We start from the raw sequence: 57,671 nt of genomic DNA on the forward strand, positions 1-57,671 counted from the left end.
TCATTGGTGAGGTCGAACATCATGTTGACGCGAGCAGCAGTGATGTCGTCCCAGGCCGCAAAAACCAGCAGGTGCGAGCAGTCGGTGATTTGCGCCTGATCCCAGGCCGCGGCTCGAATTCTCGTGCGGACGTCCGGGTTGCTTACGACAATCAGCTCGAAGGGCTGAAGCCCGCTCGACGTGGGTGCTAGGCGCACCGCCTCGACAATGCGCGAGAGCGTGTCGGGGGCGACGCTCCTGCTCGGGTCGTATTTCTTGGTCGCATAGCGCCATTCCAGACGTTCATTCACAGTCGTCATCGTGGTTTTCCTCTTTCGTCTCGTATCCGGACGGCAATCGCATCGCTGCCGTGTCGAAACAGAGGTAGCCTCACTGTGGAGCTAGGATAATTAGGGTTCGCCGCATTATAATGCTGCAAAATGTGCAGCAATCTTGCATCTCTGGAAGCGATTTGGAGGCGATTCGATTCATGTATCTCGAACAAGCGCGGACCGACGAACTTGCAGCACTCGTGGCTGTTGCCAGGGAAGGCTCATTCGTCGCGGCAGCCGCCATGCTCCGCCGACACCCGACCATTGTGTCCAAACGTATCGCCGCGCTGGAGCGACGCCTCGGCGTGCGTCTGCTCGAAAGAACGACACGGCGGGTTCGACTAACGGAAGCCGGTGCCCAGCTCGCGGAACGCATTCTAAGTGCAACCAACGCCATTTTAGAGGCCGAGCAGGAGGCGGCCGCCGGCGGTATCGAGCTCAAAGGTCGGCTGCGCCTGGCCTTCCCGGCGGCGATGGGTCGGCAATGGCTGGCGCCTGCGATGCCAGCTTTTGCTCGCCGATATCCAGGCCTTGATATCGAGGTCGACTACGCCGAGCGGCATGTCGATCTCATCGGCGAAGGATTTGACGCAGCAGTGCGCCTTGGAACGCTCGGTGACAGCCGTCTTGTTTCACGCAAGCTGGGCGACCATCGGATCGTTCTCGGCGCATCACCGGATTATCTCGATCGCCATGGGATTCCCGCCTCTCCCCGCGCGCTCGTGGACCACAACCTCCTTCGATATACCGGGCCAGTGCTGGTGCCGGAGTGGCGCATGCGGAAAGGCCCCCTTCGCGAGACAATCCTGCCTTCCGGAAGCTATCGATCGAACGACATCGATACGCTGCTCGAAGCGGCACGGCAGGGAATCGGCATCGTCGGCTTCGGCGAGTGGTCCATGGCCCGTGACTTCGCTGCCGGGACGCTCGTCCGGCTCCTACCTGAGTGGCAGTTCGAGATCGATGGCGGGATCCATCTTGTCCGTCCGTCCGCGAAATTCACGCCGGCACGAACTGAAGCGTTTATACAGTGGATCACGACACTATTCGCTGGCGGGCTTCCATGGGAGAATCAGAGTATACGCAATGAAATGCAGGTTCCGACCTGCTGATCGGGCGGGCTACCGAGTGATCCCGCGGCTTTTCCGTTTCGGGAAGACGCGGCTTTACGATGCAGCGCTCTCTCACCACATCGGCTGCTTCTCGGACACGGCCCCATCACCTTGATGGCCTTGCTCCGACGACCACTCGATTTCATCGAACGCGTGCCGCCGCAACAGCATGAAAATCGCTTCGTTTATGTCGCGTCCGTCGAGGAGGCTTGGATTGTCGCACAACACATCAATCGTCCGTTGAGTGACACGCCTCGCGACCCCCTCGGATCTGGTAAACTTGCGAGCCCAAACCAATAACGCTTCGCGAAAATTGGGATCATCTGGAATAGATGCGTATTTCCGAAAGGGCATAATACCGCTCCCTCGGTCTTGCAGGCGGGAGCACGTCTAAGCCCTCCGTCGTCACCGCCTACGTATTCGGTTGGTGCCGATACTTCATCTTACGCTTCGAGAAAGACGAGTCCACCAACTTCTATGAACGCTAACGAACAAAGCTTTCGGGAGCTCTTGGGCCTAAGTCCCTACTTGATCGGGACTTTCGTCCGTATCCCCGAGCAGCGTTCATGGCATACTACATTTAGGGCGCGGGTTAGCGCGCCGCAACTGTACATGAATCGGAATGGAAAGACATGAAAAGAATCGTAATCGCAGCGTTGGCGCTCGCCACGACCTTGGCCGCGTCCCCGGCATTCTCTCAGGTCTACTTTGAATACGGAGTTGGGCCTCGCTACGACTATGATGCGCCGCCGCCGCGTTATTATCGTGCCCCGCCGGCCTACGCGGATGATGGGTACTATGAAGGCCCACGCTACAGATATCATCGCCGGTGCTGGACCGAGAGACGCTACAGCTACCGCCATCATCATCGGGTGGTGGTGCGCGAAACCGTCTGCGATTAGTTGGGGCGAAAGACCCAGTTGTGATTCCGCGTGCCCGTCTTCGGATACCCCTGGCGGCATTCACAAAACCGCGGCACAATGATAGATGGAATCGTGCAAGTTATTGAACTCAAGTTCACAGCCGACACGCGCGATAGTGCTACGCAGCCGCCCTGCCTGGGCCTACCGGGCACGGCAATTCATCTTAGACCACTGAAACCTTTCCCAATCGCCGCCCGGTGGCGTGGTCTATTCCAGGGCGGTTCGGCGCTTCATCCAATCAGGAAATCGCCCTTTGTTTTTTTCGCAATTCCGGACGAACACCGCTTCGTACTTTTCCGGGAACTCTAACGGCTCGCCGACTGACCGGCCGTGCCTATGAAAGGATTGCGCTTCAGCGCGGCAAGCACGGCCCATGCCGTCGCTCCTATATGGGGAAGGCGGAAGTACTTGAAGTCAACGGAGGTGGAGTCCGGCCCAACCTTCAGGCCCGTCGATAGCTCAGCGTTGACCGTGGCATAGAGCAGCCCGTCGGGGGCAATTTGCCTGGAAATCGTTTCGAACAAAGGCTCGGCCTCTTTCCCCCTGCCGCTCAGCCGAAACACGAGGGCGGCCTGGGCAGTGCCCTCAAGCCAGATGCCGTCGCGGTCGTTGTTGAAGTCGAAACCACCATCAACGCCATGATTGCGTTTCGTCCATTCCAGGACGCGCGCGCGCCTGAATGCATAGGCCGGCACGGCGATGAGCGGCCACAATTCGGCGTCGAGACCCGACATTCTCGTATTCGGCGCGTCGCTGTCAGGCAGGCTGCCGACGAAAAAGCGGCCGTCCTCGAAATCCCACATGACTTCCAGAAACGCGCGCGCTTTCTCGGCGTGATGCATCCAGTCGCCCATGGGATCGAGCCCGGCAAGCCAGCGATCCGCCGCATAGACATCGAGATTATGTTCCGTGGATTTCCAGCCTATGCGTTCCGGTGAGGGCTCCTGACCAAAGAATCCCCCGAAATAACCAGGATTTTGCGGATCTGCGGCGCTGCGGTGGATCCAGTCCATGATTGTCCGAGCCGCATCCAGATAGAGCGTTCGGCCGGTCTGCTCGTAGGCGGTCAGCAGTGCCAGCGCGCCCCAGGCCGTGCTGCCCGTCGCGCTGCCGACCTGATAGTCGTCTTCAATCCAAGACTTGCTAACGGAGCTCCAATAGCCCGGAAGCAGCATGCTGCCGTTATCCTCAACCGGGCCGGCGCGATAAGCGTTTCGCAGCCGCCCATCGTGATAAAATCGATCCGTCTTCAGCGCGAGCACCAATGCATCGGCGACCCGGCCCGCTTCCGATTTTCGGCCGCAGGCATATAGCGCCATGACCGCCAGCGCGTTGTCATAGGTGAAGCCCGCATTCTCGAGCGCGGGATGGAGCGGCGAAGCATCGTCCGGGGGCTCGTAGCTGCGGAAGACGAAAGGCTGCGCCGGCTCGCCGCTCATATGAGTAACGAGGCCGGCGCAAAGCCTTGCGGCGAGTTGAACATGCCGTTCCTCGCCTGCCCATGCCGCGTGTACCCAACATGCGACGACGGCGCCGGCCAGAAAGGCCCTGAAAAAGCTTCGCATATATCACCCTGGGTCTGTCGAATGATCCTGCCCGCCCATCAGGAAAAGGCGCGCCACAAGAGCATCTGCATTGATTTGCGCAAGTCTCCCCGTTCCGCGACGTTGTCGGGCGCGCTCCTGAAAAGCAGCCGCAGGATGGCGTTGTGCTGCTCCGGCGTCGGCATCAGGCAGAAAGCCGTCGACGATGGCGCCGCTCTGACCGAGGAGGAAACCCAGCCGATTTCCGGGATGAACACGGCCTCGTCTTTCGCACCGGCCGGGCCGTGCTCCGCCAGCGTCACGCCTTCGGTGGACACGGCCGTTATCGTCACGTCGGCGATGTGCCCATTGGCCCGGTGCCGTCCGCGAAGCCGGACTTCGATCGGTTCCTCCTGGCCGAAACGCGGCAGCTCGATGCAACAAAGCAGGCTCGTGAACGCAATGATCATCGCCACCGACGACCAGACGAGATTGAGGCATTCGCGTGCGGAAAATTCGACGGGTGCATCCCAACCATAGACGACCCTGACGACGGACAGCCCTGACATGGCCGCTACGAAACCAAAAAACAATGCCGTTGGGCGGTGAACACGGATCGCGGACCTGTCCCCTCCCTTCTCCGTCACCTTGAAAGGGCGGCCAAACGGCTTGCGGATCGCCTGGAAGAGAGTGATGGTGATCGGCACGGCGGTCAGCGCATGTGTAACCTCTGTGAAGAGCGGCAGCGTGCGCCTTTCGGAGATCCATGTCGAATAGGTCCAAAACAGGAAGAGCGAGCTGAGGCCGTATTTCATGAAAAGCAGTTCGTCAGCCTGCAGCGCCGAAACTCCGGTCAGCCAATAGACAGACGGCGCCAGCAAAAGGCAGAGGATGAAAGGCTTCGACAGCCAACAGAATAGCCCGTGCAGATAATGCAGACGCTGGATGAGGGTGAAGTTGCCGCGCCAGAGCGGCCCGTTGCGCAGCAGACCGATCTGGATCGTGCCGAGGCACCAGCGAGTTCTCTGCGTGATATATTCGGGAATCCCTTCGGCTGACAGGCCGACACTCAGCTTCTCGTTCAGCCAGCGGGTCATATAGCCCCGCTCCATCAGACGGTAGGTAAGCAGCATGTCCTCGGACAGCGCATCATGCGGAAAGCCGCCGATCTCGTTGACGGCGGCGCGACGCACCACGAAGCTGGTGCCCACACAGAACGCGCATCCGACGGCATCCTTGGCCGGCTGGAACGTGTCGAAAAAGACACGCTGGTCATCGACGAAGGAGCGTCGGATGCCGAGATTGTGTTGGATCGGATCGCTGTTGAAATAAAATTGCGGCGTCTGCACGACGGCGACCTTCCCGTCCTTGAATAGACCGATGACTCGGTTCAGGAAATTTGCCTGAGGGGCGAAATCCGCATCGAGAACCATGATGAAATCGGAAATCTCGGCGAGCGCGTTTGTATGATTCAAGGCATTGTTCAGATTGCCGGCCTTGGCATGCTTGTTATCCGGGCGGGTCAAGTAGTTCACGCCGACGCGTGCGCAATAGTCGCGCACTTCCTGGCGACGCGTGTCGTCGCAGACGAAAACCCGAAGCCTGCGATAGTTCATCGCCTGGGCGGATATGACCGATTTTTCCAGGACATTTAGTGGCTCGTTATAGGTGCAGATGAACACGTCGACGGAAGGAATGTCGGCCTTGGCCGCCAGTTCCTTTTCACCGAGATCGGCCTCCTTCGTCCAGTCAGTCGTTCTCAGAAGAATCAGGATCGAACCGATGGCGTAAAGCACCGACACCGCCTCGAAGAGGAAGTAAACATAATTCCAGAGCACTTCGGCGGAAAACTCGAAGGGCGGAAGCGTGTCGAGGGCGCGCCACGAAAGATAGAGCCCGAGCGACAAGAGCATGAGCAGACTGAATGCCGCCCGCTCGAACGGTCTCTTCGGGTTTGCGAGCATTGCGAATAGCATCGCGCAAGCGGCGATGACGAGATCGAAGGTCAGAACAGTGAATAAGTCGTCGTCGGAATTAAAGAACACGGTCTGTTTCTCCCTGACTTCAGCCTGGATGCGATCCGTCACGGGCCACCGGGTGCCGCGGCGACTTGCGTCAGCTTTTCACCGGCGCAGCTCTCATTCGCTCGTTAAGGAGCTCGACGGCATGCGCCTCGGCACGCCGAGGCTGGGGATAGAGAATTCTCCAGCTGACGCGGATGTCCCGAGGGCCCTTTGCAAGGCGCTCCTCCAGATTGAGCACGCCGAACCGTTCGGCCGACCGCCGGACGAGACCGGTCAGTTTCGTCTCAGCCGCGGGCCATTGCGCGGCAGATGCCTGGGCTACGCCAATGAGCGATGTCGATGCCTCGCGTATATAATGCTGCGTTTTCTGAAGCCATTCCTGGGGCATCGTCACGTCGACCCACGTGCCGACAGAGCAGAGCGGACTGCCTCGCAAGTCTGCCGTGCCAGGCTCGGTCAGGCGGATGTACGCATAGAGCTCGCGACGCTCCGTCGGCGGGAAAGGAACGGCGTAATCGAGATCCACCCTGTCGGTCGTACGCGGAACCAGCCGCTCGACGACGCCGCTTGCCGCTTGAGGCCAACCTTCGGCATTGACATCAACCTTCGACCCCACGGCGAGGGCTTGCGCCTGCCGCTCGGAAAAGATCGCGACGACAAAGGCGTCGCGGCAGTCGAGCGTTTCAGCGAGCGTATCGCCGGCCGTGACCTCGCGTCCGGATGCAGCCACCGGCTTGTAGAGCTGGCTCGTCGAGGGAACGCGCAAATCGGCCCGCGCCAGCCTGTCGACCCGCGACGCCTCCGTCATCACGAGGGAGCCGAGTTCGGTCTCTTTCGTGCGCATCGTCGCGATCTGCAACTTGATCTGCAGGAGGTCGGCCTTGCGCGTGCGGATTTCTTGCTGGAGATTTTGCAGCGACTGCAGGTCGGCGCCAACATAAACACCCTGTCGGGCAAAATCGAGTTCCGAGGCGAGCTTGGCCACGGCGAGCTTGGCGGCTTCAAGCTTGGTGTCCTCCAGACGAACCGTATCGGCGACCTCGCCTTCGCTGCCGGCGGCGATACCCCGAGCCATGAGCCTGAGTTTGCGCGCCGCCTCGGCTTTCGCGATGCGGGACGAGTAGGTCACCATCTCCAGAGCCGCCTCGGCGGCCTTGAGATCCGCGGTGATCCTGACGAGGAGTGCCGCCTGCTGGCCGGAAAGATCGTTTTCAAGATCGCCGATACGCTGGGCGTAGTCGCCGACGATCGAATTCTTCTGTTCCATCTCGTTGCGCAGCGCGGCAAGCTGAACCTTCAAGCCGATCAAGGTCGAATTGTCGACGCGATCGTTCTCGACCGTTATTTCGCCGGCCGCGCCGAGCGACGTCACCTTGCCGCTGATCGGCGTTGTCAGCGGCACGAGCGGTGCGTTGATCACAGCGCGGGTAGAAGTCGATGTGAAGAATGGAGGGAATGCGGATGAGGCAAATACTGTACCCATGACACCAAGTACAGCGTAAGATGCCAATCTCACCGATGCATCATTATTTCTGCCATCTTTGCTTTTTCTAAAGAAAAACATAGCCATAGATCCTTTGATGAATGCGCTATATTATTCCTCCCGAAAGAATGCATGGATCGTTGCACGGTTTTTTGTGCGCCGCAATATCGTTAAGATTGTGCTAACGGCATGGTCCGCAGATGCCCAATATTTGACCAGCAATCTGAAGGGGCCATCTTGCGAATTGGGATCAGCCTTTCAGTCCATCCCGCTACAATAGCAGCCGTTCTATCCGCTACGGTGAGAAGCGAAGTCCATCGCGCGCAAGTGAAACATGTGGCATTATTTGTGCATCCTTGGCTCCTGGGAGCTTGGCGAAGCCGACCATTCGCAACTTATACGATTAATTATCTTGCTAAATACCACCATCGTATTATGTACAGCTTCGAGACTCATCATAAAGAAGTAGATGAAACGCAACGTCGGCGCGGATTCCCCCCAGATTTCCACCTTCTGCTGACGGCGCTACTCCAAAAGGATGGTCATATCCGTAAGCCGGTTTTCCTCCTTAGTACTGGAATTAGGTTTCAAATGAAAACATGCGTCACTCTCGGCATCCAGCGGGATGGGTTTGCATGTCGATCGCAAGCCGGCTGGATTGGTATTGGCTTGGCGCTAGGAGATCGAGGCTTTGAAGGAGCCGCTTGGAGGGGTGTCTGGTCATCGTGAAAGAGCGTTTATCGTGGGGCGCCTTTCTTAAGGGCGGTCAACAGCTTCGCCGAGCCGGATTCGCAAAGCGGACGGGGAGGCGGCAACTCCCAACTGCCTGATTCGCATGCAGCGAAGACAAGCTGTGGATGTTCTTTGCCGGCACTCATGTTCCGCCATGGACGTCCATAGGAAAGGTCAAGGATAGGGAATAGTCTGTCGCGCAGCCCCCGCATCGACCATCTTGGCACGTGAGATACCACCCTAATTCGCGGAGGCGTCATGCCCGCTCTCGGCTCTTCGAACCAGGCGAGCGACCACCTCAGTCCGGTTCTGCGCCTGCAACTTACGCATTATGTGTTGCAGATGCATCTTCACCGTATGCCCCGACAAATTGAGTTTTCCTGCAATAACCTTGTTCGAGCAGCCACATTGCAACTCCGCGAGGACCTCCGCCTCCCTGGGAGTGAAATCGGCGATCGTCCAATATTGCGCCCTTTCATCCAGGTTTTTCTCCGCCTCGTTTCTGGCCGGAGCATGCTCGCTTGATTCATCTGCAACAACGCCTAACAGCTGCGGGCAGAATGTTCCCCCCGCCAGAACGAGACGAAGGCCGGCAAGGGCGATATCAATGGGAAGTGACGTCGAAAAGAAGCCGCGGATGCCCATTTTGAGCGCCTGACGGACTATATCGATATCATCCGTACCTAAGAGCAGGGTGATGGGAGCCTGGGGAAAGCGCGCGGCAATCGCGGCGAGATCATCACGGAGGCTTGCACTCTCGACACCTCTGCCGGCCAGATCCAGCGCAATCAAACGTACCTCGGCACCAAGAGCCCTATCGAGACTTTCCGTCGAGATCATGTCGACAAAATTCCAGCCGGCGAATTCACGCTCAAGAAGCTTCACCACAGTCGTACGCGCCAATGTGGAATGCTGAATAACGACAATAGTTGGTATATTGCGCCCCATATGACGCTTGGATTTGGCACTGTTGGACACTTGACCGCTCCCCGGAATATCTGCAGCCCAACCGCAACCCAGATTATTTCCGCTCCCGTTTCATGTCATGACATGAAAAAGAGGTACTATCGATATCAATAGTCTTATCTATCACGAGAGTTGTTATAGAGTGCAATGGCCCAAGGACAGTCAACCTTTGCATGCATATCGCATTGAAATCATTATTCACTAATATATGTTGCGTCGATTCACTTCATTGAATTCATATGCAGAAAGCGTGTCAACAAAGCTGTCGATGGCATTAAAAATACACATGATATTCGATAAATACACCACAGGAAAAGCAGCCTTAATACCCAATTGGCACCTATAGGTTCCGACCAGACACAACGGCCTAGAACGGTCGAGATTTATAACAACATAAATTGGGTTACGGCGGAATATTCTGCGTCTTGGTGACGGGCATTCCGCACCGTGTCTCCCCGAGAGGCAAGGCCAAGCGGACGAAGCAATCCAGCATATGGTTCTTAAAGGTGAGGAAGACGGCTTCGTGAGGTTGAGGCTTCACAATGCCGGCAAGGAGACTATCTGTCAGGTATGTACGAAGCCCAGAATGTCGTCTACGAGAGCCGAATGGGCGTCCGTAAGGTTGCCGCCGCCACCGTGGCCACCGACGCCGGCTAATTGAAGTGCATGCTGATCGTAGAGAACATGGTCGATCTGCTGGGCGTCCGCCGTCCCACCGGCAGGAACTGCGATATTGATGGGATGGAAATAGGCGAGATTGACGTCAACCATGCTGCCGGTCGATGATCCAACTCCACCGCCGCCAGCTTCGTGGTTGCCGGTAAAAATCGTCCCCGATGACATGTTGAAGCCACCACCGTTGCCGCCGATGCCGGCAATCTGCATCGTGCCCTGATCAAAAATCGCGTTGTTCGTCTGATGGGCTTCGGCCGAACCGCCTGCGGCGCCTACCGCGATGTTGATCGGGGAGAAAATGGCCACGTTCACATCGACCATGCTGCCGACGAAAACTCCGTTGCCGCCATGCCCCGCATAATTGTCACCAGTAAACGTAACGGCGGTTCCCGGGTTCATTGTCGAGTCGTGGATCGCGACATTATGATCGCCGCCGGAGCCGCCGATGCCGCCGATCTGGGTTGCCCCCTGCAGGAACACAGCGTTGTTCGATTGATCGGCGTGAGCCTCAGCGCCATGGCCAACCGCCACAGCCGTGTTCACGGGGGCAAACACCGCAACATCCGAGCTCACGAGACCGCCAAAAAAGAGGCCGTTGCCACCGGTGCCGGCATGACTGACGTCGCCGCCGCCGATCGCAATATTGCCGCTTCCGCCATTCCCGCCGATCCCAGCCATTTCGGTGGGATGCTGATTGACCAGCGCATCGTTACCCTGGAAGGCGTCCGCGCTCGAATGAGGTCCCGCAATGGCAGCATTGGAAGGCACGAAGACGGCCAGTGCGTTGCTGTCGATCACGCCTTCGCTTATCCCGTCGCCGCCGCTACCAGCTGAGTTGTAGTTCGGACCCGAAGCGACATCCAGTGGAAGCCAGGTTGGCACCAGAGCCAGGTGCCCCGCTGCCGAATTGGAGGTGAGGTTTTGATCGGTGCCTGTTTTGGGCAAGTCTTCCAATAAGGGACGGGTGTCCGTCATAACCATCTCCATCGCAAATCAACCGAACATCCCACAAGGCGAGCAACTTATGCAGGCAGAATTTTTCGGACATTGTGCGCCTGAACGTGAGAAAAGCAGAGCCTGCAATTCGTCTACATCCTATCGGCTAGCATCATAGCGATTTGGCTATATTGGATGGAGCGCCCGCGATGCGAATTCGAGGGCGCCAAACCGGCCTTGCAGCAGAGACCCGAATGCCGTCTGTTTGCTTGAACCACCGTAGCTTCGAAAGACGAGGCGCGTCGATCAGGCCCTTGGCCCGATCATGACCATCTCATCTGGTGCCTACCACGACGCGCCGAGGTCAAATTGCGCTCATCTCCAAGCATACGCCTGAAGGAGCGTCACCGAATATCTAGATAGCTCCCAGATTTGACCGCGGGTAATATTCACCCGCGGTTGTATTGCGGGCGGTGAGACGCTGGAGACCCATGCCGTAGAACCACACGGACGAAACGAAATCGAAGGAGGAACATCAATGCCTATCCCACAAATATCTGACACGATCCATTTCAGTGACCCGGTTGCCGGCGACGCGAGCGCCGGTAACGGCGGCGATGGCAACAGCCATGGCAATATTGACTACAATCCAGTTGCGTATGTCGCCAATACGCAAACGGTCGACGGGGCATCCATCGATCTGCACAACGGCGATCACGTGGGGCAGATGGCAGATTGGACCGCCGGCAGCGGCGGACCTGGCGGCTTTACGCAAGCCCAGAATGGCTTCCTAGCGGCGGTCACGAATAGCGGCGCGGGAGGCGCCGGAGGAGATTCTCATTCCAACGGCAGCCAGGGAAGCGTGAGCGGCGGCGACACGGCGGCGGTCAGCGCGGATACCACGGCGACACAATATACTCAGCTTCTTGCAGATCAGCATGCCACCATTCTTGCTGGCGTCGGCGGCAACGGCGGCAACGGCAACTTGGCTCGCGGCGGCGACATCTCGGCAGCGCTCGTTCACACGGACCCCTCAACGACAACAGTGAACAATGCTCTCGATCATTTCTCGAACGACTTCGGCCATATCGATCTCAGCCATCTTGGCTCATGAACCCCAAACCCAGAGGGTCGCCGGCTTCAGCCGGAGACCCTCATAGGTTGCGGATCCCGTCGGCAGCCTCGTCTTGTCAGTCTCACGCGGAGCGAGATCGGATAATGGCAACGCTTTCTGTAACGCCATCGCGCCAACAGACACAGCTCGTCATCGCGCTCCGGGCTTGCGCCGGAGCACTTGGGCTGGTTTTCCTCTATAGCTGTGGCTACAATCTCTTCCTTCTGGCGCCTTCCGTTTATCTCCTGCAGATCTATGACAGAGTCCTGTCGAGCCGCAGCGCCGACACGCTTCTGATGTTGACAATAGTCATCGCCGTCGCCGTGGTGGTTGGCGCAACGCTGGACATCGTGCGCCGGGCGGCCCTCTCGCGCATCGGCAGCTGGCTGGATCACAGGCTACGGCCCATGGTGCTTACCGCATCATTCGAATATGCCGCACGTGCCGATGCAGGAGCCGCCACGGAGTGCTTCAGGGATCTGACCACCTTACGCCAATTCCTCGATTCCCCGGCTAGTTCCCTGTTTTTTGACCTCCCATGGGCACCGATCTTCCTGCTCCTGCTCTTTCTTGTTCATCCGCTGCTTGGGGCGCTCGGTCTTCTGAGCGCATTAGCGCTTCTGCTGTTTGCCTGCCTCACGGAGCTAGCGACGCAAGAACCCCTTGCCAGCGCAAATCTTGCCCTCTCCAGAAGCTATCTGCGGTTCGCGAACGCCCTAAAAAACATCGATGTGATCCGGGCGATGGGCATGGAATATGGTGCCGCGTTAGTGGTCTATCGCGATGCGGAAATGGCAAGACGAGCACAAGACATCGCGATGCATCGGACGGAGATCATTCTTGGTTTTTCCAAATCGATCCGAACACTGGCGCAGATCCTATTGATGGGATCCGCGACCTGGCTGGTGCTCTCGAGCAACAGCAGCCCCGGTATCATCTTCGTCGCGAGCCTGCTGCTTGGGCGCGGACTCGCGCCGATCGAGGGCGCGATAGGCGCATGGCGCTCCCTAATGTTTGCTCGCAACGCCTTCAATCGCCTCAACCGCATGCTGATCGCCGTTGCGTCGGAACGCGATGCCCGAACGGTGCTTCAGCCGGAACCCAATGGCCTGGTTCTCGAAGACGTCGGCTATATTCAACCATTCGCCAACAGGCAGATACTAACCGGAATCACGTTGCGCCTGGCGCCTGGCGATTGCGTTGCCCTCATCGGCCCTTCCGGATCAGGAAAATCGACGTTAGGTCGTGTTATTGCGGGCGTCGTGCAAGCAACAAGCGGGTGCGCCCTTCTTGGTGGGGTAGATGTTTCGGCTCTGCGTCTTTGCGGAGGCGCCTACCACGTCGGATATCTGCCGCAGGACATCGAGCTTTTCGGCGGGGCAATCAAGGATGTGATCGGCCGGCTGGATGGAGGAGATCCCGCCAGGGTAATCGATGCAGCCAAGCTGGTTGGATTGCACGAGGCGATCATGCGGCTGCCAAAGGGTTACGAGACCGATATTGGAGAAGGTGGTAGCCTGCTCCTTCGCGCTCAGCGCCAACAGCTGGGGCTGGCACGGGCCGCCTATGGAAATCCATCCCTCATCGTTCTCGATGATCCGAACTCCAGCCTGGACTACGATGGCGAGCGCATGCTGCACAAGGCAATTGAACGCATGAAATCCAGGGGCATGACTGTTGTTATCATAACTCACCGCATGGGTATCCTGCCAGTTACCAACAAGATCGCCATTATGCGCAACGGGACGGTGGCTGCCTTCGGCGACAGCGAGCGGATTTATGAAACCTATCTTCAACCGCCATCGCGAACGGGAACGTAGAGGGGACTGGGACATGACCCTTGTGCAACTGGATGCAACGCTGGCGAGATTTTCAAGTTCGTCAAAAGTGAGCCAGCGCTTTGCCGAACGATCGATGGCGACAGACAAGCAACAGACAGCTTACGCGCCGGTGCTCGGGACGAAACAGCGCGGACCCGCCCCCCCTTCGCCCATGCCGCGGCTCAGGAGCGTTATATGGACGGGGAACCTGTTGATCGGAGTCTTCATAGTCGGATTGGGAATCTGGTCGGTGCTGGCGCCGCTGAAAAGCGCCGCAGTTGCATCCGGCGTCATCGAGCCGGAGTCCAGCCGCAAGACCATTCAGCACCTGGAAGGCGGTATCGTGCGACGGATACTCGTCAAGAACGGCGATGCCGTGACGGCAGGGCAAGTCGTAATAGAACTCGACGACACCAAGTCCCGCTCGGAGCGCGACAATATTCAAGGGCAACTTTGGGACGCCGAAGCAAGCCGCGCCCGCCTGCTTGCCGAGCAGACGGGCGCCGATCATATCGCTTTTCCGCAAGACCTCAGGTCGGCAATGGACAGAGATCCCTCAGTCGGCGCGATTCTGACCGGACAGCGGAAAATCTTCGAAGCGCGTCGTCAGGTCATGCAGGCGGAAGTTGGCATAACCAGCGAGAAGATCGCACAGGTGCGGCAGGAAATCGTAGGACTTGGCGCACAGAAGGCCGCACTGACCGACAGGGCGGCAATCTCGCAGCAGGAACTGGATCAGGTTACGGCCCTCAACGCCAAGGGATTGGAACGAAAAAATACTGTTCTCAACCTCCAGCGGGAAAAAGCGGACCTCGCCGGCCAGCGGGGTCAGGTGGAGGCCCAGATTTCGCGCGCCTACCAGGTGATCAGCGAGGCGCAGGCCGATCTCGCAAAGCTCGAGAGCGACCGGCTGAGCGAAGTCGCGCAAGGCATGCGCGACACGGAAAGTCAGATCATGCAGTTGCGCGAGCGCTTGTGGGCGATCGACGACCAGCTTTCAAGGACCGATATCCGTGCGCCCGAAGACGGAACAATCATGAACCTGCGCATCCACACCGCCGGCGGAGTGGTCGGCGCGGGCGAGCCGCTCGTCGATCTTGTGCCGCGCAGCGATCGTCTCATCGTGTCCGCCCACGTCAGACCGGAAGACATCAATCTCGTCCGTGCGGGGCTTGAGGCGCAGGTTCACCTCCTTCCATACAATCAGCGGCGCGTTCCATTGCTGAAAGGCCGGGTCGAGTATGTATCGGCGGACCGTCTCACCGACGCGCAGAGCGGCCAGCCATACTTTGCCGCGACGATCCGAGTGACGGACGAGCGGTTGGCAAAAATGAACGATGTCGAATTGGTCGCAGGCATGCCTGTGCAGACACTGATCGAAACGGGCAAAAGCAGCGTGGCATTCTATGCCATCAGACCACTTATCGACAGTTTCCACAGAGCATTTCGTGAGGACTGAAGCGGTGATGGGCAAGAGAAAATTCGATGACGATCAGATTACCGGCATACTGAAAGAGCACCAGGCTGGGGTGACGGTTGCTGATGTTTGCCACAAGCACGGTATCAGCGAGCCGACCTTCTATCGGTGGCAATCCCTTCATTTCGGAAATGCCGGTCTCGATTCCAAAAGAATGAGAGCACTGATGGAAGAAAACCAGAAGCTCAAGAAACTTTTGGCAGAGGCCATGCTCTCGGCGGCAACGCTGAGCGAGATGCTGGCAAAGACATCGAATGGGCGAAACTAATCCCCAATCATGGAGTGCGGCCGCGATCGGCCCATCTCTGCGCGATAAACCATTGCGATTGCATTCATCCTTCAGCGAAGGCAGCAAGCTCGTCGGGCGTCCCTTGAGGAAAGGCCTCCTTCAGATAATCCAGGAATGCCGAAACACGCGCGCTGAGGAGCCGACGCGTTGGATATAGTGCCCAAAGAGCGGTCTGAAGCCCCTCTAGCTCACCCCAGCTCACCAGCCTGCCGGTAGCCAAATCCGGAATGGCGAGCGATAGGGGTAGACGCGCCGCTCCCGCCCCCGCTCGAACGGCATTACGAACCATGATGAACGAGGAGACGCTCAGAACTGGCCTTGCCGCGATGCTCAATTTTCCCGCTGAGGTCATGACCTCCCACAATTCAGCTTGGGCCATCGATCCACGAGTGACGGCGGCAACGGGGTCGCGGCCCATCGGGCGCGGTAGATCGGGGCTTGCCACGACCACCAGCCGATCATGCAGGAACACGCGACCAACGAGGCTTTCGTCCGGCTCCGGATTGACACGAATGACCAGATCATAAGCCTCCTCGATCATATCGACGGCCCGGTCTTCCGTCGTGATCTCAAGCTGAACTTCGGGGTGTTTCAGGACGAATCCCGCCGCAAGCTTCCCCATTGCCGTCTGGGAGAACAGCAAGGGTGCGCTGATCCGCAACCGCCCTCGGGGGCTATGTCCGCCCGAGGCGATAGCCTTCGCCGTTTCGTCAAGCTCGGTCAGCAGTGCGCCTGTTCGCTCGAAGAGTGCGCGCCCTTCCTCCGTGAGCTTTAGCGTCCGTGCACCGCGCTCGAACAGACGCAGGTCGAGACTCGCCTCAAGGTCGGCCACACGCCGCGACAAGGTTGCCTTCGGTCGGCCAGTGGCGCGAGCAGCCCTGCCGAACCCGCCGTGGCGAGCGACCAGATTGAAATCGGTGAGAGCGAGCAGATCCATGTGTTTCACCAACGAGACAGTCTGTCCAAATATGACGTCTATCGGGCGCAATTTGGATCATTAAATTGATAACTGTCAACTGAACACCTCAACGGAGCAATCCCAATGACCATTCTCGTTACAGGCGCCACCGGTCGTGTCGGCCACCACGTCGTGGATCAACTCATCAAGCGTGGCGCGAAGGTTCGCGTGTTGACCCGCGATCCCTCAAGGGCCAATGTCCCGGCCGGCGTCGAAGTTACTCAAGGCGACCTGCTCGACATCGATGCGCTGCGCAACGCCTTCCACGGCGTAAGCACGCTCTTTTTGTTGAATGCCGTTACCGGCGATGAATTCACCCAGGCGATCATCACGCTCAACATCGCCCGCGAGGCGGGCGTCGAACGGGTCGTCTATCTCTCCATGTTCGATGCCGATCGTGCGGTGAATGTGCCGCATTTCGCCGTCAAGTTCGGTGCTGAGCGCATGCTCGTCCAGATGGGCTTCAGCGCCACCATCCTGCGCCCGACATACTTCATCGACAATGAGCTGATGATCAAGGACGTAATCCTCAATCACGGCGTCTATCCGATGCCGATCGGCGGCAAGGGCGTCGCCATGGTCGACGCCCGCGATATCGCCGAGGTCGCCGCCATCGAACTGATCCGCCGCGACCAGGCTGCCCGCAAGCTACCGATCGAGACGATCAACCTTGTCGGCCCCGACACACTGACCGGCCCGGATGTGGCCAAGATCTGGTCGGACCTGCTCGACCGCCCGGTTGTCTACGGCGGCGACGATCCCAGCGGATTCGAGCAGAACATGGCAAGCTTCATGCCGAAGTGGACGGCCTATGAGATGCGCCTGATGGCCGAACGCTACGTCACCGATGGCATGATCCCCGAGCTCGGCGACGTCGAGCGGCTGATCACGATCCTGGGTCGCCCCCTGCATTCCTACCGGGCCTTTGCCAGTGAGATCGCTACCGCGGCCTGAGGCCCGGCAGCCAAACCGCTCCGGAGAGGGAGTGGGCGCGACGCGCCTCTTCCTCCCATCCGGCCTCCGCACCCAATGCGATGTGACGAGCATACGCGAGTCACCGATCAATAACAGGAAGCAGGAACATCAATCCGTGCCACGGGCAGGACATTGCCATTGGGCGTGATCGTGTGGCGACCTTCAGGTCAGCTCGCCTCGGCCCAGGCCATCGCGTCGGCGCCTGCGGGGATTCGCACGGGGCTCGAGGGATCGTTCACCGCGCGCCACACGGCTTCGGCGACATCCCGCGAATGGGTGACCGGGCCTGGCTGGCTGAAGCGGGCCATGAAGCCTTTGACGAGATCGGCATAGGCCTCGTGGTCGAGACCCCGCATTCGGGAGCTGCCATTCTCGGCGAAGCGGGTCTCGGGCGCGCGCCCGGGTAGCACGATGTGCGCGCGTATGCCGAACTGTGCGACTTCCAGCGCCATGGACTCGGTAAAGGCGTTCACCGCCGCCTTGCTCGCCGTGTAGACTGCGTCTTCACCCGCCATGTCGGGCTGCCGCCCGCGCGCTATGCGCGGCAGCAGGACCTCCCTGCGTCCTAAGAGCCAAGAAGCTCGGCGCTACGCTCTGGATGGCTATCGGTACATGAGCACCGTCCCGCCTCAAGCGTTTCGCTCGACGCAGGCGCCCGCCAGGATGAAATCGACGCCAGCAATGAACTGTTGGCGATCGTCATGCTCGCTCAGTTGCGCCGCCACCCGCCGAAGAAATGGACGTGCTTCGGGATCATCCTCAATCCAGCCCGTGGCGATGGTTTCCAGCCACGCCTTACGATCCGTTCCGTCCGGAAGCGTGCGGGCATTGGCCGCGTTCTGGCCGGCCACACCAAGGATGTAGTTCGTCAGCGCTGAGGCGCAGTCGAATTGTGCATCCACTGGAACGCCAAGCGGCTGGAGCCATCCGCCGATGCGTTCGAAGATCTCTCCGACCGCGGAATGCCATGGCTCGCGGGAAAGGTGAGCGCCGGCCCAGGGGTGAGCGTCAATCGCATCGAATACCGCGAGCGCGATGGCGCGGATCGCGGCTCTTGGCTCCTCTTCCTTGGCCACTTTCGCCAGGGCGCGGGCGAGAACATGTCCCGTCGCTGCGGCAAGCAGGTCGTTCCTGTCGGCGATATGCCAGTAGATCGCCCCGCTGCCCGTCGCCAGCTGTGTCGCCAGCGCCCGAAATGTCAGAGCAGCCTCCCCGCGCGCATCGAGAATCTTGATCGCCGCCTCGACAATCCGCGCCTTGGAAAGGGCGTCCGCGCGTCGCGCTGTCTGGTGAGCTCGTTTAGACATGCGCCTATGATGACATATCTGGAACGTCGTTCCAATCCCCACTATATATGGAACAATGTTCCAGCCAAATAGAGGTGCCGCATGACCACTTCCGTTACCATTATTGGTGCAGGCCCAGGCGGCCTGACCCTCGCCCGCGTACTCCACGTTCACGGCATCGCCGCCACGATCTATGAAGCGGAGCCCTCCGCGCACGCCCGTACTCAAGGCGGCCAGCTTGACGTTCACGAACATGACGGTCAGCGCGCGCTCGCTGCCGCCGGCCTGACCGACGCATTCCGCGCAATCGTTCACGACGGTGGCGACGCGACGCGCGCCCTCGACCGAAACGGCAATGTGCTGCTCGACCAGCCCGGAGACGGGCGACGTCCCGAAGTGCTCCGGGGCGACCTGCGGCGGATCCTCATCGACTCCTTGCCTGCCGGGACGATCCGGTGGGGGCGGAAGCTCGCCGGAGCCAGGCCGCTTGGCGCCGGTCGTCACGAACTGACGTTCACCGATGGCTCGGCTGTAGAGACCGCATTGCTCGTCGGCGCCGATGGCGCTTGGTCGAAGGTACGCCCGCTGTTGTCAGACGCGAAGCCCGCCTATGTCGGCGTTTCCTTCGTCGAGACCTACCTGCATGACGCTGATCGGCGGTTTCCTGCAACGGCCGCGGCGGTCGGGGCCGGCGGAATGTTCGCGCTCGAACCGGGCAAGGGGATCACCGCGCACCGGGAGCCGGCAGGCGCGCTCCACACCTACGTTCAACTGATGCGATCAGCGTCCTGGTTTACGGACATCGACTTCAATGACGCCGAGACTGTGAAAACACGGATAGCAGCCGAATTCGACGGGTGGACACCGGCTCTCACCACATTGATCACCGGTAGCGACACTGCGCCGGTCCTGCGAGCGGTCAACGCGCTGCCGGTTGGTCATCGATGGGATCGTACCCCAGGCGTGACGCTGCTCGGCGACGCCGCGCATCTGTCGCCTCCGGCCGGCGACGGCGCAAACCTGGCGATGCTCGACGGGGCCGAGCTCGGCGAGGCCATAGCCGCTCAGCCTGGAGACATCGAGAATGCGCTGACCGTTTATGAGGCTGCGATGTTCTCGCGCAGCGAGGTGGCTGCCGCGGACGCGCACCGGGTCCTGGACCTTTGCCTGGGTGAGCGCGCACCCTTCAGCCTCATCGACTTTCTCAGCGCCACGTAATGACGTGTACCGCTCCAGAGAAGCGAAGCTGGTATTGCCGAGTGCGTCGGCTACCCGGCTTGGTCAGCTTCACCTCAGCTCTCCTGTGGTTGCCCTTTATCACGTGGCCTAGGCAATCAAGGACCTGATCCGTTCAGCATCCTCTGGCGTCGCCGGATTGTAGACCACCATGCTGAGATCAGTCCTACCATCGACAGAAAACGCCGAATATTCGAAGGCGAGCGGGCCAAGAACCGGATGGTGTATATGTTTGATCGCCTCGCCATGGGCACCATGAACTTCGTTGTCGCGCCACATCCTTCTGAAATCGGGGCTCAGCCGGCAGAGCTCGTTGACGAGAGGCTGTACATCCGCGGCGGCCCCCGCTCGCGCCGCATCCAGTTTGAAGGCGCCTACCAGGAAGCGCGCCACGCTCTCCCAATCATTCTGGATTGTACGTGCGTGGGGATTGAGGAACATCATGCGCAACAAATTCCGCTGGTCTGGCGGCAACGTCCCGTAATCAACCAACATCACGGTTGCCGCCCGATTCCAGGCGACGACGTCCCAAATGGCGGTTCTGATGAGGGCCGGGCTCGGGTCCAGCGCGTCCAGCACGCGCTGCAGTCGCGGCGTCACGCCATTGTTCTTTTGGTAGCGGGCCTCGGGCGGGCGGCCGAGGCCGAGCAGGAAAAGGTGCTCACGTTCGGCATCTGTGAGCATGAAGGCCCGCGAGAGGCGATCGAGCACGTCGGCTGACGGCGCGCCGCCGTGCCCCTGTTCGAGGCACGTGTACCAGGTCGGGCTGATGTTGGCCCGTTGCGCGACTTCCTCGCGGCGCAGACCACGAGTCCGGCGACGTTCCGAGGAGAACCCCAGAGCTGCGGGATCGAGCTTGGCACGGCGATCGCGGAGATAGCGCCCAAGCATGTTTTCGATAGGCAGATATTCGCTCATCCTGTTAGTCTTTATACTACCATAAGGTCACTACTTTACCAGCATACGCCGTTGCGGTTGATTTGTCCTCGACCGAAATCGGGGACTTGTTGATGCCTTCACCTCCACTCTCGTCGAAGTCCTTACGCATTGCCGTCCTTGGTTGCGGCAAAATCGGCAGCACATTCGCGTTCCAATTGGCTCGCGCCGGCAACCACGTCACTGTCATCGCCCGGCCGATGTCGGCCCGGCTTCAGCAGTTGCGGCGCGACAACGGCATCGTCACCGTCACGGGTGAGCGCGCCGACGTACAAATCGCGGACGTGCTCGACGAGGAGACACCTTACGACCTCATCATCGTGACGGTCGTCGACTATCAGGCCGATGCCGTGCTGCCGGCTTTGCAGCGCAGCGCCGCCAAGAGCATCCAGTTCATGTTTGTCAGTTTCGAGCCGGAGCGGCTGCGCGATGCGGTCGGCGCCGAGCGATGCTCGTTCGGCATGCCTTTCGTGCAGGCGATGATTGACAAAGACGGCAAGCTCAAGCCCACTATTTCGAAATCTCAAAAGACGATCATGAGTGAGCAGCGCTGGGTGGACGTGTTCAACGCCGCCGGACTACCTGCGGCCCACGAACCCGATATGGCCCTCTGGCTGCGTTGCCACGTTCCGCTATGCATCGGGTTCGAAAGCGTCGCGGTGGCGGGCGAGCGGCGCGGCGGCGGTGCCTCCTGGGGCGAAGCAAAGCTCGTCGCACGCGGGGTGAAGGAAAGCTTCGCGCTGATCAAAGGGCTTGGCTACCCAGTCTATCCGAAGTCGAAAGTGCGCCTCAGCGGCCTTCCAATCTTCATTTTGACTTTCATGCTGTGGATGTTCTCGCGCGTGAAGTCGATGCGCGAATTGCTCGCGACCGGGAAAGAGGAATGCAAGGCGCTGATCGACAGGATGGTAGAGGCGGCACCCCGGGCGAAACCCGCCATCAACGTCTCCAGAATTGAGGCAATCAGGCCGGCGTAGGCCCGGGCTGACGGCTTCTGTCCCCACTTCGAATTTAGGAGACTTCTGTCATGAACGTATTTGTCACCGGCGCAACGATGGGCGGGTTCAGCCGCCATGTCGAGCTGCCCGTCCGCCAGACGGCGGGCCTACTCTGATCCACCGCGACCGGTGGGAGCATGCTTGTCCTGATCATAACGCGCCCGGTTGTTCTCGATCTCGTCGATATGCTCTCCCGCCCAGGCACCCAGTGCGCGGACCGGCACAGCCAGGGATTGTCCAAGTTCCGTCAGGGCATATTCGACTTGCGGTGGGACCGTCGGATAGACCGTCCGGCTCACCATCCCGTCGCGCTCGAGCACCTTCAGGGTGCGTGTCAGCATCTGCTGCGAGATGCCCCCGACCGTTCGTTTGATCTCGTTGAAGCGGTGCGGCCGCTCGACCAGTATCCTGACGATCATCACTGTCCATTTGTCGCCGACGATGGCGAGCACTTTGCCGACCTTGTGGCATTGGGCGCTGACGGCCGGCGAGGCAGGCATATCCATGTGACCAGGTCCTAAAAATATGCGTTCTTGGCGGAGCACCTGTGGTCACATAGATAGTCCTGGTCACAAATCAAGACCGGAGATATCCAGTGAAACTTCTTCATCTCGACTCCAGTATCATGGGCGAAAACTCGGCAAGCCGGGTGCTCTCTGCCGCTATCGTCGAGCGGATCGTCGAAACACATGACGCGGTTGAAGTCACCTATCGCGACCTTGCCAGCGAACCGCTCCCGCATCTCACCCTCGACGCGTTCAAGGTGCTCGACGCCGGCACTGACGTGCAGCAATTCCTCGACGCGGACGTTGTGGTGATCGGGGCCGGCTTCTACAATTTCTCTGTTCCCACCCAGCTCAAGGCCTGGATCGATCATATCGTCGTGCGGGGAAAGACCTTCGCGCGCGGCGAAAACGGGCCGATCGGTCTCGCCCAGGGAAAGCGCGTGATCGTCGCGCTGGCGCGCGGCAACGTCTACAGCGATGGCTCGCCGTATCACTCGTTCGAACATGCCGAGACGCTGCTCCGCTCCGCATTCGCATTCATGGGTGTCACGGATATCGAGTTTATTATCGCCGAGGGGCTCGGGCGCAGCGAGGAGGTGCGTCGGGCCTCGATCGCGGGCGCACTTGAAGAGGTGCGCAAGGTCTCCCCAAACCCCAAAGCTCCGGCTCCACTCAGAGCTTGAGAGCACAGACGCGAATGCACGGCATGCCTGGCTTTCGCGCCGTAACGGAGGAATCGCTGCTTCAATTGCTCGGACGAAATTTCCTGTTGGCAGATCTCTCGGCCGGGCATGTCGGACAGGATCGCGGATATGCCGTTATCGGACAGATCCTCGCGGCCAACCGCGGGGATCCTCCTGCCGGCCGGCGACCAAAACGGGAACCATGTTGAACGTGTCCGCTCCACCGTTAAGGGAGTGACGAGAAGGACTGCTCACTACCAGGCGCTAGGCGACGTCCAGCTTCACCCGCCTCGACCTGCCGGCGGCCATATTGCCGGGGCGAGCAGTTCATCACCCGCTTAAAAGCGGTACTGAAGGACTTTTCGGATTCGTAGCCAAGCGCCAACCCGATCTCGGCAAGCGACTGACGCGTCGAGGTTAGCCTGTCCGCCGCCTGCATCATGCGCCAGCGCGTCAGATAGTCCATCGGCGAGAGGCCAACCCTTTCCTTGAAAGTCACGGCGAAGGCAGTGCGCGACATCCCAGCCTCCCTGGCGAGGGTCTGCAGCGTCCATCGCTGGCCAGGAGCTCCGTGCATCGCCGCGATGGCCGCGCGCAAACGCTTGTCCGCGAGCGCGGAGAGCCAGCCTGCTTCCTCGGCCGTCCGGTCGGACAAGTAAAGCCGCAGCGCCTGCACCAGCACGATCGTCGCCAATTGCTGCGCGACGATGAAATCGCCGGGCTGTCCCTCCGACAGCTCCTGCCGCATGCGCTCGACGCACCAATTCAGGGTCGCGCTGCCAGGACGATCACGGATGTGCAGGAGTGGCGGAAGGACGTTCAAGAGCAGCTCCGACTGGCCTTCAGACAGCGTGAAGTAGCCGCCGATGCTGAGATAGTCTCCACCGCCATTGTAGGTGAGGATGCGCCCTTCCGGCCGTGGCGGCAGGACCTGGCTGACAGGGACCGGCGCGACCGAGAGGTCGCTGGCGATCTGGAACGGCCGGCCACGCGGCAGCAGGAAACATTCGCCGGCGCTGACCTGAACAGGAGACTCGCGTTCCACCGATATCCAGCACGAGCCGGTCACGACGGCGTGGAACTTGATCCCCTCATGCGGCCCGAAGCTGATCGCCCAATCACCGCCCGCATCGAAGCCGCCCGACACGTAGCTACGCAGCTTCAGAAGCGAGAGCACATCCGAGAGTGCATCCATTCGTGACTTCCTGAACGATCGAAAACCATATTCGGACTATGCGACATGGATCGTTCCTGAGCAACCGCCTAAATTGGGTTTGAAGTCAATAGAGGAGAAGCGCCATGCGCATATTCGTGACCGGTGCCACCGGCTTCATCGGGTCCGCCATCGTCCGCGAGCTCATCGAGGCCGGGCACGAGGTCACCGGGCTCGTCCGCTCAGCGGAGGCAGCCGCGAAGCTTGAGGCGGACGGCGCGAAACCGCAGCGCGGCGGAATCGAGGAGCTCGAAAGCCTCGCACGCGGCGCGGCCCGGGCGGACGGCGTGATTCACACCGCCTTCTTCCATGCCTTCTCGCACGCCAGTCTCGCGACGCGCCTGCGGGTCATGCTTGGCGGCAGCCCGACCAATATCGTCAAGCGGTTTATGACTGCCGCCGTCGAGGCGGACCGGCGCGCGATCGAGACGCTCGGCAACGCGCTGCGCGGAGATCAGCGATCGCTGGTCATTGCCTTTCCGACAATGGCGATGGTTCAGGGACGGCTGGCGGTTGAAACGGATCCCGCCGATCCGAATGCTGTGGGCGGTCTCAGGGCCCGATCCGAGGGGGCAGCCCTGGCGCTCGCAGCCCGCGGCGTGAAGGCCACGATCGTTCGGCTACCGCCTTCGGTACACGACGAAACCCGGCAGGGCCTCGTCACCCAGTTGATCGCTATCGCGCGCAAGAAGCGGGTCTCCGCCTATGTCATCGGCGATAGCGAAAACAGGTGGGGCGCTGTCCATCGGCTCGACGCATCGCGCCTCTTCCGCCTCGCCCTCGAACAGGGCGAAGCCGCCACCTGCTATCATGCGGTCGCCGAAGAAGGAATCCCGGTGCGTGCCATCACGGAGGCGATCGGCAGCCACCTCGGAGTCCGGGTCGAAGGCTTGTTTCCGAAAGACGCGCACAAGCATTTCGGCTGGCTCGCGCCCTTCGTCAGCGCCGACAATCCGGTGTCCAGTGAACTCACGCAGCGGCGCCTGAGCTGGCAGCCGACCCATCCGCGGCTCATGGACGATATCGGCGCGGCTCTCCGCAACGCCGACGTGCAGGCATCATCGGCCCTCGCCTGACGCGAACCCAAAGGCATAAGCACACTCACATTCCTGCATGACTTCGGTCGCGGAACATCGCACGCGCCGAAGAACGCGTTGCTCGGCCTGCGGATAACAAAGGAAAACCTCCGATGCGATTGACCAAACTACTGCCCCTTGCCTTCACTCTCGCGCTCGCTTTTGCCAAGCCGAGCCTGGCGACGCCTGTCGCCTCCGGCGTTCCCGGGATGCTCTTCGACCATGATGTGCCGATCACCATGACCGATGGCCTGCAGCTGCGCGCCAACATCTATCGTCCGGAAAAGCCAGGCCGCTATCCGGTGCTGATGCTGATGGGACCCTACGGCAAGGATACGAGCCTCGCGGATGCGCCCGCCTACAAGACGTCGTGGGCGAAGCTGATCGCGAAATACCCCGATCTCTGCAAAAAATCCTCCTGCCGCTACATCCGCTTCGAGGCGCCCGATCCCGAACGCTGGGTCGCGAACGGCTATATCGTCATCCATGCCGATGTCCGCGGCGCCGGCGCCTCACCAGGCGTGCTCGATCCCTTCTCGCCGCGCGAAACGCAAGATTATGCGACGCTGATCACCTGGGCCGCGCACCAGCCCTGGAGCTCGGGAAAGGTCGGCCTACTGGGCACGTCATTCCAGGCGATCAATCAGTATCAGGTTGCCGCCTTACACCCTCAGGGTCTTGCGGCGATCCTGCCGTGGGAGGGAGCCTTCGATCAGTATCGCGAGATCGCCTACTATGGCGGGATCCTCAACGTCGCCTGGGAATATTGGTGGACCCATCAGGTGGTGCCTAACCAGAACGGCAATGCGGAAACGCCGCTCATCGACTCCATCGATGGCGGCAAGGATACGGGGGCGCCTCTCTCTCCTGATGTCTTGAAGCAAAACCGCGTCAATCCGGTCGAAGCCTTCGCCAAGCATCCGTTCGACGATGCCTATTATCGCGAGCAAACCCCGGACGGGAGCCGCGTCACGGTGCCACTGCTCGATGTCGCCAACTGGACGGACTGGAGCACGGCAGGCTATCTCGCCGCCGCAAGCAAGCGGAAGTGGCTGCGCATCCAGACCGGCGATCATCTGACGCCCTTCTATTCAGACGAAGCGCTCGCGCTGCAGAAACGCTTCTTCGATCACTTCCTCAAGGGCGAGAACAACGGATGGGAGAAGGAACCGCGGGTGGCTGTGCAGGTCCGTCGACCCGACGGAACCACGTGGCGCGGTGCCGCGGCATGGCCGCTGCCTGGAACGCAGTGGCAGCGTTATTATCTCGACGCGGCAAACGGATCGATGGACCCGGCGCTCGGAACCGCCGCACCCGCGGAGAAATCCTATCCCGGACAAGGCGACGGGCTGACGTTCACCTCCGCGCCGTTCACTGAGGAGACGGAGTTCACCGGCCCAATCGGCGTCAGGCTCTGGGTCGGTTCCTCCACAGCGGACATGGACATCTTCGCGGCCGTGCGGCTGATCGATCCCCAGGGCCGCGACGTCGCCTTCATGGGCAACAGCGACCCGAACGTGCCGCTCGGCCTCGGCTATCTGCGCGTGTCGCACCGAGCGGTCGATCCGGCGCGCTCGACCGAGTATGCTCCGTTCCATCCGCATCTGACGTCGGAGCCGATGACGCCTGGGCAGCTTTACCCGGTGGATGTGGAATTCACCGAACCGACGAGCATCGTCATTCCGAAGGGCTATCGCCTGGTCTTGACGATCCAGGGCAAGGATTTCGGCTACGGCCCGGGCGCCAACATCGTTCGCGCCAAGGACTACGATCTTCCGAACTCCAACAACTCCGGGCTGTTCTTCGCCGCGCATCCTAACCGCGACGCCACCCTCTATGGCGGGACGGATACGCTGGCGACGGGCGGAGAGCATGCATCCTATCTGCTGTTACCGCACATATCGACTCGCCGATGACAGGAGGCGATCAACCGCGTTCAACCCGCTGTCGTTTCGCGCTAAATCGGCTTCTTCCTCACCTTGTCTTACCAGCGGGGCTGATCACCGCGCATAGCAGATCAAGCGACACTGTTCGACCGAGCCCATCCGCGCCTGACAACCCATGCGATCGGCAACCCAAGACCGAACATATGGATCAGCAGGGCCGGCGCGAAGGGCATGGGCGTTACCGATGCGGGTGTCGTGAAGGCGCTGAGCGGCAATACGACAAACCCCATGAAGAAGAACAGGATGATGCCGAGCACAGGACCACCGATCCACGCCCAGCGGTTCACCACCGGCACCTGCCAGACGACCAGAGCGTAGACAACGGCTGGAACGACCGACACGAAAAAGTGGAGTAGCGTCCCCAAGACGAAGCCGGTCGCGCCCGCATAGGCAGCCATGCCCATCAGGCTGCTGGCTGCCAGTTGCATCTCAGGTACGATCCCAACGCCCCGGGACAGTTGCAGGATCAGAACGGGCACGAGAACGATCACGCCGGCAGTCAGTCCAGCGCTGAAACCGACTGAGACGGCGCGGGACAAATTGTGCTCCAGACGCGTTGTTGAAGACGTCGCCTTGTCGTTTGTTTGATATTTCGTGGGCATGGGGCAGCTCTCCGGATTAATCTTACGAGACGAATTGAACTTGATCGCGTTGATGAGTGGAACTTCCTCACCTCGCGGACACGTTGGTGTCACGCGAGCTTGCGAGGCTGGATGGAGGTCGGGCGGCTCCGCCCAACAGGAAACCATGGCCGTTCTGTCAACGTGACATCGCCTGAAGACCTGGCTCAGACGCGCAACGCGGCGGCGACCAGGCTCTGCAGCGAAGTGGTCGGACGACCGATCAACCGCCCTAACACACCACTATCGTCGAACAGCGCACCGCGCGAGGCAGCGGCGTCGGCATCGGCCAGAAGAGCGGCGAGGTCGCCTGGCAGGCCGGCGCCCGTCAGGACATCACGATAGGCAATCTCGGACAGGTCGTTGTAGACGACTGCCTTGCCCGACTGGCGCGAGACCTCTGCGGCAAGCTCAGCAAGGGTAAAGGCCTGGTCGGCTGCAAGCTCATAGGTCTTCCCGGCGTGCCCGTCAGTCGCCAGCACCACGGCTGCGGCTTCGGCATAGTCCTGCCGGGCCGCAGATGAGAAACGCCCATCCTTCGCGGCGCCGACGAAGGCGCCATGCTCTAGTGCTGCGGGGAGCGCCATAAGGTGGTTCTCGGTGTACCAGCCGTTGCGCAGGATCACCGTGGACAGCCCAGAGGCCGCGATGACCTCCTCTGTCTGGCGATGCTCGATTGCGAGCCTTGCCGGCGACGTGTCGGCGTGCAGCATGCTCGTATAGGCGATCAGCGAAACCCCGGCTTGCGTGGCCGCGTCGATCACGGCCCGGTGCCGCGGCAGGCGGCCTTTGACCTCGGTCGATGAGATCAGAAGCAGCTTTTCGATACCGGTTAGTGCCGGACCAAGCGTCTCGGGGCGGCTATAATCCGCCTCTCGCACGATTACGCCGCGCTCGGCAAGATCCTTGGCTTTTGCGGGATCGCGAACCGCCGCGACAATCCGGTTGGCGGGAATGGTTTTCAGCAGCGCCTCGATCACGAGGCGGCCGAGTTGTCCTGTTGCTCCAGTTACTGCGTACATAGGTCAGTCCATTTCGTGGTTGCAATGAATTCGATGGCCTTTACATAACGGCCATCGTTACCATGGGAAACCACGTATCTTGCGGTTACCTCTATTTTCCGGTAACCAACTGGAAACTGCCGCTGAAGGAAGGGCGATGGTACTCAAGGTACGAAAGAAGGTGGAGACGCCTCCGGGCTGCCCCATGTCGAAATGCATGGATCTCCTTGGCGGCTGCTGGACGCCGGAGGTGCTCTGGTCTTTAAGCGAAGGCCCGCGCCGATTTTCGGAATTGCGCCGGGACAATCCTTTCATCTCGGCGAAGGTGATGACGAGCAGGCTGCGGGATCTCGAACAGCGCGGCGTCCTCACGCGCAAGGTTTTACCGACATCACCGCCCACGGTGGAATATGAGTTGACCGAGTTGGGGAAGGAGCTCCTCCCCGCGATCAGATCCATCGTTGAGGTCGGCACGCGCCTGCTGTTGCGTGATTCTACCTCCTAGAGTCACTGACGGCAAAAAAGCACATCGATCGCGCGACCCCAGTCGCACTTTCCAACGATGCTCACTTGCAGCCGGTGACATCAGGGAACGCGCCGGCGATGAAGGACGCCGCCCCCTCCAATCTGACGATGCGGCAGCCGCTTGACCGCAAGATCTCGAAACGAAGTTAAGCGTCGGCTCTTGCGTAAATGGCAAGCTTCAGCGCTGGATTATCGTTTGCTTGGAAAGTGGCAAACTTGAACTTCAGATCGCCCTGAATCGGGTGGGCCAGCGTCTTGACGCCCGAGACCGGTGCTCCCACGTCGTGAGAGGTCCACCATTGACTGAATTCCGGGCAGCGGTTGTGCAGTTGTTCGACCAAGCTACCGAACGCCGCATCTCCCGCCCACAGATCATGGGAGACCCGAAACAGCGATATCATGCGGCGCGCCTCGTCTTCCCAGGTCTCGCCGAAAAGCCGCCTCGCTGCGGGATCCGTCAACATGTAAAGGAGGATATTTCGTTCTTCAGCCGGAAGCAGCCCAAAGTCGGTGAAAAGATGCGCAGCCGCATCATTCCACGCCAGGATATCCCAGCGTTGCCCGAGCACGTAGGCGGGCTGCTGGAGGCTCGCCACCAGATGGTTAATCGTCTCTGGGACAACCTCCGTTTCGAAGGCTTTACGGTCCGGTGTTTCGGCAAGGGCGCGCAGATGAGAGAGCTCGGCACTGCTGAGGCGAAGTGCCTGTCCCAACGCGGAAATCGTCGAGGCGGAAGGTGAAACCGCTCGCCCTTGCTCGAGCTTTACATACCATTCAACGCTGATCCCGGCCAGTTGCGCCACCTCGTCACGACGAAGTCCTGGCGCTCGCCTGCGACGCAAGCTGTTGAGCCCAACGTCGTGAGGTCGGAGCTTCGCCCGCCGCGACCGGAGAAACTCGCCCAATTGCTTACTGCCGCGCATAGCATCTTCTTTGGTGGCTCTACATTGTACCAGTATCATACCGGCTCTTGTTGCGCGCGCCCTTTTGCCAGAAATACCCTTCGACAAAGAAACAGCGAAGAAGGCGCTCTCATGAAAACCGATGTAGATGGAACAAGCTGGAACTGGGTCAGGCAGGGAAGGCGTGGGGCGCCCGTTGTCGCCCTGATCCATGCGGTCGGGCTGGATCTCTCCCTTTGGAAGGCGCAGATGCAGATCCTGACGCAGAACTATGATGTGATCGCAGTTGATCTCCCCGGGCACGGCCAGTCGGCCGCTCCACCTGTAGACTGGAGCTTCGAGAAAGCGGCGGCTGGGATCGTGGCTGTCCTCGATGACGCAGAAGTACGAGCAGCACATCTGATTGGCCTGTCGATCGGGGGGATGATCGCGCAAGAGGTTGCCGTTTCGCACCCCGCCCGCGTTCGATCATTGATGCTCCTCGCGACCGCAGCCACTTTTCCGGATGAAGCGCGCGCTGCCATGCGACAGCACGCAGCCCTGGCGGAGGCGCAGGGTATGGACGCCGTTCGGCCGTTTGTTCATTATTGGATCGCCAGTGAGACGGCTCGGGATCGACCTGATGTCGTCGATCGCATCACTTTGAGTCTGATGCGTCTCGATGCAGCCGACTACGCGTTGATTTGGCGAATGATCGCCGGCTTCGACGCTTCGGCACGCTTGAGCGCGGTTCGATGCCCGACCGTTGTGCTCGTCGGCGACCGCGACCTCAACACACCGGAGCCTTATGCCGTCTCGCTTACCGCTGCCATCCCGCAGGCCAATACTATTGTCCTGCCCGGAGCAGCGCACTTAATCCCCCTCGACATTCCCAACGAAACATCCTCGACAATTGAAAATTGGCTGGCGCATACGGAAACGAACCTGGGGGAAAATGCGCTGTAGATGCGCATGGATCGTACTCTCGAACGATGGTTCGCTGCCAAGCTGAACATGGCGTGCACGAGGCAACGAAACGGCCAATGATGGGCCATGACCGCTAGGGCGGGATTCCTCAGCCGCCAATGATCGGATAGCAAAGGTGGCCGGATCGTAGAATCGGTGTGCTCCATACTGCTTGCTAGCCTTCAGGCTGATCAGTCTTAAGGCCGAGCGCGAATTTGATCCCGGGCGGGATGAGGCTTCATCTCGCCCATCTACGTTTTCAACCTGACCATTACTCAGTTGGAGGGAAGATAGGTGCGTCCCTTCAGAAACGCGACGAACGCGCGCAATGCCGCTGATTGATGGCGCCTGCTCGGAAAGTAGAGATAAAGCGCCTCCAGCGGCGAAGACCATTCGGGCAGGACCCGTGACAACTTTCCAGCGGCCAGGAGGTCGGACACGCTCGCAGCCGGAGCGCTGACAATTCCTAAGCCCCTTACAGTCAGCTCGATCTGTGAGGCGAGATCGTGAACGATCGTTGCCGCGGGCGGCGCGATCTGTACGGTCTCGCCTGCGGATTGCAGGATCCATGGTATGATCAAGCCGGTCGTCTGACTGCGGCACACCACGGCGCGGTGACCGAGCAGATCGCTTGGGAGATTTGGTATCCCTCGGGCATGAAGATAGGCAGGTGAAGCGACGAGAACGGCTTCTGACTTCGGGGCGACTGGAACTGCCACCATGTCCTTCTCGAGGCAATTGCCATAGCGTAATCCTGCGTCGTAGCCTTGCTTGACGATGTCGATCATGCGCGCCTCGACCGCGATCTCGAGCTCCACCTCAGGATAGGTGTCCTGAAAAGCCGCCAGTGCTGCGGCGATGAGCAGGTCGAAGGGCGCGCGCGGCATGGTGAGGCGCAAGGGGCCAGCTGGCCGACCACCCCGTCGTGCGGCCTCCTCCGCCGCTCGCCTCAATTGCGACAGGGCAGGAGCCGCCGCCAGCAGATAGTCGGTACCGACTTCCGTCAAACTCAAACTGCGGGTCGAGCGGCGCAAAAGCGGCGTGCCGAGACGCTCCTCGAGGCTTCGGATCGCCTGGCTGGCCGCGGATGGAGAGATGCCGAGACGCCGCGCTGCTTCGGAAAAGCTACCAGCTTCGGCCACGGCGACAAACACAGCCACGCCTTCGAGGATATTTTTCTGTCGCAAGTGATCCACCTTGAAGTTTTGCTTCATACTTCATGTGTGATTTCAGGCCTAATCGCAAGCATGTGCTCGGCGTACGGTTGCGCATGCCTACGATCCAACACCATCCCGTCGAAGGTCCGATCCTGATCGGGCATCCCGACCAACGGTCCATCCCCCTCGTGACCAGGGGTATCGCATATGAGCGGAGATCGCCGCTGTCCCCCTTCTCCCCAGCGGGGAGAAGGTGCCGCCAGGCGGATGAGGGGGTGCCTGCCAAGACCACCAAAATCCATGAATTCAAAGCGATAACCCCCTCATCCGACCCTTCGGGCCACCTTCTCCCCAAGGGGAGAAGGAGCTTATGGTGCTCATCCGCCTCCATATGCGATAGCCCTGCCCTCGTGACCGACGCGGCCGTCCTGGCGGGCGCAGCGGGGGGAATGCTCTCATCAACGCTGGTTTCCCGCACCTTCAGCACGCCCCGTCAGACAACGCATTACATCGAATGCGGGCCGGCCGACGGACCGCTGATGATCTTCCTCCACGGCTGGCCGAGCATAGGTCTGATGTGGCGCGCCCAGATGAACGCCTTCGCCGCCGACGGGTGGCGCTGCATCGCTCCTGATCTTCGCGGCTTTGGCAGCTCTTTCGCACCTGCAGCCAACGATGCCTATGCCATCGAGGAAATCGTGGCGGACATGGCGGAGCTCCATGATCACCTTGGCCGCGAGGCTGCAATCTGGGTTGGCCACGACTGGGGCAGCATCGTAGCCAGTGCGTTGGCCGCGCATGAGCCGAAACGCTGCCGTGGCGTCGTACTGATCTCGTGGGCGTATTTTCCCGACGGGAACGCCCTGCCTACGCTCGTTGCGCTGGTCGATCGAACAATTTACCCCGCCGACCAATATCCGGACGGCCAATGGGACTACTATCGGTACTACACGACGCATTTCGATACGGCGGTGGCTGACCTCGACGCGGACGCGGAAGCATCGTTGGCATCGATCTTTCGATCGGGCAGCCCTGCCGCCGTCGGCGAGGTTTCGCCATCCGCGAAAGTCACCCGCAACGGTGGGCGCTTTGGCGCCGCACACCGAGCCCCGCCCACTCGGCCTGACCCGGCACTGTGGCCGCCGGCGGACTTCGAAGAGCTGGTGCACGCGTTCAAGCTTCGCGGCTTCCTCCCTACCTGCGCGTTGTATCTGAACGGTGATGCCAACACCGTCTACGCGCGCGGGGCGCCCAATGGGGGCCGACTGTCGCAGCCGGTGCTGTTCGTCAACGGCGACTTCGATCAGATCTGCAGCATCAACGGAAATCGTCAGGGCGACCCGATGCGTGCAGCCTGCCGAGACCTTACCGTGGCGAGTCTGTCCTGCGGGCATTGGCTGCCGTTGGAGCGCAAGGAAGAACTCATCCAGGTCATCCGACGCTGGCTCCAGAGCAAAAAACTCTAATGGCGGCATACGAAGCAGCTTGAACGAACACTCAGGCGAGCAACGGTGCTGTATGTCGACAGGCCCCGTGGCGGTGCTCCACTTTCTCACCAACCACGAACACGACCCCCCGGCTGAACTGAGCGAATTCCTCGTCAACGCCTCGGAGCGGATGGAAGGCTTCCGTGGGGTGGATGGAGTGTTTTCGCGAATCCCGCAGACGATCGCGATGCGCAAACGGGCCATTACCGCTTCGCTCTTCTTTACGGACCTCAGCCAGGGCAGCATCTCACTCATATGTCGTCGCTCAGGCGCATCTGGGGCCGACCATGCCCAAGGAGCTGTCCCTTCATCGCACTCAAGGCGGCGGCCCGACGGAAGCGCGAAGGATCAACTGGCACTCCATCTTCAGCCTCACTGGTGGCTTCTTCGGCTGCATCACCTTTTCCAAAAGCTCGGAGACTGCCCAGCGGCCCATATCCTCGTGCGGCAGCTTCAATGTTGTGAGCGGCGGCAGGATTTTTCGAGCGAGACTTTCATCGTCGAAACCGACGACCGAAATGTCGTCGGGAATCCTCAACCCACGCATCCTGATCGCATCATAGGCGCCCATCGCGACCCGGTCGGAAAAGCAGAAAACCGCCGTCGGCGGCAACGGCAGATCGAGGAGCTGCAGCATCTTTTCCCGCCCGAGATCGAGGGACCAGGCTTCCGAAAGGATCAGTTCCGGATCGACGGCGATATCGTAGGTGGTCAGCGCCTGGCGATAGCCGCTCAGGCGATCGCGCGCCGCTTCAAGCCGCTGCCTGCCGGCATCGATCATGGCGATGCGGCGATGGCCGGCCTTGATCAAGACTTCCGTCGCCGCATAACCGCCGGCATGATCGCCTGGAATGATCGAAGAGAACTCGGCCCGCTGCTGGTGGCAATTCAAAAGGACGGCTGGATAGTTGCCAAGGTTGGAAGGCAGGACCGGCGCTAGCTGGGTGATGAGCGTGGCGTAGATTACGCCGACGATCTGGCGCCGTCCGAGATAGTCGAGAATGGATTCGGCGAATTCGACTTGTCCGCCCGTCACGACGGTGAACGCCGCCAAACCCTGCTCTTCCGCCGCGCTCCGAACACCTTCTATCAGCGGCGCAGCATGCTGCGAGGCCATGAGATCGTCTATCAGCAAAACGATGATGCCGCCGATCGGGTCATTGGCCGGCGCTGTCTTCTGGTAGCCAAGTTCCGCGGCGACAGCCAGCACGCGCTCGCGCACTTTCTCCGAGACCCTCTTGCCGGGAGCCTCGTTCAGCACCAGTGAAACCGTCGCATGCGAAACGCCGACCTGCGAGGCGATATCGGACATGGTCGGTCGTTTCGTCGTCTTGTCGTTCACTCGGTTTCTTTCTCGGACTCAAGGGCAGTCTGCACGCACGTTAGGAAATCTGACGGACAATGTGAAGCTACGGCCCTTGCGGAAGTTAAGTTTATAAGTTACGAAACTTTCGTGTAACTTATTTTGTGACTTAATCCAACCGAAAAGCTCGTGGCCATGACCATCGCCTCCCGCCGTTTCGCCGATACCCGTTCCGGGCCGCGTGCGCGCCTGTCTCTCGACGGAACCTGGGACTTTCAGCTGGAAGGGCGGACGCCGACGACGATCGCCGTGCCTGCGCCCTGGCAGGCTCATTTTCCGGATCTGCGTGCCGCGGCCGGCGTGGCAACCTATTCCCGCGCCTTCACCGTGCCGCAGGAATGGCTTGGCCGTCAGGTCATCGTGCATTTCGGCGCCGTGAACTATTTCGCCGAAGTATCGGTCAACGGCCGCGCGCTCGGTTCTCACGAAGGAGGCTATCTGCCCTTCGAATTCGTCATCCCTTTCGATCTGTTGACCGGCGAGTTGCGTCTGGATGTGAAGGTTACGCTGCCAAGCGCCGATGCCCGAGCCTTCCCGGATTTCCCGTTCGACGAGATCCCGCACGGCAAGCAAAGCTGGTACGGAATGCTGGGTGGCATCTGGCAATCGGTCTGGCTGGAATGCCGCAGCGAGGCGCATATCACCCACCAGGCCATTCGCGCCGATCTCGCAACGGGCGATGTCGCTATCGATGTCGAGCTGGCAGCGGCTTTTACCGGCGCCTTGAAGATCACGATTCTGGATCGTAAGGGTGCGGTCGCAGCTTCGAGCGAATTTGCGCTCAACGACAAGGCCCGGTTTTTGGCTGCGCTCAAGGTCGCCGATGTCGAAGCTTGGTCGCTCGACGATCCCGCTCTTTATCGGGCCGTTGCCGAGCTATCCGAGGGGGGCAACGTTATCGATGCCGCCGAGGAGAATTTCGGTTTTCGCACCTTCGAGGCAAGGGATGGAAAGTTCTTTCTGAACGGGCACCCCTTCTACATGCGCGGCGCGCTGGATCAGGATTATTATCCCGAGGGCATCTATGCGCCGCCGTCGCTGGAATTTCTGGAGGATCAGGCACGCAAGTCGAAGGAACTCGGCCTCAACCTCCTGCGCTGTCATATCAAGGCTCCCGATCCACGCTACTACGATGTGGCGGACCGGTTTGGCCTGCTGGTCTGGACGGAAATTCCAAACATTCAGACCTTCACCGAGAAATCAGCGAAGCGCCTGCTCGATACGATGGAAGGAATCCTGCGCCGCGACGGCAATCACCCTTCCATCGTGATCTGGACCATCATCAACGAGGATTGGGGAACACGCCTCGTCGAAAGCGCCGATCAGCGAGCCTGGTTGGAAGGCGCCTATCACTGGCTGAAGAGGATGGACCCGACACGGCTGGTCGTCGACAATTCCGCCTGCATTCCGAACTTCCATGTCGTCTCCGACATAGACGACTATCACTATTACGCCTCGGTTCCGGAAATGGCACGCGAATGGACCGACTGGGTATCGGCTTTCGCCGCGCGGCCCGCGTGGTCCTATTCGCCGAACGGCGATGCGAGACGGCGCGGCGACGAGCCGCTCGTCGTCTCCGAGTTCGGCGTGTGGGGTCTGCCGCATCCCGAAAAGCTCAAGCAGGACGGCAAGGAACCTTTCTGGTTCATCAATGGCCTGGAGTGGGACAGCGACGGCGCGACCTATCCGCATGGCGTCGAACAGCGCTTCCGCACCTATCAGTTCGACAAGGTCTTTCCGTCCTTCAGCTCCTTCATCGAAGACACGCAGTGGCATCAGTTCAATGCGCTCAAATTCGAAATCGAGGAGATGCGCCGCCATGCCTCCATTCAGGGCTATGTCATCACGGAGCTGACCGATTTGCACTGGGAAGCCAATGGCCTGATGGACATGCAGCGCAATACGCGCGCCTACCACAATCGCTTCCACGAGATTAACACGGATGTCGTCATCATCCCGCGCATGCAGCGTTATGCCGTGTGGGCAGGCGATACGGCGAGCGTGGAGCTCGAAATCTCGACCGGCGGCAAGGCAATCCACGCGGCCGAACTGAGCTGGAGCGTCGATGGGACGGACGCCGGAAAGATGGCGATCCCGGCTATTAGCGCGACCTCGGTGCATCATCTACCGGCAATTTCTCTGCCCTTCACCGCCACCATGGCCGGCGGTCAGGTCAGCATCCTGTTTACGATCACCGCCAGCGGCAAGGAGATTGCGCGCAACAGCTTGGACGTCAGCGTCTATGGCAGCCGCTCGAAGCCGGCCCTTTCCGTCTTCTCGGCCGAACCCGCGATCGCGCAATATCTGACTGCGCTTGGCTATGCGGTTGTCGAGGCCGGTAAGGCGGACGTGCGGGTCGCGTCCTCTCTCAGTCAGGCCGATATCGACGCCATGGAGCACGGCGCCCATTATGTGTCTCTCGCCGATGTGGGCCCGCTGCCGTTCGGCAATCTGCGCAACGATCAACCGAACTGGAACTATCCGACCGGCGGCGATCGCGGGCAATCCATGCCGCAGATGCGCGTCACCGAACGCAACGGCACCATCTGGAAAGGCAATTGGGTCACGGGCTTCAGCTGGGTGAAGCGTTCGGGAAAATTCGAGCGCATGCCGGGCGGCCCGTTGACCGATCTCTCCTTCGTCGGCGTCAACCCGAACCGCGTCATCACCGGCTTTCGGCCGATCCATTTCGACGGCTTGGTGCACGCGGGCACGATGGTGGGCTGGATCCACAAGCCATGTGCAACCATTGCCGAGAGGAAGGTTGGCGCCGGCCGTATCGTCGCCACGACCTTCGGCCTGATGCGCGAAGCGGCCGGTGTCGATCCCGTGGCGGCAACCTTGCTTGATTGCATCATCGAGACGGCAGCCGGATAGGTGGCCAAAAGATTGAACCGCCGCATATGACCGGGAGGACGTCGAGGCGGTCCAGATAGTTGCAAGGGGATATAACGCGGCTCGTTGGCCGCCGCGCGAGGCATAAGGGCCGCCCAGCGAAGAGCGGCCCGGGAGGAAGAGAGAAACAGCCTGGAGGAGAGAGAATGCGTAACCTGTTGAGAACATCGATCGCGGCGTTAGCCCTCATGACTGCCTTTCCGGCATTCGCGGTCGAAAACGTCGTCTGGTGGGACTTTCTGTCCGGAGGCGACGGCGTGCGGATGAAGGCGCTGATCCAGCGTTTCAACCAGGAGCACAAGGACAAGATCCAGATCACGGGCACGACGCTCGAATGGGGTATTCCCTACTACACCAAGCTGCAGACCTCCGCGGCTGTCGGTCAGGGACCGGACATCGCAACCTACCACCTCTCGCGTCTGGCGGGCGCGATTTCCGCAAAGACAGTGTCGCCCATCGATCCGAAAGAGCTGGAGGCGGTCGGCCTGAAGGATGGCGACTATCCTCCAAACGCGATTGCCGCCTCCACGGTCGACAACGTGCGTTACGCCGTTCCCTTCGATGTCCACGGTGAAGTGCTCTACTACAACAAAACGGTGCTGAAGGACCTCGGCGCGCTGGGCCAGGATGGCAAACCGACTGGTATCGACACGCTGGAAGGCTGGCGCGCGGTGCTGGCAAAGGCCAAGGACGCTGGAAAGAACGGCGTCGTCATCTCCTCCTCCAACGGCGATCTGCGGGATATCTACACCCTGTTCGGTCAAGAAGGCGGTCAGCTGACGGAGAACGGCAAGTTTCTCCAGGGCGACAATTTCGAGAAGATGGAAAAGGCCTACAACGAAGTTACCGATTGGGTGAAGCAAGGTTGGGCGCAGCCTTACATCGACACGGAAACCATCACCCCCACCTTTATCGCCGGACAGTCCGCCTTCTTCCTGAACGGCAATTGGGAACTGCCGACGATGGAAACGGAAGTCGCCAAAGGCAACGGCTTCGACTATGGCATGATCAACATTCCGGCCTGGATGGGCAAAGCCGCCAACTGGTCGGACTCGCACTCCTTCGTCATTCCCAACAATGTCGGCAAGACCATGACGCCGGAAAAACGCGCCGCGGTTCTCGAAGTCATCCGGTGGATGAACGTGAATTCGCTGGAATGGGCCGCCGCCGGCCATATCCCGGCCTATCTGCCGGTCAGCACCTCGGCCGCCTACAAGGCGCTCAAGCCACAGGCAGACTATGCCGCCATGGCGCTCAATGCCTTCTACATGCCGAAGACGCCGCTGACGGGCGCGGCTTCCAAATTCGATGACGATTGGCAAAACATGGCGTCCGGACCGCTCAACGGCGAAGGCGATGTGAAGGAAACGCTCGAGAAGTTTCGTGATCACATGAACTCTCAATGACGTTTTCTTCAACGGCCCCGGGGCTCCTCCCGGTCCCCGGGGCTGCATTAACCAGAGAGGTGACGGATGGCCGCGGTCAGCAACAGAAAACAGGATACCATAGTTGCAGCGCTGCTGGTCGCACCGGCAGTCATCGCGTTTCTGGTGATATTCGCTTATCCGACATGGCGGATGGTGGCGATGAGCCTCACCAACGCGCCGCTGATCGGCCCCGGCGAATGGATAGGCCTGGATAATTACGTTCGCCAGCTTTCGTCACCGCAGTTTCAAAAAGCACTTCTGAACACGCTTTACTTCATCGCCTTGACCGTCGTTCCCGGCACATGTCTCGCGCTTTTCATCGCCATGGGCATCAATCGCCTGAGCGGCCGAATACAAATGCTTGTGCTTGCCTGCTTTTTTCTCCCATCGATTCTGCCGGTTTCGGTTGTGACGCAGATCTGGACCTGGATCGCCAACATGCAATACGGCGTCCTCCAGATCGTCATCGGTCTCTTCACCGGCGGCCGGCCGCTACCGGTCCTGCGCTCGCCGACTTACTTCATGCCCTCGGTTGCAGTCGTCACGATCTGGTGGACGATCGGATTTAACATCCTTCTCTTTCTTGCCGGATTGCGCAGCATCTCACCCGATGTCTACGAGGCCGCTGCGCTCGACAACGCTAGTCGCTGGCGTGTCTTTTCAAAAATTACCTGGCCGCTGATCTGGCCGGTCACCGCGCTTGTGCTGACATTGCAGCTGATCCTGCAATTCAAAATCTTCGCGCAGCCGTACCTGCTGGGATATTTCGCGCATACGCCGGCAGACGCACAATCGGTTATGATGACGATCATCTACGATCTGGCTTTCAAGCAGAACAAGGGCGGTGAGGGTGCGGCCGTCGCCACCATCCTGTTCGTGATCATCCTCATTGCCTCGGTCCTGCAATATCAATTCCTGCGCGCGCGAGGCCCGAAATGAGCGTGCTGACGACGAACTCCCCCATAGAGTTGACCGCATCGACGAACGCAATCGCCTCGCGCGGCTGGAGCAGCCGCGCTCTGACCGCACTGACTGCATTTGGGGCGCTGATCTGGTTCTTTCCACTTTACTGGGCGGTCGTGACTTCGCTGAAATCCGACACAGAGGTGGTCAGCCGAAATCCCGGGCTCTTCCCGAAAGCGCCGACGCTCGAGCCATATCGCTACGTGATCGACCATTCAAGCATCGTGCAATGGTACCTGAATTCGGTCGGCACATCGGCGATCATCGCGGTTCTGGTGCTGATCATGAGCGCTTGCTGCGCCTATGCGCTCAGCCAGATCCAGTTCCCCGGCCGCCGCCTCATCTATGGGGCCCTCATCGCTTCCGTAATGGTGCCGGCGGAAGCGCTGATCATCAACCATTTCGTGCTGATGAACGCCTTCGGACTGATCAACACCTGGGGCGGCATTGTCCTCCCACAACTCGTCGTGCCGTCCGTTATCATCATCCTCAAACAATTCTTCGATCAGGTTCCGAAGGAATTCCATGAAGCGGCGATGCTCGACAATGCTGGTCATCTGCGCACGCTCTGGAAGATCTATGTTCCCATCAACTGGGGCGTGATAACCGCATTGGGGATCACCACCTTCATCGCGGCATGGAACAATTTCCTGTGGCCTTTCCTGGTCGCAACCTCCGATGCCACGATTACCATCCCTGTCGGCATCACGCAGGTAAAGGACGTCTTCGGCGTTCGTTTCGCCAAGGACATGGCCGCCGCTGTTCTGGCTGGCCTTCCCGTCGCCATTCTCTACCTTGTCTTTCAGAAGCAGATCACGCGCGCGATCATGCTTTCGGCCGGAATAAAGGGATAGCAGCCCGCGCGATGGCGGAACGGGGTTGCTGGAAATTTCTCCGATCATTCGAGGCTATGTGATCAGTGCGATAACGTCAAAACATGACCGCGGTGGACTCGCCTGAAGTCGCGGGAAGGATCTGCAACCAAGCGTCTTGGCCATGCGCGAGAGAGAAGACGGCGCAGTCTGGCAGACTGTGTTGCGAAAGGCCAAGACGCCGAAAGATTATCGACGGCATCGTGTTTGAATTGTGAAGTCGCCGCCTACATGCCGCAGGTCCAGTTCCTGAGACGAGAGGAACAACGTCGCCGAGTTTCGGGAGGGGCGCGAAAAATTGTTGTTGCCCGCGGGCGTTGGCATCACCCCTGCCTGGACATCGGTTCGCAGACTTTCGACAGAAGGTGAGCATCAGCTCACCACACCGACGGATACCGTGCCGTTGATCGGATTCGAACCGGTGACGCCTCGCTCAGATAGGTACTGCCGCGCACGCAATGACCGGCCTCATCAGACCGAGCCAGGCATCGCGTTCGTACCAATCGCGCGCCAACACAAGCAGTGTGTCCCTTTCTTCCAAGCATACCACCCCTTGGGCGGCACAGTTTGCTCGCCGAAGAGGGCTCGGTGAAGCGGCCTGCACCAGGCGCTGCAATAGGCCCAGCAGGATCTATTCGGCGGCCACCACATGCCTGCTCTTCAGCACCGCGATCGAAAGGAGGAGCACGATGGCCGAGCAGATGGCAACGACGGCTACCATCGGTCTCGCCGTGCCATCCATGAACATGCCGCTGACGCCAACCACCAGCGCCGACGTCATGAACTGGACCGTCCCCATCATCGCCGAGGCCGTGCCGGCGATACGACCATGATGTTCAAGCGCTAGTACCGCCGCATTCGGCACGATCATTCCAAGAAAGGCATAGCCCGCAAACAGGAAGGCAGCCATGATGTCTAGGCGATCGACTCCGCCGGCCATCAGGACGGCCAGCGCCACCATCGTCAGCGCATAACCAGATACCGCACCGCGAATCACCTTACGCAAACCAATCCGGCGGGCAAGCCAGCCGTTCATCTGCGACATGCCAATGAAGCCAATGGCGTTCACGGAAAAGACCACGCTGTAAAAGCTCGGAGAGAGCCCGTAATGGCCGATGAGCACGAAGGAGGAGTTGGCGACATAAATCATGTAGCTGGACATCCCAAAGGAAGCCATCAGCACCAGACCGAGATAATACGGGTCCCTAACGAGTGTTCCATAGGCCTTCAACGCCCCGCCGAGGCTGCTCTCACTGCGCGCCGCAACCGGACGGGTCTCCTCGAGGAAAAAGCGGCCCGCGACAAAGCCGACAGCGCCGGCGAAGACCATGACCCAAAAGATCAGCCGCCAGTTCCCGAACACCGTCACGATGCTGCCCGCGAGCGGCGCCAGGATGGGTGAGATACTGAAGACCAGCATAAGCCGCGACATCAGTTGCGCCGCGGCCGCTCCCGTATGCAGGTCGCGCACGATGGCGCGGGCAATCACGACGCCGGCACAGGCGCCGGTGCCCTGAATGAAACGGAAGGCGACCAGCCAGCTAATATCGGTGGAGAGCGCGCAGCCGATCGCGCCGAGGATGTAGAGCGCCAGACCGACATAGAGAGGCCGTTTACGACCAAACATGTCCGACAGCGGACCGTAGATAATCTGCGACACGGCCATGGCGGCGAAGAAGGAGATCAGGCTTGCCTGGACTGCATGGCTGTCGGCGTGAAGATCCAGACTGATCGTCGGCAACGCGGGTAGATACATGTCGAGGGCGAAGAGACCGACGGCTGAAAGAAGGCCCAGGACGATCGCATGGTGGGAGCCGCTAGCCCTGGGGGATGAAACGTAATCCTTGCTCTGCACGGAAAGACCTTTCCCGCACACGACATTCCCCGGACGAAGCAAGGCCTCATACAAAAAGCATGTGACGGGGATTGAGTGGGCGATTATAGATAGGACGGTGGAACGACGGAAATGGTTCAATGCGGAGCCCGTCATTCCTGTAAAATATTTTGGACAGTATTGTCCAATTAGTCAAGTCCTATATGGTGGTGTCATGAAAACTTCGCCCGCGGCGGTTTCTTCCGAGATAGAGAGTCCGCCCGCCACCAGCAAACGTCAGGCAATCCTGAAGGCGGCCGCAGACGTTTTTGCCGAGGAGGGGTTTGCGGCGGCGAGCATCGATGCCATCGCAGCAAGAGCCGGCGTGTCGCGTCAGACGGTGTACAATCAACTCGGCGACAAGGATAATCTGTTCAAGGTCGTGGTTGCAGAGATCACCGAGAAGTCGAGCGCCGACTTCTTTCGGGTGTTGGACACATTTCCCGTGGCGCCTGTCGATCTCGAAAAGGAACTGACCGAATTTTCATCGCTGCTCCTGCGCAAGGCAGTCTGCGATTCGAATGGTCGCTGGCTACGCAAGCTCCTTGAGACGGAAGGCGGTAGATTTCCCGAACTGTTCGAGACCTGGAAGGAATACGGACCGGGCAAGAAATACCCAGCCATCGCGGCTCGGCTTGCGCAGCTCGCGCTGGCTGGCCATCTCGACATAGAGGATCCGGCACTTGCCGCACGGCAGTACATGGCGCTACTCGCGACAGATCTACGGATTAACCAACAGATCGGCCGTCCAACTGCAGAGGAAGAAATCCATCGTATGGCAAGAGAGGCGACAAAGACCTTTCTGCGCGCATTCGGCAAGCGCTAACGGCATCGCGTCGGGAGACCGAACGTCATTCCGTTGAGGCGCGCGCCCGCGGCATTGCCTCGACAATCGCGGTGCAAGATTCTGTTCTCTATCTCTTCGATATTTTGATCATTGCATCATGCTCGGGAACAAGGCAGCATATTGTTTCGTGGCGCAGCAGACCGATAGATTTTTGTAACTCCTCGAACCGTTGTTACTTATTGCCGGGGATGCACGGCAAAAGGGCTGACACCATAATGGTGACGCGTGCGCAGCAAATTGGCGTCGTGATCGGCCTGGCCTTCGTCACGGCATTGACGACCCTACGGGCAAGTGATCCTCCCTTGCTAAGGCTCGCGCGCGATTTGACATTCGACCAGTATCAGCGCCTGGTGCCCCGGACGTTCGATAACCAGCCCGTCCGGGTCGTCGACATAGACGAGGCGTCGCTGCGGGAGTTCGGTCAATGGCCCTGGCCAAGAAACCGGATTGCCGCCCTTGTCGATAGGCTTTCCGATCTGGGCGCGGCCGCTATCGCTTTCGATATCCTCTTCGCCGAGCCGGACCGACTTTCGCCGCGCAACATCGTTCGCGATGTCATTGGCATCGATCCGTCACTGCTTGGCAAACTACCGGATAACGATGAGATTTTTTCCCAATCGCTGTCGGGAAGGCCGGTGGTTCTAGGCTTCGGCCTCTCCAACGAGGGAGACTATCTGCCGCCGGTCAAGGCTGGGTTTGCCTATACCGGCGAAGATCCCTCCGGTGCGCCGCCGACGATCAAGGCCGCCACGCCTGTGCTGCCGCAATTGGAAACCAATGCCGCGGGGCTCGGCCATATCAGCCTCAATCCGGGCGCTTCATCGGCCGTGGTACGCGCGGTTCCGCTTTTTCTCAGCGACGGCAAGCAGCTTTATCCCAATCTCGGGCTTGAGGCGCTTCGCGTCGCACAGGGAGCCTCCACCTACGTGCTTGACGCCGCGCCGCGCACACCCAATACCCTCACCCGAGTCAAGATCGGCAATTTCGTCGCGCCGGTAACAGCAGCCGGCGAGCTTTGGCTCTATGTCAGCCGCGACACCGCGAAGCGATATATCTCGGCAAGCAAGATACTCGCGACCGAAGGCGCCTCCGCCGATATCAGAACCGCTATCGAAGGCAGCATCGTTTTCGTCGGAACCTCCGCTTCCGGCCTCCAAGATGTCCGCACGACGGCCCTTGACGAGAATGTGCCGGGTGTCTCCATCCACGCGCAGATCGTCGAGCAGATCCTTTCAGGCCGCTTCCTTTCCCGGCCGGACTGGGCGGATGGGCTGGAAATCCTGTCCATCGCCCTCTTGGGCAGCCTTCTGGTGGTCGTCACTACCTTCGTCAATCCGGCCGCGGCCCTCGCCTGCGGCCTGCTAATTACCTTTTTTGCCCTTGTGGCCTCCTGGGCCGCCTTTCTTTATGGAGGGCTTCTCTTCGACCCGCTGGCACCGATCGTCTCTGGATCGATCACGCACTTCGCCGCGACGGCATTCCGCTTTCTCGTGACGGATCGGGAGCGGCGCGACGTGCGGCGGGCTTTCGGCCACTACCTCTCGCCATCGCTGCTCCATCGCATCGAGCATACGCGCGACGCACTACGCCTCGGGGGAGATGAACGCGAACTGACGGTCATGTTCGTCGACGTGCGAAACTTTACCCAGATCAGCGAAGAGATGAGCCCAAGCGCCGTCGTTGCGTTTCTGAACACGCTGCTCGATGCGCTGAGCCACCATGTCATCGCCAATGACGGCACGCTCGACAAGTTCATCGGAGACTCGATCATGGCCTTCTGGAATGCCCCTGTCGATGTCTACGATCATGCCGGCAAGGCCGTGCGCGCGGCTCTCGGCATGCGGGAAACACTCGCCCACCTCAATGGCGACGATGCCTTCGGTTTCGGAGACGCGCGGCGGGTCGGAATAGGCATCGGCATCCACACAGGGCTTGCATGCGTCGGCAATATGGGGGCCGAGACCCGTTTCAATTACACGGCGGTCGGCGATGCCGTAAACATTGCCGCGCGTATCGAATCCGCCTGCAAGGACGTCAATTTCGATATTCTGGTATCCGAATCGACGGCAGGCTTGCTGCCCGATTGCGCTCTGCTCGAAGCGGGAGCGCTGACGCTGAAGGGTAAGAGCATGCGAACTAAACTCTTTGCGGTGGTCGGCGACGAACGCGTGGCGAGGTCCGCCGGATTTGTGGAACTACAGGCTGCTCACAGGCAGCTTGTCGATGCCCTTCGGGTACGCTCGACAGGCAGCCGCAAACTTATCAGCGCCGCCAAATTTAAGGCGCGAGCGGCGGCAGCAGGACTACTGCAGGATTTTTACGCCCAGATTTCTCGACGAGGCGGACACTTCGTCGACGAGACCGCGGACAAGGCAGCCGATATCTAGCTGATTTTGCGATTCAGCCTTTTCAGGCTTGGAGACGCCCTAACTCGCTATTCTCTCGCAATTCAGGACCTCAGCGATGGTGATGCCCGCCATCGTGATCACCTTGATCATTATGATCGCCGTCATCGCCTTCATTGTCCTCGTCGCCCCGATGATGATCGCCCCATCCGTGCTCGCCCCTGCCATGATGACCGTCGTAATGCTTGCCATCATCATCGTCATGGTTATGCGGTTTGTCGGGTGTATTTGGTGTATTTGGGACGTTCGGCGTGGTGGGAGTTTCGGTCGGTGCAGTCGGCGACTCCGTATGTGTCGGCTCCCGCGTGTTAGGTACGCTCGGCGTATCAGGCTGTGTCGGGCCGGGATTGTTCGCCGGAGCGCTGCGTGGGGAGATCCCGTTTGGCTGGCTCTTCATCGCCGTCGACAGACCGCAGCCACCGCCACTGACAAAACCCATTCGCCCTGAAAGCTGCTGATCCCCGGACAGAAACGGCAGAGCCCGCTGGTTGCCTAGCGTTTTGAGAACGTCGCGATTGACCCGGCGAGGTTCGCTGATCTGACCGTTGCGCTTCGCAACGACGCAATCACATTGCTGCTTCAGCTGCCTGCAGCCGCCAGCGCCGCAGAATTGCGCAGCGCCGTTCAACAGGACGACTGCCGTCGTGCCGTTGGCTCCGACATAAAAATCAAACGCTGTTCCGCGCACGCCGATCGTTCCCGCCGGCGTCACGATCTGATAGGCTGAGTGGTTCGAATTTCCGCTCATCCAGCGAAAGCTGCCCTTTGCCGCATTCACGGTCAGCTTTTTCACCGCGCCCGAGTCATCGAACACGAATTTGTCGATGGTAACGGACGATCCGGCTCCGACGGCCAGTCTGGTGCCGTCCCGAAATGTGAACTGTCCGAGACCCGAAATCGAGGTGCGAATTTGCTCGTCCCGATGAACGGGATCATCGACCGCGAGCGGGCCGCCAGCACCCGTGACCTCGGTTTTGATCAACACCGCCTGACCGACCTTCTCGGCGGCTTTCAAAGACAGCGGCGCGAGCAGCGTGGCACTCAACACAACGGCCACGGCGTGACGAAGATAAAACACCCTCCCCTCCCAAGCTTATTTATATTTTATCATACTATATTTCTTATTACAAATCACGACCTATGGTTATATCCTTGCATATTTTTCAATTCTGGAATTTAATCATGGATAAACTGATGTATAGTTTCGATAATATTGCATGCATATCTTCTAATCGGAAATTCATAGAATAATTTCAATAACATTATCCGAATCAATTCTTCCATAGCATTAAAAAAAGAGGTGAGCCTATTCAAGGTTGCCGAGATCGAAGGATTTGCGTCAGACTCCTTCTCGACGCAACATTCATCACACGATTGCAGTCCATTGAAGAACCGATGGCTCGTTGGCCATGGTCGGTCATCGATTAGTCACCGCTACAGGTCAGTTCCGCATGTCTACAATTCGCTGAAGCAGCGCAGTGCGGGTCGCTGCTGTGTTGAAATATTTGAAAGGGGCCGATTGCGCCTTTCGCAATGATTCATACGGATACTTTTAATTGTCGGGATATTTTGATTTTCTTCGCTCGCGCGGAAATAGAGACGCAAGCATACGGCCGGCACTGTTTGATCCGCAAATCAGAAAACCTTTATTTAAGTAGGCAGCTTAGTTGCTTCCGATGCTGCGATTCGGTCCATCTCAGGGGTCTTCCATAGCCAGGCGACCGTTCCGATCAGCGGCGGCCGTATGGACAGTACAGGTCGTCAGCACTTGAATGGCAATAGAGACCCTATCGTTGCTATTGCCCGCGCAATGCTCCCGTTTGGTGAAGCAGGAAGCTAGGCTGCCGGAGATGGTCCATCTAGAGCTAGTTGTCTGCTTTCCGCTTCTAACCCAACTGGGAATGTGAAAAGATCCCAGACAGCCCCTTGGCCATTACGCCCCATGGCTTGCTTAAAACTCTTTCCAATCGGAAACGACTCGACCGCTAACGGCAGCCGATCTACGGGCCGTTTGCGCGACCGGCTCGGCGGAAGCGCGACGCGATGGCTCAGCCATGGCGCGCGCGGTTTGTCGCAAGACTGCCGAGCTGGCGGAGGCCGCGGCGTCGAGGCGGAATTGAGATACGAGTTCGCGCAGCTTGCTGGCCTCAGCGGCAAGTGCGGCGGAGGCTGCCGTCGACTGCTCGACCATCGCCGCATTCTGCTGCGTCGTCTGATCCATCGTATTGACTGCCGCATTGACCTCGGCAAGGCCTGTCGACTGCTCCTTAGCGGATGCGGCGATGGCGTTCATGTGCTGGTTTATGCCCGAGATGCGCTCACCGATTTCCTTCAATGCGACACCCGTTTCACGCACCAGCTTCACTCCACCATCGACCTCGGTCGAAGAAGCATTGATCAGCGCCTTGATCTCTTTTGCCGCGGCCGCGGAGCGCTGCGCCAATTCCCGCACTTCCTGCGCCACGACGGCAAATCCTTTACCGGCTTCGCCGGCGCGCGCCGCTTCCACACCGGCATTGAGCGCCAATAGGTTAGTCTGGAAGGCAATGTCATCGATCACGCCGATGATATTGAAAATCTGCTGGGAGGAACTCTCTATGCGCTGCATGGCTTCCTCGGCCCTGCTGACGACATCAGCCGACCGGGTTGCGCTATGATCGGCGGCAGTCGCCGCCGCTCGCGCTTCTTCCGTCCGATTGCTCGAGTTGCTTACATTGACCGTAATCTGATCGAGAGCGGCGGCCGTCTCTTCAAGCGATGCCGCCTGCTGCTCGGTGCGGCGGGAAAGATCGTTGGCTCCGGAAGAGATCTCCTGCGTGCCGCTGTCAATCGATACAATACTCTCGGCAATCGCGTGCAATGTGCTGCTCAATTGCTGCAATGACGTATTGAAATCGTGTCGAAGAGCTTCGAAATCCGGAGCGAATGGCTCATCGAGCTGGAAGGAAAGATCCCCGGAAGCCAACCTCTTAAGTCCCATGGCAAGACCGGATGTCGCGACTCGCAAACGGTCCGCGGCATCGGTTTCCGCCTGCCGCTGAGTGGCGATCCGGTCGGCTTCCGCCTGCTGACGGTCCCTTGCCGCGTCCGCTTCGAGCTGGCCCTTGGCGATCGCTGCTTTTCGGAATACTTCAACAGCCTGCGCCATCGTCCCTACTTCGTCGCTTCGACCGATGCCGGTACAAACGATATTGGTGTCACCGCCCGCGAGCTTGGCCATATCGGCGCAAAGCGCCAGGATGGGTTTGGACACGGTCCTGCGGAACAACACGAAGAGCATGATGGAGAACAGCACCGTCAGCCCTAGGAGCCCCTGCATGATGCTGCGTATGGAACCTGCTGTGCGCGCACTTTCTGCCGAGATCGACTCCGATACGTTTTGTATCTGATCGCCCGCCTTCTCCATCGCGGTTTCCAAAGCGGAGAATTGCTTCATGAAATCGGGCAATGCCTTTAACGCGCCTGCCGGATCCTTCTCAGCCGTCGCGACCATTTTGGTTGCGTTGTCGATATAGCTCAGCAACGGAGATTCCACGCCGGCGAGCACCCTTTGAGTTTCCGGATCTGTCGCGAGCGCCTTGTTGGCCTTGATCATCTCGCGAAACGACGTGACATGTTCCGAAAGATCCGAGTTGACCGTTTTAAAGCCGATGCCGGATGCGGGATCGGATGCGAGCAACGCAGCCAGCACATCCGCTCTCAAAGCGTCATGCATCATATCTGCCTGCATGTGATTACGCAGCACCTGAGCCGACCCTGCTATTTTCTCGGCATTCTGCGTCAGGGTCGAGGCGGACCATATGCCAACACCAGTCGCGCCGCCCGCAATTACAAAGATTGCCACGCTTGCAAGGATGATTTTCTGCTGGATCGATGCCATGGAACATATCCCAAGATTTCCTCAAGAGAAGGATGTGGGATTGTGCTTAATTATCCGTCAAAATATGTCGATCCATGGAAATCTATTTCCAAATTATCAAAAAATACAACTACTATTATATTGTCTATCTTGATACATACCGCTAGGCGTTGATCTTCAACGTCAGTGAGAAAGTATACATCAAGCTAGTCCTGATAAGTACTGCTATATCGCTCAGCGGATCTTTTAAAGTAACCTTTTCAGAAGTTCGCCACGGAGCGGACCGCTGGATAGGAACTTCGTACTCCTGATAATATGGCGGCAAGGAAGCGATGAGCCGGTCGAAAGGAGCCTTATCGACAAAAAGGATCGTCGTCAGATTCCGGAAGCCAAAGATTGAATGAAGTGGCTGGTCCGTTGCTGCGTGGATTTTCGCGGCAAGGTTCCTCATATCGGCTGGTGATGAAGTGTGAATGCTCTCCGGCACGATGAGCAGGCATTTAATTGTTGCTCAAACCCTGAACGTCTCGCTCTTGAAAGGAACCTGACAAGCGCCCATTGCGGGATTCGGTCAGCATGGCGCCTCAAGAGACCGATGTCATTCGCACCGCTGAAGAGCAAGGTCTTGCTCGGACGTCAAGACGATGGATGATGTCAAACCATTCGATCATCCCTGCCTCCTTTTCCTGCACCGCGTGGCGCGAGTAGTCGACTGCTCCGTTATTCACCTTGGGCATTAAACTTCACGGCGCGTTGACCGAGCTTTGCGTTAAGCTGATCCAATAAGTGGCTGAGAACCCATTGACGAGTTAGAGATATCGGCATCCGCAGAGGTCACGGTGCAATGCAGAGATGGGTGAATCTCAGCACACATGAACACTGAATTGACCAAACGAAAATGCCCCGTACAAAATGTCCGGGGCAATCCTTGCTTCTTGAACCGCGCTAGAGCCGCGGTGCCTCTCCTCACATCAAACCGATCAGAACTCCGACCATTCCTGCTGAAGATGTTTAAGCGCAGCATTGCCTTGCGTGACAGGAGCGGGGCGTACAGCAAGCCGGCCTGCTGTCGGGGCTGAGGCAGGCCGGGCCGGGGGCCTCGCCCGCGGCTCCATGCGCTCGGTTTCGCCTGTGCGGAATGCGCTCAGAAGCTCGCCAAGACGCTTGCTCTCTTCGGCCAAGCCTGCGCCGGCGGCATTCATCTCTTCGACCATGGCGGCATTCTGCTGCGTCGCCTGGTCCATATGATTGACGGCGCTGTTGATCTCCGACAGGCCCATGGACTGCTCCTGAGCGGCGGTGGCAATGGCATCCATGTGCTGATTGATCTGCAGGACCAAGTCGGCGATAGCTGCGAGGCCCTCGCCAGTGTCGTTGACGAGTTTCACGCCCTCGCCGACGGCAGCTTCGGAATTGCCGATCAGGGCCTTTATCTCTTTGGCGGCATTGGCAGAACGCTGGGCCAGTTCGCGAACTTCCTGGGCTACAACAGCGAAGCCCTTCCCGGCTTCGCCCGCGCGCGCAGCCTCGACACCGGCGTTGAGCGCAAGCAGGTTGGTCTGGAAAGCGATCTCGTCGATCACGCTGATGATCTGGCTGATCTGCTTGGACGAATGCTCAATTCTGCCCATGGCGCTGACTGCATTGCTGACGACCTGGCTGGAGTTTTCCGCTCGCGATCGAGCACCGCGCACCAAGTCACGTGCATCGCCAGCCCGCTTGGAGGTCGATTGAACATTGGCCGTAACCTCTTCCAGCGCAGCTGCCGTCTCTTCCAGCGAGGCGGCCTGCTGCTCCGTGCGCTTGGAAAGATTATCGGAAGCCTGCGAAATCTCGTAACTGCCGCTGTTAACGAGTGATGCAGCCTGGCCGACCTGGGACATGGCAGCGCGCAGCTGGCTGACCGATGAATTAAAGTCGTGACGCAGAGCTTCGAATTGCGCAGCCAACGGCGTTTCGATCTCGCACCGCAGGTCGCCAGATGCCAGATGACGAAGTCCCGTCGCAAGCGAACCCGTAGCCTGCAGCAGCCTCTCTTCCGCTTCTTCTTCGGCTCGGCGCTGCACTTCGAGGCGTTCATTCTCCGATGTAATGCGTGCTTCGGCGGCTTCGGCCTCGAGCGCCTTGTTGCGCAGGGCTGCCTGCTGGAAAACCTGTACGGAACGCGCCATGGCACCAATCTCATCACGCCGTTCAACGCCACTGATCGAGACCAAGAGGTTGCCTTGGGCAAGTTCGGTCATGGAATGAGTCAGCGCGCCGACGGGCCTCGTGACGCGAAGGAGGATGACGCATATGCCCGTGGCGCTCAGCACCACGGCAACAAGGAAGGTGAGTCCATAGGCGATCAAGCTGACGAATGCATCATTCTGGCTGGCGGATGCCTTGGCGACCATGCCGTCCGCGGCCGCCGCCGCGGTGTTCGTGATGGTCAGAAGGGTGGCGTTGCCAAGCGGACGCCAGTCGTCGAGGGGCATGGCCTTCTTCTCACCGGCCGCGAATCTTGCAAGCAATGCATTATGTTTTGCTGCGAAGTCACCGCTGAAATAGGTCGCGCTGCTGACTTTATAGGCGTCCTTGACGACCTGTGGTGTCGACGGATGATTGACCAGAGTGCCGATTTGTCCCCAGGTGAAACTCGCAGCGTAATCGAATTGCTGGATCTTGCTGACGTCCTCAGGCTTCATTGCCTCTCCAGAGGCCAGCGTGTTGACGAACAACAGATTTGCGGCACCGGCCGTCGCGCGAGTGTACCATGTCAGCGCACGGATCTGAATCAGCGCCGTCATTGAGGGATCACTCGTGCGAATCCGGCTCTCAATGACGGTTGAACCCGTCTCCAACGCGGTCAAGAACTGCTGACCGATGTCCAGCGTCGTAGCCTGCAGCGTCGGGTCGCGATCAGCGAGCTTCTTGGCGACTTCGCTGTCGAGCTTTGAGCGGAATTCGACAACCCGATCATAGGCATTCATGACATCGGCAATCGGGGCTTTGAGCGTCTGGTCGTCAATGTTCGCAAAGACTGATTTCGCGTCAGCCATATATTTGTCGACGATGCCCCTATCCGTTCTTAACAGAGCAAGCGTTGCATCTTGCCCGCCAAGCTCAAGTTTAGCGAGCGACGACCCATCGCCTCGCTCGTTGCGGAAGTTCGCAAGCGTTTGGAAGAGAGCCCGATCTAGCATGGTTAACTTCGAGATGTCGGCATACTTACCTGCATCGCGATAGGCATCAAGCGTCGAAGATCCCGTTAGCACGCACAGAGCGACGCTGAGAAAAAGGAAAATTCCAACAAGTATATTGCGAAGAGAAAAAATCATAATTGCTCACCTACGTTCGGGGGTGCCGTAACGCTAACCCGCTTCGCCGAAACCCGTATTTCTGGAGCTCTCGAGGTGAAATTTCTAAAAGAAAAGCAGTCCGTGAGCCATCGAGACGCCGCTCGATCACAGGCGCATCATGCCCTGCCCAATCAGGAGAAAAGTTAGCCCGGCTTTGTTGAAACAGGATTAACGCTTTCCCCTAAAAACACAGGGGGTTTTTGATCAGCCCTGTTAATGTTGTCCATGGTCTCGATTTAACGCGTTTTGCTTCATCTTTCCTGCGTTAGGAAAGAAAGACAAAGTATTCCGAAAAGTTGAAAGTATCTCTGTGAGTTGACGCAAATGCGCGATTGGTCTTTTTCAGATAGAAATCGGCAATAACGGCCTAATCGCCAAACGCCAGCCGCTCAACCACATCGGAGGATCAGCCAAATCACGCCCTAAGCATGTTTCAGTGCATGACTACCTGGCGGTCTCGCGGCTGCCTAGACCATCAGCGGGAGTGCTATCGCGGGGAGCGAGACGATTTCCCGCCGAGTCCCAAGCAACGTTTGATGAGATGCCTGGCGACGACCAAGCGCTCCGAGGCAAGCGTCGCCAGCCATCATGAAGGAATCGCCGCGGTCAGGTGTTCAAACCGCCATCGACGTTAAGGATCACACCCGTGACCTGTCTTGCCGCGGGACTAGCCAGGAACGCGACGGCCGCCGCGATGTCCGAAGGCGCCCCATATCGGCCCAATGGGATGAGGTTACGCTGGAATTCAAAATAGTCTCCATTCGCCGGGTTCATCTCGGTATCCGTCGAACCTGGCTGGATCAGATTGGCCGTGATATCGCGCGGTCCCAGTTCCTGCGCTAAGCCTCGGGTGAAAGACTGCAGCGCCGATTTCGTCATGAAGTAGACCGTGCCCGTCGCGCCGACGATCCGATCCGCACCGGCTGAGATCCTCAATTGAGGCGACGACCGCCCTCGCGCGCTCGGCCGAATTCTGAAAGTTCAGCGCGACGTCGGCGCCATGTTCGGCAAGCGTCAGGACGATAGCCGCCCCGATCATGCCGTTTGCTAGGCGCTGCTTGACACCTGCTTCACTTCGTCGGCGAAGTCCGCGCGGTCAATTTATTTCCGTCCGGGTCGCGAAGATATGCGACGAATGACCCGTTTGGACGCTCCGTGGGTGGGCTCTCGATCGCCATGCCCCCATGTGCCGTACCGGCGGCATGCCACGCAAGGACATGTTCGGGGGTCGCGGCGGCTATGCCGATAGTCCCGCCATTGGCCGCGGTCGCCGGCTTGCCATCGATGGGCTTCGTGATCATGAGCCGGCCGCCCTCATGGGTATAGATCAGCCTGCCTCTCGCGTCCATCTCGCCGGGATTGCCTCCCAGTGCAGCGAATGTGGCGTCGTAGAAGCTTCTCGCTCGCTCCAAATCGTTGCTTCCAATCATGACGTGAGTGAACATCGTTTCATCTCCACTAAGGTGTCCAATCGCCCTATCCTACGCTAGCCTAGCCATGCTGAACGCGCAAACCTCCCAATTGGACAGCCTCTCCCGTTCATTCTGCCCGTATCGGCGATAAAATCCAGATCATTGTCGCTGGCGTATTGCGGCCGCTGGTCACGATGCGGGGATAATTTGCAGCTGAATGATGAGCAATTGTTCAAATAGCCGGTTATACCGTCGAGCGGTCTTGTCATCGATCCCGACCTGGCCGACCAATTGGGTAAAATCGGGCAACAGCATTTACCTCGCCGCAGCTTCAAGGCACTACCGCTGCTCGGCGAAAACAACGCTGGCATCGCTGACGATGGCGACATGTGAATAAGCCGCCTGTCTAGCCGCCTGAGCGTCTGCGCGCATGACCAATCAGAGCTTTTTCGCACCGTCACCAGAGGAAATCACCGCACGCTACCGGCAGATGAGCCAAGCAATCCTGTTCGGCTGTGCCGAGCCGGCTGGGCTGTAACGGGCTCATGGAAATTCTCAGGGAATATGCTCCGAGCATGTTCGCTCTTGAGAGGAGCCGAACCAGCGACTTTTACCGAGAATGAGCGGAGTTCCGCAACAAGGCCGTCCTCGTCTCCGCTGTCCCTCCCTTGATGCTGAAGACGGAAGCCAATCCCTAAGGTCTGACAAATGAGGTGTTCGACGGCTTCCACTCGGCGCTCGATGCCAACCGGGCGCAATTCTTCCATAAGTTTCCCGTCGGTCCAGGGTCGCAAGCTTGAGTCCGCCTCGCACCACCTTGACCGAATGCAATGAAAAGGGCCTCTCTCGGAGGCCCTTTCAGCATTATTCAAGGATGCGAACGACCTTGCGCGTCTTCGGTTGAACGATGACGCGTTTGTGGTTGACGACGGCGTACGCATAAGTCGGGTTATCCGGCACCGGCGTGACGACAACCGTCTCTGGAAGCGCGCGACCCACAACGATCTGATCCTGCACGACGGCCTCGGATGGAGGCAGGGGCTGTTCCTGAACGTAGGTGACCACTTTCTCCGGCGGCGGATCGATCGCTGTACCGGCAATCGCACCGGCCACACCTCCCACGGCAGCCCCGACAGGGCCGCCGACAACCGCTCCGGTCACCGCGCCGCCCGCAGCGCCGGTTACCGTGGAAGACTGCGCGAAGGCCGAACCGGCCAGAAGGCCAAGGGCAGCAACTGAAACTACAAGTCTCGTTTTCATGGCATTCTCCTTTCCAATTTGAGCTCCTATGAGCTGAAAGGAAAATTACTCAGTAAAGTGAATGTTCCTCTTCGGTTACCATCCAGAGCAATCACGAGTTAACTGCTTGTGACAAGGTTCGTGATCAGTAACGGATTGCCAAACACCCGCCGGCTCCCCCCCGAAAAGGCCTGTGAAAGCGCGCGCTATGGGGACAGTTCGTGGGTGAGATAGGACACGATCTCAAGGCTCGCGCCGGCGAACCATGCACCCCTCGGCGAACAGAGCCTTGCTTATGATCTTAGATGCGCCAAGGGAATGCCAAGCAAAGCCGACAAGCCCGCTTTCGAACCGACCGAAGAACGCTCCTCTGTCGACGAGCGATCGTCAGCGTCTTGGGTCATGGTTGCGGTTGGTGTGCCGAAACAGCTCCAGCTTTTCCGCGAGTTCGATCTCGGCCACCGGTTTCCCAATAATTGCAAGCACCGCTTGGGAATATTCCGCCGCGATCGCCTCCTGGCCTGTGACGAAGATACTTGGAATCCCCTGCTGGGAAAGCCAGATAGCCGCATTAGGACCAGTGCGTCCATCAGCGAGATCGATATCCACCAGCACTCCGTCTATACTGCCAAGATCCTGTCTTTTGACGAGGTCGGTGAAGCTCATGGCGGACCCCGCAAAGATATGCCCCAAATCCTCAATCATGGCCTCAAGCTGAAAGATGATTAGCGGGTTGTCTTCAAGACAGAATATGCGCAGTGGATATGCCGAAGATGACATGGCTAAAAGGCCTCCTGGAGGTCAAAGGTCCTTCGGTGACACGCGTGCAAGGGGACCGACTTGAGTACAGCGTAGCCCCTGTGGATGAAATAGGATGGTGGGCGGCGTGCCAAAGAGGTTGTATAACGCCGAGCGGATGTAGCGTGTTCCATATCCGCTCCTTTTGGGTTCCGATACTGGCGGACCTCCTCTCTCAAGCCATTCGAGATCCAGGTTCCCATCTTGTGAGACGGACCATTTCAGACTGATCCGGCCCTCTGGTTTTAAGAGGGCACCGTATTTAAGCGCATTTGTCGCGAGCTCATGGAAGCACAAGGCCAACGTCGTCGCGGCTTCGGCACTCAGCAAAATTTCCGGTCCCGCGAAACTAATGCGATCGGCGCCTTTCGCCCGATATGGGCTGAAGGTCAATTCGGCGATATGGGAGAACTCGGCTGCATCGCCATTCGCCTGGAACACCGCGGAATGTACGTTGGCAAGAGCGGCAAGCCGACCGGCGAAATCGTCGGCGAACTCATCCAGCGAAACTGCACGCCGACGCGTCATCTGGAAGATTGAGG

General features: G+C 59.4%; 46 protein-coding genes and 3 pseudogenes (1 of these 49 running past the window's edge). 22 read left to right on the top strand and 27 right to left on the bottom strand.

Going from position 1 to position 57,671, the window contains the following annotated elements; translation table 11 throughout:
- Positions 1 to 299, bottom strand: a 299-nt coding sequence (locus AC13QY_RS04960) for a nitroreductase family protein (protein WP_488487520.1), incomplete at its 3' end; no start/stop codon positions are given.
- A 110-nt stretch (positions 300 to 409) separates the two neighbouring features.
- On the opposite strand from AC13QY_RS04960, the gene AC13QY_RS04965 reads away from it, so the two are divergent.
- Both AC13QY_RS04965 and AC13QY_RS04970 read left to right on the top strand, forming a co-directional pair.
- Positions 410 to 1,423, top strand: a complete 1,014-nt coding sequence (locus AC13QY_RS04965; RefSeq protein WP_488492755.1) for a LysR family transcriptional regulator — start codon at positions 410 to 412, stop codon at positions 1,421 to 1,423.
- A 632-nt stretch (positions 1,424 to 2,055) separates the two neighbouring features.
- Positions 2,056 to 2,325: a hypothetical protein gene (locus AC13QY_RS04970; protein WP_113352106.1), complete on the top strand. Its 270-nt coding sequence runs from the start codon at positions 2,056 to 2,058 to the stop codon at positions 2,323 to 2,325.
- Positions 2,326 to 2,651: 326 nt separating this feature from the next.
- Here the strand turns inward: AC13QY_RS04970 and AC13QY_RS04975 are convergent, their stop codons facing one another.
- The 5 genes from AC13QY_RS04975 to AC13QY_RS04995 all read right to left on the bottom strand — a co-directional run bounded on the left by AC13QY_RS04975 (position 2,652) and on the right by AC13QY_RS04995 (position 10,724).
- Entirely contained in the window at positions 2,652 to 3,911 is a 1,260-nt protein-coding gene (locus tag AC13QY_RS04975; RefSeq protein WP_488492756.1) for a hypothetical protein, read from the bottom strand.
- 38 nt (positions 3,912 to 3,949) lie between these two features.
- Positions 3,950 to 5,914: a glycosyltransferase family 2 protein gene (locus AC13QY_RS04980; protein ID WP_488492757.1), complete on the bottom strand. Its 1,965-nt coding sequence runs from the start codon at positions 5,912 to 5,914 to the stop codon at positions 3,950 to 3,952.
- A gap of 70 nt (positions 5,915 to 5,984) precedes the next feature.
- A complete protein-coding gene (locus AC13QY_RS04985) occupies positions 5,985 to 7,409 on the bottom strand; it encodes an HlyD family secretion protein (RefSeq protein ID WP_488492758.1) in 1,425 nt (474 codons plus the stop codon).
- Between the two features lie 939 nt (positions 7,410 to 8,348).
- Positions 8,349 to 9,056, bottom strand: a complete 708-nt coding sequence (locus AC13QY_RS04990; RefSeq protein ID WP_488493381.1) for a LuxR C-terminal-related transcriptional regulator — start codon at positions 9,054 to 9,056, stop codon at positions 8,349 to 8,351.
- A gap of 582 nt (positions 9,057 to 9,638) precedes the next feature.
- On the bottom strand, positions 9,639 to 10,724 hold the full coding sequence (locus AC13QY_RS04995) for a hypothetical protein (RefSeq protein ID WP_488492759.1): 1,086 nt from the start codon (positions 10,722 to 10,724) through the stop codon (positions 9,639 to 9,641).
- Positions 10,725 to 11,223: 499 nt separating this feature from the next.
- Between AC13QY_RS04995 and AC13QY_RS05000 the strand changes: the two genes are divergently transcribed.
- The 4 genes from AC13QY_RS05000 (at position 11,224) to AC13QY_RS05015 (ending at position 15,364) form a co-directional block, all read left to right on the top strand.
- Complete coding sequence (locus AC13QY_RS05000) at positions 11,224 to 11,799, top strand: PE-PGRS family protein (protein ID WP_488492760.1); 576 nt, start codon at positions 11,224 to 11,226, stop codon at positions 11,797 to 11,799.
- Between the two features lie 104 nt (positions 11,800 to 11,903).
- Entirely contained in the window at positions 11,904 to 13,619 is a 1,716-nt protein-coding gene (locus AC13QY_RS05005) for a type I secretion system permease/ATPase (protein ID WP_488492761.1), read from the top strand.
- A gap of 13 nt (positions 13,620 to 13,632) precedes the next feature.
- Positions 13,633 to 15,078 (top strand): HlyD family type I secretion periplasmic adaptor subunit, encoded by a 1,446-nt coding sequence (locus tag AC13QY_RS05010; protein WP_488492762.1) that lies wholly within the window; start codon positions 13,633 to 13,635, stop codon positions 15,076 to 15,078.
- Positions 15,079 to 15,085: 7 nt separating this feature from the next.
- The gene (locus AC13QY_RS05015) at positions 15,086 to 15,364 is read left to right on the top strand and encodes a transposase (protein ID WP_069614130.1); all 279 of its coding nucleotides are present in this window, start codon (positions 15,086 to 15,088) and stop codon (positions 15,362 to 15,364) included.
- Between the two features lie 64 nt (positions 15,365 to 15,428).
- On the opposite strand, the gene AC13QY_RS05020 is transcribed toward AC13QY_RS05015, so the two are convergent.
- Positions 15,429 to 16,322 (bottom strand): LysR family transcriptional regulator, encoded by an 894-nt coding sequence (locus AC13QY_RS05020; protein ID WP_488492763.1) that lies wholly within the window; start codon positions 16,320 to 16,322, stop codon positions 15,429 to 15,431.
- 105 nt (positions 16,323 to 16,427) lie between these two features.
- Between AC13QY_RS05020 and AC13QY_RS05025 the strand changes: the two genes are divergently transcribed.
- Positions 16,428 to 17,297, top strand: a complete 870-nt coding sequence (locus tag AC13QY_RS05025; RefSeq protein WP_488492764.1) for an SDR family oxidoreductase — start codon at positions 16,428 to 16,430, stop codon at positions 17,295 to 17,297.
- A gap of 188 nt (positions 17,298 to 17,485) precedes the next feature.
- On the opposite strand, the gene AC13QY_RS05030 is transcribed toward AC13QY_RS05025, so the two are convergent.
- Complete coding sequence (locus tag AC13QY_RS05030; RefSeq protein WP_488492765.1) at positions 17,486 to 17,833, bottom strand: SDR family NAD(P)-dependent oxidoreductase; 348 nt, start codon at positions 17,831 to 17,833, stop codon at positions 17,486 to 17,488.
- A 114-nt stretch (positions 17,834 to 17,947) separates the two neighbouring features.
- On the bottom strand, positions 17,948 to 18,625 hold the full coding sequence (locus AC13QY_RS05035) for a TetR/AcrR family transcriptional regulator (protein WP_488492766.1): 678 nt from the start codon (positions 18,623 to 18,625) through the stop codon (positions 17,948 to 17,950).
- A gap of 81 nt (positions 18,626 to 18,706) precedes the next feature.
- Here AC13QY_RS05035 and AC13QY_RS05040 point away from each other — a divergent pair, with 81 nt between their 5' ends.
- Positions 18,707 to 19,822 (top strand): FAD-dependent oxidoreductase, encoded by a 1,116-nt coding sequence (locus AC13QY_RS05040; RefSeq protein ID WP_488492767.1) that lies wholly within the window; start codon positions 18,707 to 18,709, stop codon positions 19,820 to 19,822.
- Between the two features lie 108 nt (positions 19,823 to 19,930).
- Here AC13QY_RS05040 and AC13QY_RS05045 read toward each other — a convergent pair whose 3' ends face one another.
- A complete protein-coding gene (locus AC13QY_RS05045; RefSeq protein WP_488492768.1) occupies positions 19,931 to 20,758 on the bottom strand; it encodes a helix-turn-helix transcriptional regulator in 828 nt (275 codons plus the stop codon).
- 62 nt (positions 20,759 to 20,820) lie between these two features.
- Here AC13QY_RS05045 and AC13QY_RS05050 point away from each other — a divergent pair, with 62 nt between their 5' ends.
- Positions 20,821 to 21,753: a ketopantoate reductase family protein gene (locus AC13QY_RS05050; RefSeq protein ID WP_488492769.1), complete on the top strand. Its 933-nt coding sequence runs from the start codon at positions 20,821 to 20,823 to the stop codon at positions 21,751 to 21,753.
- Between the two features lie 128 nt (positions 21,754 to 21,881).
- Here AC13QY_RS05050 and AC13QY_RS05055 read toward each other — a convergent pair whose 3' ends face one another.
- Complete coding sequence (locus AC13QY_RS05055; protein WP_488492770.1) at positions 21,882 to 22,280, bottom strand: winged helix-turn-helix transcriptional regulator; 399 nt, start codon at positions 22,278 to 22,280, stop codon at positions 21,882 to 21,884.
- An 89-nt stretch (positions 22,281 to 22,369) separates the two neighbouring features.
- Here AC13QY_RS05055 and AC13QY_RS05060 point away from each other — a divergent pair, with 89 nt between their 5' ends.
- Positions 22,370 to 22,963: an FMN-dependent NADH-azoreductase gene (locus AC13QY_RS05060; RefSeq protein WP_488492771.1), complete on the top strand. Its 594-nt coding sequence runs from the start codon at positions 22,370 to 22,372 to the stop codon at positions 22,961 to 22,963.
- 226 nt (positions 22,964 to 23,189) lie between these two features.
- On the opposite strand, the gene AC13QY_RS05065 is transcribed toward AC13QY_RS05060, so the two are convergent.
- Positions 23,190 to 24,158, bottom strand: a complete 969-nt coding sequence (locus tag AC13QY_RS05065) for an AraC family transcriptional regulator (protein ID WP_488492772.1) — start codon at positions 24,156 to 24,158, stop codon at positions 23,190 to 23,192.
- Positions 24,159 to 24,262: 104 nt separating this feature from the next.
- Between AC13QY_RS05065 and AC13QY_RS05070 the strand changes: the two genes are divergently transcribed.
- Together AC13QY_RS05070 and AC13QY_RS05075 are read left to right on the top strand one after the other, a co-directional pair.
- Positions 24,263 to 25,252 carry an SDR family oxidoreductase gene (locus AC13QY_RS05070; protein ID WP_488492773.1) on the top strand — a complete coding sequence of 330 codons (990 nt, stop codon included), beginning with the start codon at positions 24,263 to 24,265 and terminating at the stop codon, positions 25,250 to 25,252.
- 113 nt (positions 25,253 to 25,365) lie between these two features.
- Positions 25,366 to 27,168 (top strand): CocE/NonD family hydrolase, encoded by a 1,803-nt coding sequence (locus AC13QY_RS05075; protein WP_488492774.1) that lies wholly within the window; start codon positions 25,366 to 25,368, stop codon positions 27,166 to 27,168.
- Between the two features lie 101 nt (positions 27,169 to 27,269).
- Here AC13QY_RS05075 and AC13QY_RS05080 read toward each other — a convergent pair whose 3' ends face one another.
- Complete coding sequence (locus tag AC13QY_RS05080; RefSeq protein WP_488492775.1) at positions 27,270 to 27,800, bottom strand: hypothetical protein; 531 nt, start codon at positions 27,798 to 27,800, stop codon at positions 27,270 to 27,272.
- 185 nt (positions 27,801 to 27,985) lie between these two features.
- On the bottom strand, positions 27,986 to 28,840 hold the full coding sequence (locus AC13QY_RS05085; protein WP_488492776.1) for an SDR family oxidoreductase: 855 nt from the start codon (positions 28,838 to 28,840) through the stop codon (positions 27,986 to 27,988).
- A 136-nt stretch (positions 28,841 to 28,976) separates the two neighbouring features.
- Here AC13QY_RS05085 and AC13QY_RS05090 point away from each other — a divergent pair, with 136 nt between their 5' ends.
- Positions 28,977 to 29,324 carry a winged helix-turn-helix transcriptional regulator gene (locus tag AC13QY_RS05090; RefSeq protein ID WP_069615063.1) on the top strand — a complete coding sequence of 116 codons (348 nt, stop codon included), beginning with the start codon at positions 28,977 to 28,979 and terminating at the stop codon, positions 29,322 to 29,324.
- Between the two features lie 166 nt (positions 29,325 to 29,490).
- Here AC13QY_RS05090 and AC13QY_RS05095 read toward each other — a convergent pair whose 3' ends face one another.
- Positions 29,491 to 30,267 (bottom strand): helix-turn-helix transcriptional regulator, encoded by a 777-nt coding sequence (locus AC13QY_RS05095; protein ID WP_113331334.1) that lies wholly within the window; start codon positions 30,265 to 30,267, stop codon positions 29,491 to 29,493.
- A gap of 111 nt (positions 30,268 to 30,378) precedes the next feature.
- On the opposite strand from AC13QY_RS05095, the gene AC13QY_RS05100 reads away from it, so the two are divergent.
- Complete coding sequence (locus AC13QY_RS05100) at positions 30,379 to 31,191, top strand: alpha/beta fold hydrolase (protein ID WP_488493382.1); 813 nt, start codon at positions 30,379 to 30,381, stop codon at positions 31,189 to 31,191.
- Positions 31,192 to 31,466: 275 nt separating this feature from the next.
- On the opposite strand, the gene AC13QY_RS05105 is transcribed toward AC13QY_RS05100, so the two are convergent.
- A complete protein-coding gene (locus AC13QY_RS05105) occupies positions 31,467 to 32,378 on the bottom strand; it encodes a LysR family transcriptional regulator (protein WP_488492777.1) in 912 nt (303 codons plus the stop codon).
- 509 nt (positions 32,379 to 32,887) lie between these two features.
- On the opposite strand from AC13QY_RS05105, the gene AC13QY_RS05110 reads away from it, so the two are divergent.
- Positions 32,888 to 33,814, top strand: coding sequence for an alpha/beta hydrolase (locus AC13QY_RS05110; RefSeq protein WP_488493383.1), 927 nt, complete (start codon positions 32,888 to 32,890; stop codon positions 33,812 to 33,814).
- 337 nt (positions 33,815 to 34,151) lie between these two features.
- Here the strand turns inward: AC13QY_RS05110 and AC13QY_RS05115 are convergent, their stop codons facing one another.
- A complete protein-coding gene (locus AC13QY_RS05115) occupies positions 34,152 to 35,177 on the bottom strand; it encodes a LacI family DNA-binding transcriptional regulator (RefSeq protein ID WP_233788529.1) in 1,026 nt (341 codons plus the stop codon).
- A gap of 156 nt (positions 35,178 to 35,333) precedes the next feature.
- Here AC13QY_RS05115 and AC13QY_RS05120 point away from each other — a divergent pair, with 156 nt between their 5' ends.
- The 4 genes from AC13QY_RS05120 (at position 35,334) to AC13QY_RS05135 (ending at position 41,337) form a co-directional block, all read left to right on the top strand.
- The gene (locus AC13QY_RS05120; RefSeq protein WP_488492778.1) at positions 35,334 to 38,075 is read left to right on the top strand and encodes a glycoside hydrolase family 2 protein; all 2,742 of its coding nucleotides are present in this window, start codon (positions 35,334 to 35,336) and stop codon (positions 38,073 to 38,075) included.
- Positions 38,076 to 38,239: 164 nt separating this feature from the next.
- Positions 38,240 to 39,499: an extracellular solute-binding protein gene (locus AC13QY_RS05125; RefSeq protein WP_488492779.1), complete on the top strand. Its 1,260-nt coding sequence runs from the start codon at positions 38,240 to 38,242 to the stop codon at positions 39,497 to 39,499.
- Between the two features lie 66 nt (positions 39,500 to 39,565).
- The gene (locus AC13QY_RS05130; protein ID WP_488492780.1) at positions 39,566 to 40,459 is read left to right on the top strand and encodes a carbohydrate ABC transporter permease; all 894 of its coding nucleotides are present in this window, start codon (positions 39,566 to 39,568) and stop codon (positions 40,457 to 40,459) included.
- Positions 40,456 to 41,337 (top strand): carbohydrate ABC transporter permease, encoded by an 882-nt coding sequence (locus tag AC13QY_RS05135; RefSeq protein WP_488492781.1) that lies wholly within the window; start codon positions 40,456 to 40,458, stop codon positions 41,335 to 41,337. Before AC13QY_RS05130 ends, AC13QY_RS05135 begins: the two co-directional genes overlap by 4 nt.
- Before the next feature lie 649 nt (positions 41,338 to 41,986).
- On the opposite strand, the gene AC13QY_RS05140 is transcribed toward AC13QY_RS05135, so the two are convergent.
- Entirely contained in the window at positions 41,987 to 43,210 is a 1,224-nt protein-coding gene (locus AC13QY_RS05140; protein WP_145323006.1) for a multidrug effflux MFS transporter, read from the bottom strand.
- 97 nt (positions 43,211 to 43,307) lie between these two features.
- Between AC13QY_RS05140 and AC13QY_RS05145 the strand changes: the two genes are divergently transcribed.
- The gene (locus tag AC13QY_RS05145; RefSeq protein ID WP_488492782.1) at positions 43,308 to 44,054 is read left to right on the top strand and encodes a TetR/AcrR family transcriptional regulator; all 747 of its coding nucleotides are present in this window, start codon (positions 43,308 to 43,310) and stop codon (positions 44,052 to 44,054) included.
- A gap of 236 nt (positions 44,055 to 44,290) precedes the next feature.
- Positions 44,291 to 46,462, top strand: a complete 2,172-nt coding sequence (locus tag AC13QY_RS05150; RefSeq protein WP_281406134.1) for a CHASE2 domain-containing protein — start codon at positions 44,291 to 44,293, stop codon at positions 46,460 to 46,462.
- Positions 46,463 to 46,532: 70 nt separating this feature from the next.
- On the opposite strand, the gene AC13QY_RS05155 is transcribed toward AC13QY_RS05150, so the two are convergent.
- The 6 genes and pseudogenes from AC13QY_RS05155 to AC13QY_RS05180 form a co-directional block, all read right to left on the bottom strand.
- A complete protein-coding gene (locus tag AC13QY_RS05155; protein WP_152095293.1) occupies positions 46,533 to 47,558 on the bottom strand; it encodes a FecR family protein in 1,026 nt (341 codons plus the stop codon).
- A gap of 873 nt (positions 47,559 to 48,431) precedes the next feature.
- Positions 48,432 to 50,360 carry a methyl-accepting chemotaxis protein gene (locus AC13QY_RS05160; protein WP_488492783.1) on the bottom strand — a complete coding sequence of 643 codons (1,929 nt, stop codon included), beginning with the start codon at positions 50,358 to 50,360 and terminating at the stop codon, positions 48,432 to 48,434.
- Between the two features lie 959 nt (positions 50,361 to 51,319).
- Positions 51,320 to 53,659, bottom strand: coding sequence for a methyl-accepting chemotaxis protein (locus AC13QY_RS05165; RefSeq protein WP_488492784.1), 2,340 nt, complete (start codon positions 53,657 to 53,659; stop codon positions 51,320 to 51,322).
- Between the two features lie 627 nt (positions 53,660 to 54,286).
- Positions 54,287 to 54,607, bottom strand: a pseudogene (locus tag AC13QY_RS05170) (SDR family NAD(P)-dependent oxidoreductase); the annotation flags it as partial.
- Positions 54,608 to 54,750: 143 nt separating this feature from the next.
- Positions 54,751 to 55,125, bottom strand: a complete 375-nt coding sequence (locus AC13QY_RS05175; protein ID WP_488492785.1) for a VOC family protein — start codon at positions 55,123 to 55,125, stop codon at positions 54,751 to 54,753.
- Positions 55,126 to 55,431: 306 nt separating this feature from the next.
- Positions 55,432 to 55,527, bottom strand: a pseudogene (locus AC13QY_RS05180) (GntR family transcriptional regulator); the annotation flags it as partial.
- Positions 55,528 to 55,730: 203 nt separating this feature from the next.
- On the opposite strand from AC13QY_RS05180, the pseudogene AC13QY_RS05185 reads away from it, so the two are divergent.
- Positions 55,731 to 55,877, top strand: a pseudogene (locus AC13QY_RS05185) (alpha/beta fold hydrolase); the annotation flags it as partial.
- A 79-nt stretch (positions 55,878 to 55,956) separates the two neighbouring features.
- Here AC13QY_RS05185 and AC13QY_RS05190 read toward each other — a convergent pair.
- The 3 genes from AC13QY_RS05190 to AC13QY_RS05200 all read right to left on the bottom strand — a co-directional run.
- Positions 55,957 to 56,352 carry a DUF1236 domain-containing protein gene (locus AC13QY_RS05190; protein WP_113352146.1) on the bottom strand — a complete coding sequence of 132 codons (396 nt, stop codon included), beginning with the start codon at positions 56,350 to 56,352 and terminating at the stop codon, positions 55,957 to 55,959.
- A gap of 366 nt (positions 56,353 to 56,718) precedes the next feature.
- On the bottom strand, positions 56,719 to 57,111 hold the full coding sequence (locus AC13QY_RS05195) for a response regulator (protein WP_152094382.1): 393 nt from the start codon (positions 57,109 to 57,111) through the stop codon (positions 56,719 to 56,721).
- Positions 57,112 to 57,132: 21 nt separating this feature from the next.
- Positions 57,133 to 57,671 carry the 3' portion of a sensor histidine kinase gene (locus AC13QY_RS05200; RefSeq protein WP_488492786.1) on the bottom strand. Its footprint extends 496 nt past the window's final position, so 539 of the gene's 1,035 nt are visible here — the last part of the coding sequence; the start codon falls outside the window, past its right edge — the gene reads right to left on this strand; the stop codon is at positions 57,133 to 57,135.

The sequence above is a fragment of the Martinezella sp. CNPSo 3795 genome (assembly GCF_057784475.1).

Excerpts from the sequence above, each read along its gene's own strand:
- AC13QY_RS05025 (WP_488492764.1), top strand. The coding sequence starts at position 16,428 with ATGACCATTCTCGTTACAGGCGCCACCGGTCGTGTCGGCCACCACGTC.
- AC13QY_RS05125 (WP_488492779.1), top strand. The coding sequence starts at position 38,240 with ATGCGTAACCTGTTGAGAACATCGATCGCGGCGTTAGCCCTCATGACT.
- AC13QY_RS05055 (WP_488492770.1), bottom strand. The coding sequence starts at position 22,280 with ATGGATATGCCTGCCTCGCCGGCCGTCAGCGCCCAATGCCACAAGGTC.
- AC13QY_RS05040 (WP_488492767.1), top strand. The coding sequence starts at position 18,707 with ATGACCACTTCCGTTACCATTATTGGTGCAGGCCCAGGCGGCCTGACC.
- AC13QY_RS04975 (WP_488492756.1), bottom strand. The coding sequence starts at position 3,911 with ATGCGAAGCTTTTTCAGGGCCTTTCTGGCCGGCGCCGTCGTCGCATGT.
- AC13QY_RS05100 (WP_488493382.1), top strand. The coding sequence starts at position 30,379 with ATGAAAACCGATGTAGATGGAACAAGCTGGAACTGGGTCAGGCAGGGA.
- AC13QY_RS05160 (WP_488492783.1), bottom strand. The coding sequence starts at position 50,360 with ATGGCATCGATCCAGCAGAAAATCATCCTTGCAAGCGTGGCAATCTTT.
- AC13QY_RS05010 (WP_488492762.1), top strand. The coding sequence starts at position 13,633 with ATGACCCTTGTGCAACTGGATGCAACGCTGGCGAGATTTTCAAGTTCG.
- AC13QY_RS05085 (WP_488492776.1), bottom strand. The coding sequence starts at position 28,840 with ATGTACGCAGTAACTGGAGCAACAGGACAACTCGGCCGCCTCGTGATC.
- AC13QY_RS05120 (WP_488492778.1), top strand. The coding sequence starts at position 35,334 with ATGACCATCGCCTCCCGCCGTTTCGCCGATACCCGTTCCGGGCCGCGT.
- AC13QY_RS04965 (WP_488492755.1), top strand. The coding sequence starts at position 410 with ATGCTGCAAAATGTGCAGCAATCTTGCATCTCTGGAAGCGATTTGGAG.
- AC13QY_RS05190 (WP_113352146.1), bottom strand. The coding sequence starts at position 56,352 with ATGAAAACGAGACTTGTAGTTTCAGTTGCTGCCCTTGGCCTTCTGGCC.
- AC13QY_RS04990 (WP_488493381.1), bottom strand. The coding sequence starts at position 9,056 with ATGGGGCGCAATATACCAACTATTGTCGTTATTCAGCATTCCACATTG.
- AC13QY_RS05195 (WP_152094382.1), bottom strand. The coding sequence starts at position 57,111 with ATGTCATCTTCGGCATATCCACTGCGCATATTCTGTCTTGAAGACAAC.
- AC13QY_RS05075 (WP_488492774.1), top strand. The coding sequence starts at position 25,366 with ATGCGATTGACCAAACTACTGCCCCTTGCCTTCACTCTCGCGCTCGCT.
- AC13QY_RS05130 (WP_488492780.1), top strand. The coding sequence starts at position 39,566 with ATGGCCGCGGTCAGCAACAGAAAACAGGATACCATAGTTGCAGCGCTG.
- AC13QY_RS05030 (WP_488492765.1), bottom strand. The coding sequence starts at position 17,833 with ATGGCGGGTGAAGACGCAGTCTACACGGCGAGCAAGGCGGCGGTGAAC.
- AC13QY_RS05080 (WP_488492775.1), bottom strand. The coding sequence starts at position 27,800 with ATGCCCACGAAATATCAAACAAACGACAAGGCGACGTCTTCAACAACG.
- AC13QY_RS05035 (WP_488492766.1), bottom strand. The coding sequence starts at position 18,625 with ATGTCTAAACGAGCTCACCAGACAGCGCGACGCGCGGACGCCCTTTCC.
- AC13QY_RS05045 (WP_488492768.1), bottom strand. The coding sequence starts at position 20,758 with ATGAGCGAATATCTGCCTATCGAAAACATGCTTGGGCGCTATCTCCGC.
- AC13QY_RS05165 (WP_488492784.1), bottom strand. The coding sequence starts at position 53,659 with ATGATTTTTTCTCTTCGCAATATACTTGTTGGAATTTTCCTTTTTCTC.
- AC13QY_RS05000 (WP_488492760.1), top strand. The coding sequence starts at position 11,224 with ATGCCTATCCCACAAATATCTGACACGATCCATTTCAGTGACCCGGTT.
- AC13QY_RS05095 (WP_113331334.1), bottom strand. The coding sequence starts at position 30,267 with ATGCGCGGCAGTAAGCAATTGGGCGAGTTTCTCCGGTCGCGGCGGGCG.
- AC13QY_RS05065 (WP_488492772.1), bottom strand. The coding sequence starts at position 24,158 with ATGGATGCACTCTCGGATGTGCTCTCGCTTCTGAAGCTGCGTAGCTAC.
- AC13QY_RS05070 (WP_488492773.1), top strand. The coding sequence starts at position 24,263 with ATGCGCATATTCGTGACCGGTGCCACCGGCTTCATCGGGTCCGCCATC.
- AC13QY_RS05005 (WP_488492761.1), top strand. The coding sequence starts at position 11,904 with ATGGCAACGCTTTCTGTAACGCCATCGCGCCAACAGACACAGCTCGTC.
- AC13QY_RS05150 (WP_281406134.1), top strand. The coding sequence starts at position 44,291 with ATGGTGACGCGTGCGCAGCAAATTGGCGTCGTGATCGGCCTGGCCTTC.
- AC13QY_RS04970 (WP_113352106.1), top strand. The coding sequence starts at position 2,056 with ATGAAAAGAATCGTAATCGCAGCGTTGGCGCTCGCCACGACCTTGGCC.
- AC13QY_RS05015 (WP_069614130.1), top strand. The coding sequence starts at position 15,086 with ATGGGCAAGAGAAAATTCGATGACGATCAGATTACCGGCATACTGAAA.
- AC13QY_RS05090 (WP_069615063.1), top strand. The coding sequence starts at position 28,977 with ATGGTACTCAAGGTACGAAAGAAGGTGGAGACGCCTCCGGGCTGCCCC.
- AC13QY_RS05135 (WP_488492781.1), top strand. The coding sequence starts at position 40,456 with ATGAGCGTGCTGACGACGAACTCCCCCATAGAGTTGACCGCATCGACG.
- AC13QY_RS05175 (WP_488492785.1), bottom strand. The coding sequence starts at position 55,125 with ATGTTCACTCACGTCATGATTGGAAGCAACGATTTGGAGCGAGCGAGA.
- AC13QY_RS05020 (WP_488492763.1), bottom strand. The coding sequence starts at position 16,322 with ATGGATCTGCTCGCTCTCACCGATTTCAATCTGGTCGCTCGCCACGGC.
- AC13QY_RS05110 (WP_488493383.1), top strand. The coding sequence starts at position 32,888 with ATGATCTTCCTCCACGGCTGGCCGAGCATAGGTCTGATGTGGCGCGCC.
- AC13QY_RS04995 (WP_488492759.1), bottom strand. The coding sequence starts at position 10,724 with ATGACGGACACCCGTCCCTTATTGGAAGACTTGCCCAAAACAGGCACC.